Below are 57,671 nucleotides of genomic sequence, written 5' to 3' on the forward strand. Positions count from 1 at the left end.
GAGTCAGAATCGAGTCTGTAGTCCCGCCCACCCCTTCAAGTCTAAACATACAAGCGAGCCTGCTCGCGAAGACGACCTTCCAGCCAACTCATCTCTCTCAGACTGCATACCATCCACTTGTAGGAGTGAGCCCGCTCGCGATGACGGCCCGACAGCCGACCAATATCTACCGGCTTGTGGGAGCTGACCTCCCAGCGATGACAGCCCCCAAGCCAACCATTCCCCAACTGACCAAACCCAATCCAACTGTGGGAGCGGGCTTGCTCGCGAAGGCGTCCACTCAGCCAACTCATCATCAACTGACCCACTGCATTCGCGAGCAAGCCCGCTCCCACAGTTTTTGCAGTGATTCAGATTATTGCAGCGGCCCCATCACCTGCCGATACCGCTCCACCCCCTGCGCCGTCTCCCGCGTCAACCGAACCTCCAACCCCAACGGATCCTCCCGCCGATTCCCACTCAACTGCCGCCACCCCTTATCCACCTCCCAAACCCGCACCTGCACATCACTCACCCCATCCAACACCGCCACCCCAACCCCCGGCGCCGGCAACGGATACCGACTGCGCGCCTCAGCCACCGCCCGATACAACGTATCCCCCTTGACCCACCAACGCACCCGCTGCAAAGCCCCAGGCTGATCCGCCGCACTGCGAATAATATCCAGCCGAAACCCCTTGCTATCACTGCTCCGCACCGTCAACGCAGGCGGCGCACTCGGCGGCTCATCATCCACGCCAACCTTCTTCGGCTCAGTCAATTCAATCCCCGCACGCATCTCCACATCACGCTGCAACTGATTCAACGCCCGCAACAAACTGTCGCTCTGCTCACTGCTCGCCTGCAAATGACTGTCCGCCCGCGTCACACTGTCCAACCCGCGCCAAGCAATCAGACTGACCACCGCCATCAACAGAATCGCGACCATCACCTCGATCAGGGTAAAGCCCCGTTGATCGTTCATTGCACACTGATCCTTCCACTGGCATCGCGCAGCACACTCAGCCGATTCAGCCCGTCAGACAAGGTCAATTGCAGCGGCGGATTGATCCACTCGGCGTTGAGCACCACCTTCTGCTTCGGCTCCACCCGCACCTCCAGCTTCGGACTCTGCCAATTGCGCGGCCGCAACTGCGGGTCATCCTTGAAATGCTCAAACCCCCGACCACTGTCACTGCGCCGACTGAACCGAAAGCCCTTGCCATCACTCACCCAAACAATCGGCCGACCATCCGCGCGCGCCTCCGCCTGCGCCACCTGCAGCAACTGCGCCACACGCTCGGCGTCCTTGCGCAGCAACTGCAGCGGATCCGGCTTGATACTCAGACTGATCGCCGCACTGGCGATCCCGATGATCACCAGCACCACCATCAACTCGATCAGCGTAAAGCCCTGTTGCTTGCCCACCTTCATCGGTTGCGCGCTCCGTTGCGTCCTGCCCCGTCCAAAAAAGCATCCTGCACGGCCAACATGTAAGACGTGTGAAATAAAACCGTGAGAATTGCCGCGTAGCCTGTCAGCAGGGACTAAAAGGAGATTCAGCCCATGATGCTCACCACCCGCATATCCCCCCCGCAAACCGTCCAGGCCCTCGCACTGCTCGCCGCCCTGGTTGGCGTCGCGACCTGGTCGTCGCTACTCCTGACCTCTGCCGAATCCCACACCCCTCCGGCGCCACCGCAAATGCTCGCGGCACGCAGTGACAGCCCGGCGTTGCAGTGGTTTTCCAATCAAACGGCGCCGATGGACATCAAAGTGAGCGGGGTGATGGCGGGGAGTCGGGGGGCGGTGGCGATTTTGAGTTTGAATGATGGGCCGCCGAGGAGTTTTTTGCAGGGGGAGAGGGTGGGGCCGGGGGTGAAGTTGGTGGCGGTGGAGGGGGATGGGGTGGTGATTGAGCAGGGGGGGGAGAGGGTGCGGTTGGGGGTGGAGAGGTTGGGGGAGGGGGTGGTTTTGCCGAGTCTTAAGAGGCCCTGATTTGTAGGGTTGAAGTCGTTATTTTTTGCCGTTTAGTTGAATGCCAGTTTAAGTGCCTCCAAAAGCAGGGAGCCGAGATGCAAGCGAGTGCTTGTTGTCGCTCTCGGCCTGATGCAGGTAATCGAGAATTTCCGCTACCGGCCAAAAGCGGACATCGGCAAGCGACCCCCTGTGAGCCAAAAACGGACGTACGCAAGCGATCGTCCGTGAGCGGCAGTTTTCGGCCAAAAGCTGTCGCTGAGAACGCTTCTTTAGTGCCAGGAAATAGTAGAAGGCTAGTGGTTAGGCTATTCGCTTTTAGAGAGCACTCTCGCTACCCTGCGAAGCTGCCAAGACATATGAGAAGGGACTTACCTCGATGGATGCTCATTCTGTAATCGCTAGAAATTCTTCTGACTGCGAGGAATACGACGACTATTCGTTTATAGGGCGATTACACGAAGAATCAATCTGGGCTCACGATGACTACTGGATGCTGGAGTGGGCGCTATATCAACTCGCAAAGGGCAAAAGCCCCTCCCAAGAGCTCTCTAGGCGGATTTTCCGCATATTCAGTTACACCTTTCTGTTATTCGGCTGCCACTTAGATCGTCGAGACAGCTTCAAGATTGAAAACCTCAAAAAGAAGGAGGTTTACGATCTTCGTGAAAGAATGCAGCTGGTTTTCGAAGGTTTTTTCGCTGGTAAAATGCCGGCAACCGGCATTTTTTCCGACCCCAATCCTCTGCTCGTCTCCAACCATCAAAGTTGACTGTTTCGGGTCGGTTTCAGCCGGTCGCGACAGGCTGAAATCGGCCAATAGCAGTCATCCATTTCTAAGAGATTGGCCGAGCGGACACTATCGACTTTTTTTCGTGCTGGTGCGAAAGTAGCGCAATGGATCTGAAGGAGTACAGGAAGATGCCGTTACTTACGCGCAAGGTATTTATAGATACGGAATTCTTTGTCAAAGCAAATCTTGATTTCAACTCTAGTACGATAAAGTCTTTTGAGGAACTGTGCAGAGACAATCAACTGAGTCACATCACTACCACAATCGTAGTTAATGAAGTGCGACGAAAAATTGTTGATCATATCAAAGAGGCACTGAAAGGCATTAAGAATTTTCGACGAAAAGCTGCCGTCCTTAAAGAGTATGATGACGAAAGTATAAAAAGCCTTTTTACGGAAATCAATGAAGGCGATCTAGAGGCAAAAGCGCTAAAAGCATTTGAGGATTTTATTGAAGCTTCGAATGCCACTGTCGTTGACATGAGTCGCGTAGATGGAAATGAGATTATTGACATGTTCTTTAATCACGTCAGTCCATTTAGCACTCAAAAGCCTAACGAATTTCGTGATGCGTTCTCTCTCCTTGCTATACGCTCCGCATTGGAAGGGCAGGAAAAGGTATACGTTGTTTCAGCGGATCCTGACCACAAAGCTTTTTGCGAGGCTAATGAGAAGTTCGTAAACATTGAAACTCTTAGTGGACTATTAGACATATATAATAAACACAACGACGATAGAACTCAGTTCGTTGAGCAGTTTTTGAACCTCAAGAAGCAAGAAATTATAGAGCAAATAAAATCTCAGCTGGAAGATGCCGAAAGCTATAACTCGTCTACGTGGGAAGACGCTGAAGTAGATAGTTTCGAAGTGGCTGAAATTGAAGACTTTGAACCTCAAATAGTTCATTTAGACGATGAGAACTGCAAGGTCGTATTCGACGTAACTGTGAAGTTTCTAGTAAATGTCAGCGGCCCAGACACTGCGAATGGTTATTACGATAAAGAGGATGACACCCTCTACACGTTTGATTCTACAGAGCGGCAAGAGGAAGAAGAGAAAGAATTTTCTATAGAATTAGATTTGTCTTTTGAAGCTGATGAAGGCGAGTTCATAAATGATGAATTTATTTTGCATGTAAAAGGCTTGGGTGGTGGCATCGAATTTGGTGTTGAAGAGTATCCGTGGGAAGATCCTAGGATGTGATTTGATCACATTGGTGAACCATGCGGAGCCCCATGATACCGTGGCCGAGCCTCCCAGCTTGACTGTAAGCAGTCGTTGCTCGCACGGTATCAGGGCGAAAGGTAATTGAATCCCTGACCCATTTCGTAGACACCGCCGAACGTCCGCTCTTAGCCGTTTGCTGCCAGTTACGACAGGTAGCAATCGGCCAAAAGCGGACGACCATGACAGACCTCTTTCACCCAAAATCTGCTATTTTTGGCTATGCCCAAAAATGATTGAGCTGATATCTACAAAAAACGTCACCCTATGATTTGAGGTAGTACATTAAGAGATCGAGCCTCTGGATTAAAATAACGTCCAACAACTAATGCGCCATCCTGAAGCTCTGGATTAATTTCGGATGTGGCGTAGATTAATTGAAATGGAACGCCAATTTTCGCACACTCCGACACTATCAAAGCTTGGAGGTTATGGCTTCGCTCTTTTTCCATTCCTCCGTCGTCAATTCCATCCAGCATCATAAAGCGCGGAACTCGCATATACGACAATTCTGTACTCGTTTTAAGTAGAGCCAAATGAAAAACATGACGTAGTACAACTGCAGAACTTTCCGAAAAATTTTTAGAGCCATTAACAAGAACAGTATTGTCAATAAAACTAAAATCAACCGAGCTAGCATTTATAAATTCAGGCTGCAATTGAAGATCTTCCTTAAGCAGCGCTGCCATATTTTCGGATAGCTTCGTCGATACCTCTCTTTTTCGCTTCTCTTGCCTTCTTTCCAATCCTTCGATAATGTCATTGAGGCTTTCTATCTTTGCCGTCAAATCGCTACGATTTTTTTGCAATTCTGAAATAACGGCGTAAAGCTTCTGATCCTCATAAGCTTGCTTTATTTCTTCATCTAAGGAGCCTAAACGTCGAGCCGAATCTTCCAGGAGAGTTTCAACATTACTCGACCAGTGAGAGGACATAGACGCATATTCTTTTTCTAATCGCTTGACAGCCTCTACGGCCAAGGGAATATCTCGAGAAAGCTTTGCGGCCTCTTCTTCTTTCACATTAAGCAATAACGATGACTCTTTAATCTGGATAGATAGCTCGTTTCGCATTCTCAATATGTTAGAGTCACTAGCACCTTCGGTCAGTTCATGCTTGCATAAATGGCAATCATGCGCATCGGGAGTATGAGGCTTTAATTCTGTCAAGCAACTAGGGCAGAATAAAAACGATAAAGCTCCAAAGTAATTTCGTGTTTCCTTCGAATCATCCAAGCTGGCCAGCCTTGCTTCTAACTCCTTCAGAAACAACTTAGAGTCCGCAATCTCCAAATTTAACTTAACTAGGCCATCCTTCAGGACTGACTCATATTTATTTGCGGCATTCAGTCGAGTGCGTATCCCATCGACTTTTGCAGAGGCTGCATTGGCCTCTTTTTTTGATAGTGAGCGCTCAGCCTTTAAACCAGCCATATATTCAGTCAATCTTTGTCGCTCGGTTTCTAATGTTGGAATTTTACTTCTGGATGCCTCTATGTCAGGAGTTTGGCCAGACCGACCTAACACATTAAATATACCGCGAAGCTCACCAACCACTTTGTCGAGTGTCTTCCCAACTTCTCGAACTTCTAATTGGGCTGCATACAAATTATCATCAGACACGCCGCAGAGATATCCACCGACCATATCCCTAGTTAAAGCGCTATCGAAGCTGTCGGTTCTAAATATCGGACTGTGTACCGAAGGTTGATCAGCATACAGAACACGTAGCAACTGATGCATTGTTAGATTTGAGGCGGCTGCACCCTGCGCCTGCGGAATTTCCAAAGCAGAAAAAAGAGCTTGGGAGAAACTTAGTTTTTGCTCAGAACGTCGAAATGGATAACGTTCCCATTTGTTTGCTCCCGCAACAAGTGCAGACTCAATGTTTCCCCAGAAAATATTTAACGGCCGCTGGCTTTCAGGCTCTATATCTCTGAGCAGAGTAGCAGGCACCCCATTCAGATGAACTTCTACCATCGTCGCAGAACATAAAAGCGCCTCTGGTTTCCACCGAATATTCTCAGCCCCTAATGAATAAGCTAAAAGATCCATTATGGTAGTCTTGCCAGAGCTATTACGGCCTCTAATAATATTGACGCCGTCATGAAACTCACAATCGAAAGCGCGATGGCCTCCTTGGAGCACTAACAATCTACGGACACTGAGCGTAGGCTTAAGATATGTCATATTTGTACTCCAACAAGCCTGTTCTGTGCTTTAAGCCATTGACACCTCGCAATGGAAGCATCGCTAGATCATGTAGGATAAAATCTCCTATTTCGGGACGGCTCGCTAAAAAATCAGAAATTCTTGCCTCTAACGAACCAGGTAGCTTCGCGTCCGTTCGCACAATAATTCCGTCAGAATAACTCTCTCGGTCTACTATTCCTGAAGCAACCAGGCATCCAACGGCTGAAATCTGAATAGCCTGCATATCTTTAAAGATAAATGCCGGATCGAACGGATCGTGATAAATGTTCTCAAAATTCTTAGCTAAACGTTTCCCATGAGTTAACGTTTTCGGGAGCGTAATCCCTTGCACCGCAGACGGAAAAGTCAAATAGAAGTCGAGCAGCCTTGCCTTATCGTATTCCAGACTTGGAATAACTGACAGGATTGACAGCATTCGAAATACGCAATGATACGCATCATAGGCCGGATGGTAAATCAGCATATTTGTCCCACCTTATATGACAATTCCCCCCAAGAAAATACAGCAATCCCAATAAATCCTTGACTGAAATCTCCAAAAAATTCTCGCCGAGCATCGAACTTATGTTATGAAGTATACTATTTATTGCCGCATCAACTACTACTCTGTCCCCACCTGCTTCTATTACCGGCGTTACCACAAGCATGTAGTTTGTATGAAGCTCGTCCAATAAAATTGTATAAATTCTTTGCGCAACTCTAGATGACTGCTGTCGCATCACCATCTTGGCCGCTTGCTCTTTTTGACTCATAGCAAAATATAGCTGATCAGTTCGCCCGCTCTCCCGAAGCTTCGCCTCAAGTCCTCGAACATCACCTTCAGTAGGGGTGGCGAGATAATGATTGAGTTTCTCGCAAAACCCACTGCCATCTTTTTCATCAACCTCTGCCGCACGAAGGCGAGCATAGAGTAAAGTCAACTCATTCAGAGTCGTACCTTGGCGCATATCAATATTAAATTTATTAATATTTCCCGCAGCCATATCGCCATGTACGGTATTATTCGACTGATCAGTCACGCTACTTGCTACCGATTATTTTTATTCATGTCGCCAGCCGACATATCACCATGAACGGTATTGCCCTTTTGCACCGTTTTTCTGGACTGGGAGTTATTCATTTGAATTTTACTAACTACAATTTTCGCCGTCCAACCAGCGCCTAGCCCAGCTAAAAAAGTTATTATGTGCGTAAGATATTCCATTATCGATCCTCAATGATTCGTTGAGATGTCGATAGCAGACTAGCGGAGTGCCATCAGACCGTCCAGTGTTGTCGCTCATCGAATGCGACCTCAATGCATCATCTACTTCGTCAAATCCGATGGCTATGGACGCGACTCTAAGAAAATGTAGACGCCTGGCCTGAGTTCATCCTTGGCAAACCGTAGGCTTTTGGCAGTGATCGGTCATAACGCTAGGTGGCATCCTCGCCAAAGGAAGCGGTCTTGGACAAGGTGAGGACCATTTACTACTGTCAGTTTCTGACGAGTGATCTCTGCCCGTGTTCAAGGAGGGAAGAATGAAGGCAACCATCGCGCTAGCTACGATCCTTTTTACTGCCAGCGTCCAGGCACAAGACTGGGGAAAATTCTCTGAGCCACTTAATGTTGAGCTTTTAAACGAGAAGAACCATGTCAGGCTCTTGATGGACTTCACTTACAAGGGGCCGGGGCCCGAGGAACTCTTCTGGTTGGCGCCTAAGGATACAATCACGGACGGCGCCTCCATTCCTCGTATTGCTTGGAGCGTAATTGGGGCGCCGTTTGAAGGTCAGTATAGAAAAGCCGCCATCATTCACGATGTCGCATGCGTGGAGCAAACCAGGAGTTGGCAAGCTACTCATCGTGCGTTCTATACCGCCATGCGGGCTGCTGGAGTTGGTGAAAGTCAGGCAAAAATCATGTACGCAGCGGTGTACCACTTCGGCCCTCGATGGGCGGAGCCGAAAAGCATTCTGCTACCTCGAACCGAGGCGGCGTTGATTGTGCCGAAGCTGGAAAAGTTAAAAGCAGAACTACCTATTGGCATGGAGGCAGTTCTAGCAAGCGACGGCAGACCCGTCTCGAGAACCATTTCAAAAGGTTTGCTGAAGCGTGAGAAGGTGGAAGAAGTAATAGGAGCGGTTTTCGAGGTGCGAGTGGTACAGCCCCCATCATCAGAGGCTGAGTTTGAACGAATGAAGGCACTGATTCAAAAGAAAGACCTGACCCTCGCGGAGATCGAAGGTTTACAAGCTACCGAGACAAGCGGAACGAAATAGCATGAGCCTGTGAGATGCTTGATCGGAGCGCTGCCACAAATTGCCTACTCTTACTCCTAGAGAGGCTCGCTGGATCGGTTCTAGGGCTAAGATGTGCGGCTAATTTCGAGTAATCGCTCCTGTTTTAATAGACGGCATCAAGCCTCAATAAGCGTCGATTAGAGTCCGCTTTTGGCCGAAAGCAGCCATCGGGTGTGAAATGTAGTCCAAAAACGCAAGTCAGTTGGCCTGATGAGTGGGTGGATCTATTTAGGGGATATTTTCCGCAGTAAGGTCAAGGTAAACATCGGCGTTTAAAAAGACATTTCCAGATACTCACTCAGGCTACACATCCTTGCGCCATTGCCTACAGCTACGCCAGAATCCGCCGGCTTGTGCGCTTTGGGGACGGGTTTTATTGTGGTTCGGTCGCTGACGAATCAGCGATCGGGTTTGGTAGCCCGGCTTAGACTTGGCGCATAGCGTCACCCGACACAGGCCCTTCTGGGGCTGTGTATTTATGGTGGCCATGCGCAGGGCGTCTTCGGGCGCGCCGGTTTTCCAAGTCACCGGTCTACCAACCTTCGTATGGCCACCACCCCTTCGTTTGGTAGCGAAAGATGATGGCTCCTTTTCTATGATTTGGAGATTCACTCATGATCAAACCAACACCCAACCCGCCCGAAACCGCCTCGGTTTCCCCCTACGAATCCATCGATTCCAAAAAACTCCACGAAGCCGCCGACCGCGCGCTCGATCATTACCTCTGTCCACCCGGATCCACGCCGCCGCCACGTAAAACCCGTGGGATGTATGCCGTGACGGCGGACAACAAAACCGAAGAGCTGCTGGTGGATGCCAGTGAAACACTTGCTTCGGCCAAAACCCTCGCGCAGAACATCGCCAGCTTGTTGCCGGTGTCGCAGCGTCATGCGCTGGCGGGGATTGCGCAGTTGATCATGCTCGGGGAGTTGGCGGTGAATCGGGCGTTGGATAATTTGCAGTTGCCGGGTTGATGCGGGTGTCGGGATCACCTGGTGATTGATCGGGTGTTCATTCTGGCGCCTTCGCGAGCAGGCTCGCTCCCACTGGGTTTTATGCTGATTGCAGATGTTGTGTACAACGCTGAAACCTGTGGGAGCAGTTGATTATTACCGTGCCGTCTTCGTGTGGTTATTGAGTCGCTTCAGGACATTCACGGGTCCATCGCGTCACCGTCATGTCATTGAATTGCTCACCGAGGGTATCGACGCGTAGGCAAGCTGCTTTCTTTGAGTAGTACAAGATGCAACGCGAGCTATCAAAGGAGCAGGTGGCCAGTTCGAAGAACTTGCGTGCAGCCAGTTCTTTCTCCACGCCACTGTATTCATAGCCATCGGTGGTATGCATCGGCGTGGGCTTCCAGCCTTGTTTGACTAGCTTGGCCTTCGCCGCCACCAAACGCTCACCGATTGCGATGCCTGCTGGTCCGTGCTTGTCGTTTGACGCCTGTGAGCCGCGGGCGAACGCTGCGCTGATACCCATGCAATAAACTGCGAAAAGTACGAGGGTTGAAGCCTTCATTGGACAGTTCCTCCCGCAGCTTTTTAGGTCGATAAAAAGTCCGGATACTCGGCGTAAGGTTGCGCGGGATATTGATTCTTCTTGCCTGGACCTTCGGGAAGCGCCGCCCACCTTGTTGTCGATTTCTGGCTTCAATCCTTTTCAGGGCATTTGAAGTTCCAGGAATAGATTTTCATGTCTTTGACTTCTTCGCCCACAGTTCCTACACCTAAACAATCTCCGTTCTTGATGTAGTTGAAACTGCAGAAACGGACGCCCTCTGTGCAGGATTCGATTTCATTGAAGCCTTTTCTTTGGATGCTGCTTTCAACCCCGAATTCACCTGAGTAGGTCGGATTCGGTTTCCAGCCATTTTTGATCAAGGCCTTTCGGGCTTGCGTAAATGGCATTCCCTCTTTGATGGGAAGGTCTGATGCGCTAGAAAATAAGCTGACGCAACACAAAAGGCTGATAGCTAATATTTTTAGTTTCATTTAACAGTACCGCCAAAGCCTTTATATATTTTTTCTACTTCGTCGTAATCAGTATAAGGCTGACCGGAAGCCTTTCCATTGATTGGTCGATTTGCCAAGCCCGGCCCCATAGGCAACGCTTCCCATTTTTTTGATGCTTTTCCAACTGCAGTTTTTAAGTCGCCACCGATCAGCGATTCGATGGCGCTCACGTTGCGCAGGAGTTCAACGGCAATCAAGTCCTGCGTTCCGGGGCTGAAGTCAGATAGCCCCATTGCTTTGATGGAGAGTTCCGACCATGTGGCTTTCGTGATCTGGTACCTGCCAGAAGCTGTAGTTGAACCTCCGAAACCTGGTCCTGGATGAGTAGACTCATCACTGAATGTCCACTTCCCGGATTTCCAGCCGGCTGCCCAACCATAGCCGAATTTCGCGTGATAATCGCCACCCTCGACTTGGGCCAACGTATCTAGAAAGGCCTGCACATTTTTATTCTTTAAGAACTCCGCATTCTCGGCACGCCTCTTTTGTTGCTTTGCGTCTACGGATACGGCTTTAGTGCTGGAGTCTTTGACAGGCGTCACCGTTCTGGTGGCGACAGATGACATTTTTCGACCGTTTTTGCTAATGACTTCAGCCATGAGGAAAACTTCCGTTATTTACTTTGACATCCATTTTCAATCCTCCAAAAACAGCTGGATCGTTTCGGCGAGATGCGAGCTTATTACGTGCGTATACCCCATTGAGTCGCTGACACCATGCTCAATGCTGCCGTCAGCTCGCTGAATGGCGTAATCAAGATTAGCCAGCGGCTCCCCTGACTCGTCGTCAATAAGCCTGAACTTGTCGCTGAAGTGCACAGGCATCGAAGTCAGACCGCTGAAAGGCGCTGATCCGACGGTGTCGCCAATGATGACCGTGCCCGAGCCACCTACAACTACGTTGCCGTGGCCGCCGGTACTGCCTTGAGTAGCGGCATTCAGCCCATTGATAAAAACTGTCGAGCTGATCGCTCCAGTGATCGGGCTACCGCAGGCGGATTTATCGGTCATCCGAGCGGCGGGTAGACCGTCGAAATTGACATTGGGCGAGCCGCTGACAATTGGATTAGTGCCATGCCCCGGGAGCGGGCAATTGGTGGGATCTGTGACGCGGGCTGCAGGTTTGCCACTCACGGGAAGTTCCTTTTCAAAGATTCAGATGTCCTTGGCCTGATTGGAATAGAAATCGACATTCCGGCCACTGAGAAAGCACGTAGGGTAAGCGTTGGGGGGAGCTAGAAAATGCGTCCTGGGGGAGGAACGCGGAAATCTACCGCCCATGTACTTTTGCGTCGCACAGAATGCCTGAGGCAAAAGTTGCGCTCAACATTTCTTACAATTTTTTGATTGACTGTTGGTGAATGGCTTCTAGCGGGTCTCGCTATGCCTTTGCGCCCCGACTGGGGAAACGCTTTGTCCGCAGGAATCCCGGTAATGGGGAGGATTTTTTTAAGTTGGGAGGTGCCGCAGTAAGACCTTGATAAACGTCTGCGTTTAAAAAGACATTTCCTGACACTCTCCCAGGCTACACATCCTTGCGCCGTTGCCTACAGCTACGCCAGAATCCGCCGGCTTGTGCGCCTTAGGGGCGGGTTCTATTGTGGTTCGGTCGCTGACGAATCAGCGATCGGGTTTCGCAGCCCGGATCAATCAAGGCGCACAGCGCTCCCAATCGTTGCCATTTCTGGCGATGGTGCTTCATGGCGGCAGTGCGCGGGATACCTTCGGGTATGCCGGGTTTCTTGATTCCCGGTCTGCGAACCTGCGTACAGCTGCCACCTCCCTTCGTTTCGCAGCGAACCGTGGCGGCTCCATTAATCAAGGAGCTTCACCATGATCAAACCAACACCCAACCCACCCGAAACCGCCTCGGTTTCCCCCTACGAATCCATCGATTCAAAAAAACTCCACGAAGCCGCTGACCGCGCGCTCGACCATTACCTCTGTCCGCCCGGTTCCACGCCGCCGCCGCGTAAAACCCGTGGGTTGTATGCCGTGACGGCGGACAACAAAACAGAAGAGCTGCTGGTCGATGCCAGTGAAACGCTCGCTTCGGCCAAAACCCTCGCGCAGAACATTGCCAGCCTGTTGCCGGTGTCGCAGCGGCACTCGCTGGTGGGGATTGCGCAGTTGATCATGCTCGGGGAGTTGGCGGTGAATCGGGCGATGGATAATTTGCAATTGCCGGGGTGATGTGGATTCGTGCTGGCAGGGATGGTGATGGCACATGTGCTGTTTCTGTTACCTGATATTTCGCTATCGCCAGCAGGATGGCTCCCACAGGGTTTCGATGGGTCACGGACATCGTGTCATCAGCAAACGCTATGCTAATACCCATGCAATAAAGTGTGGAAAATATGAAAATCGAAATCTTCATTTCACTAAAAAAGTGCACGGCTCTATTTCCATGAAACAGATCCGATACAAAGGTAGGTCTGTTAACCGCTTGATAAACCTTAATACCGACACGGTGCGCTATTAGAAGGTAATTTACTTGGCTGAAGGAGCTTCGCCGCCAAAAAGCGCTTCTGAAAGCTTGCACAAGAATTTTGGCAATTGTTGCGCTGGCTTACTGGTGGCGTTGTTCCTGACATTCCTTTTTTGTAAAAAGGTTAGGCTGTTGCATCTTGTTGCTGTGAGAGTGAAGGCAAGTGCACTGGGTCGGAGGTGAATTTCACAAGTGTTTTATCAACGAGAGGTAAGAATGAAGATTCTTTATGTATAGCGCGTTTAAGGATTGCATCCCCAAACTCCAGTAGTTTTTCACCAGTATCATCGAGCCTGTTTTTCACACCATGAACGATTTTTGAACGAAGTGTATAAAGGTCTTTACATTCATTTATGATTCTGTTCCGTGCCTCATGGCTGTCAGCAAGTACGAAAGCGCAACGATCAGAGAGCGATTTCGTCAGTCCCGTCGTGCAATCGTCGTCACCGAATATGGATTCCAGACCTATACAAACCTTAACCAGGCGCATGGCGGGTGAGGGGTCGGCCAATGAGTCGAGTCTCCATTCGCTTGCCGAGCGAATGGCTTTGGCGGCATCAATTTGGGTAAGTGCTATCTGCAAGTAAGACTGAAGAGGGATCGCGTAATCGCGAACTGACTGCTGCCGGGTGTAGCCTGCTGTTATCTTTTTTATCAGAGCACACAAGTCTTGTGGTAAGTCTATTGAAAATTTCTTCTTGACCGTATTTTCTGATTCATGTTGGTGCACATATATGAGCGGGCGCAATTCTTTGAAGCTGCCCCACATGTCTAGTTTGTTTTTGAAACGAAATACATCCATGGACAGGGCGCGTTCGACGAAATTTTTGACATTGCCTTGAGCTTTCGTCGCCGCTTCGCTCTTTGCCAAACTGCGATCTGGAGAAATATAACCTTGCGTCAATGTGGAGAAAAACAAAGCTTTGTCCTCTTTAGCTTCCCTCCATCCCAATGTTGATTTTACGTCTACAACGTCGAAGGTAGTAAATAAAGTGCCATTTGCGAGTTCCATGTTAAAACGTTGAGCAGAGTAGCCAAGATCAAACTCGAAGAAAACCCTGTAATCATAGGGAACTCCCTCGATCGCGTTGAATACTGTTTCCGAGGCTTCTGCGATATCTATACGCTCTGAAAGCATGCCTCCTTTTCGCTCAAGGATCGCCGGGTAGATTTCGTTTAAAGTATCCAGCAGTAAGGCACGTGCCGAGCTACTGTCCAACCATTCGCTTTTTTGCTTTTTGACTGCGGCTTCAAGTCCCTCTGGCGGCTGATTCCATCCCGTTCCCAATTCGGTTTCTGAAGGGAGAACAATACTTTCTAACCAATGCTTTATTTGATTTTTCATTGCGGCTGCCGCTTGCGGGTGCATTACACATCCACTCAAGATTTGTTGTATGGGCAGTGACAATATGACCTTGCCGATTCTCATGCAAGGGCATAGCGCCTACAAACAAGATCAAAAGATCGCAGCCTTCGGCAGCTCCTACAGGGGGCGATTCAACAGGGTTTCTAGGCGGGCCAGGGGCGGGGTGTCCTGGTTGCGGTTGAAGACTTGGATGGCGACTTTGAGTAATCGGCCATTTTCAGCCGTGGCGATGGCTTGTTCGCAGCGCAATAGCAGGCGTCCTTGATCACAGTGCTGCGCCTTTACTCCTATCGGCAATCGACCCTCCAGTTGCAGCTCGGCCATGCGTGTCTGCGCCGCAATCATCGCCACCGAACGATCCCGCAATATCCCGCTGCTCTGCGTCATCAACCCCGCCACGCGCACAGCCGCCGACATCGCCACGGCAATGATCGCCAGCGCCACCAGCACTTCAATCAGGGTGAATCCGCTTTCTCGGAAGCGCGTAGGCATAAATGGCCCAAAACCAGAACACAGCCCTCGACCCTAACCCGCGTCCTTGACGGCTTGACGACGAAAACTCCCGAGGATTTTCAACATCCCTGACATATCTTCTTGCAACACTGCGCGTCGAATCGAATCAAGCCAAGGGAATGTCGAGATGGATATCGCGCAGTTCAAACAGCCCAACCGACCGAGACGGATGCCCCGTGGGCAGCAGGGTTTTACCCTGATCGAGATCATGGTGGTGGTGGTGATTCTCGGGATTCTGGCGGCGATGGTGGTGCCCAAGGTGCTGGATCGGCCGGATCAGGCGCGGGCCACGGCGGCCAAGCAGGACATCGGCGGTTTGATGCAGGCGCTGAAGTTGTATCGCCTCGATCACGGTACTTATCCGAGCCAGAGTCAGGGTTTGAAAGTGCTGGTGGAGCGTCCGGCGGATGCGAAGAACAGTAACTGGCGTTCGTACCTGGAGCGTTTGCCGAACGATCCGTGGGGTCGTCCTTATCAGTACCTCAACCCCGGCGCGAATGGCGAGATCGATATCTTTTCCCTCGGTGCCGACGGTCAGCCTGACGGCGACGGCGTGAATGCCGATATCGGTTCCTGGCAGCTGTAAGGCCGGTGATGAACAGCCAATCGAACCAGCAGGGGATGGCGATCATCAGTGCGCTGTTGATCGCGGCGGTGGTCGCGGTGATTGCGGCGGGGATGTTGACCCGGCAGAGCGTTTCGACCCGCGCGCTGGAGGCGGATCAGCAGCGCGTGCAGGGGCGCTGGGTGTTGCACGGCGGTCTGGAGATCAGCCGACAATTGCTCTGGGATGCGCGGCAGCGTGATCCGTTGACCCGGCTCGATCAGCCATGGGCGCAGCGCTTGAATGCGCAGGGTTTCGACGGGCGGCTGGAGGATGAGCAGGGCAAGTTCAACCTGCGCAATCTGGTGGCCAACGAGCGTGTCGATGAGGCGCAGGTGCAGGCGTTTCAGCGGTTGTGCGAGTTGATCGGCATCAGCGCCGGGTTGAGTCAGCGCATCAGTCAGCGGGTGATCGGCTCTTATCCGTATCTGTTGAATCCGCAGATTGCCGAAAACACCGCGAGCAAAAACGCCTTTGACAGTGGCCGCGCCACGTCGCCGAATGCGTCGCGCAAGCCGCAGAATCCGAAGTTGCCGATGCTGCGCAGTGTGGATGATCTGCGCAGCGTCGAGGGTGTGAATGAGGCGGTCATCGGCAAACTGGCGCCGTACCTGACGGTGATTCCGGCGACCACCTGGCTCAATGGCAATACCGCCACTGCGCCGGTGTTGGCCGCGTATGTGCCGGGGTTGTCGCTGGAGCGGGCGCAGGCGCTGATCAATGAGCGCGATGCCGGGCGCTGGTTCATCAACCGTGGCGATTTTGTCAACCGCTTGCGCATGCCGAATCTGGAGCTGACCAGCGTCAAGGTCGGCATCACCAGCGACTGGTTTCGCCTGCGTGGCGAGGCGCGGCGTGATCAGCGTCGGGTCAGCCTCGATGCGTTGCTGCACCGCAGCGAGGATCGTCTGCCGCAGGTGATCTGGTCGCGGGTGGGCGTATGAGTCAGTTGCGTGTGAGTTTGCCGCCACTGGCGGGGTTGAGTCTCGACAGTGAAATGGACTGCGCGTGGCTGGACCGTCAGGGGCAGGTCATTCGTGAGCAGCGCCTGACCTTTAGCCAACTGGGGCAGTTAGCGAAGCAGCCAGCGCTCAACATTTTTCTGCACCCGGCGGACAGCCTGCTGGCGAGCATCGACCTGCCGCCATTGCCGACCAACAAGACCGCAGCGGCGGTGCAATGCGCGGCGCAGGCCTTGATGCTCGGCGACTGCAATGACATGCACATCGCTCACAGTTCGCGGGATGAAGCGGGGCAGGTGCAGATTGCCTGGGCGCCGCGTCAGCGTTTGCAGCATCTGGGGCAACTGCTGAAGCAGGCCGGGTTGAATCTGCGCGGCTTGTACCCGGCGGCGTACAGCTTGCCGGTGCTGCCGGGCACGGTGGCCTGTCGGCAGGACGGCCATTTGTTGCTGCGCGAAAGCGTGCAGGTGGCGCGGGTGCAGCCGCTGTTCGACGACGAGATTGGCGATTGGCTGCTGACCTGCGGCGCGCCGCTGCACTGGATCGGTTCGGCAGCGCCTGCGGAAGCGGAATTGCCGATGGCCGAGGCGCAGCGCTGGGCCGGGCCGTTGCCCGGTTGGGGCTTGCAGGGTGCGGTGCAACAGCAGCGCAGCGAGCATCGCGGTTGGGGCCGGGCGTTGGGGCTTTGCGCCTTGGCGGTGGCGGTGTGGGTGATCGGCTTGAACCTGTATGCCGCCCGCGAAGCCAGTCAGGGTCAGCAGCTCAAGGCGCAGATGGCGCAGCGGGTGAAGCAGGCCTTTCCCGAGTTGCCGGTGATCCTCAATCCGCTACAACAGGCGCGTCAGCAATTGGCGGCGCGGCAGAAGGGCGCGGCGGAGGATCCGGCGCAGCCGTTCAATCGGCTGGTGTTGCAGGCCGGCAGTGGCATGCCGTTCATGGCCGGCACGGTCGAGCGCCTGACGTTTGTCGACGGCAGCTTGCAGTTGAGTCTGTTGGCCGACGCCCGGCGCAGCGCCAATGACAAGGACAAGGATTGGCAAGCCGCATTGGCCCAGGTCGGGATTAGTGCGACGGCTGACGATGAAGGCTGGCTGCTGCGACCGAGTGACGAAGTCACCACCCCCGACGAAAGCGCTGACGACAGCGGAGCAGAAGATGAATAAGGCATCGCTCGCGGTGTATCGCGCCCGTTGGCAGCGTTTCAGCGCTCAGTTGCAGCTGCGCTGGCAAGCGTTGGCCCTGCGCGAAAAACGTCTGGTCGGCGGCATGGCGGTGGTGCTGCTGTCGCTGTTGGTGTGGGTCGCATTGATTCAGCCGCCGCTGAAAAAAATCACCTATTGGCAAGCCGAAACCCCGAAGTTGCGCGCGCAGACCGAAGCCCTTGAAGTGCTGTTGCGCGAGGTCAGTGTGCGCCCCGAAGGGCAAAGTCTCGCGCAGTCTCTTGAGCAGACGCTGCAGACCAGCGGCTTGGCCGGGCACTATCAATTGCAGGCCGGGGAGGCTGGCGCGTGGCAATTGACGTTCGACGCGGCGCCGGCCGATGCAGTGCTCGACTGGCTGTTGAGCACCCCGGCACAGCTTTCTCTGCAAGTGGTCGAGGCGCGTCTGCAACGCGCCGACAACGCTTCGACCGAAGTCACTGCCGGCACATTGTCAGGCACCGTTCGCATGGATCAGGCGCTGGGCGCTAAGGAAGCTTCATGAAGGGGTCAGGATCCAAACCGGCGCGCATGGCGTTGCCGATGCTGCTGATGGCGTTGAGCGCGTGCAGCAACACCACCACGCCGCCGAATCAGCCGCCGTTGCTGGTGGACAGCGAACTTGGCCGTCCATTGGCCAACACCCAACGCAGCGGTGATGCGCTGCTCGATCGGCAACGCGCCCAGGCACAAACAGCGCCGCAGCCACGGCAGATGCACAACATCACCGAACGCGCACGCAGTGGCGGCACCCCGCGCGGCAGCACACTGCCGAGCAATCCGCTGGGCGATCAGCCGGTGACGCTGAATTTTGTCGACGCCGATATTCAAGCGGTGGTGCGCGCGTTGTCGCGTTCCACCGGCCAGCAGTTTCTGGTCGACCCTCGGGTCAAGGGCAGCCTGACGCTGGTCTCGGAAGGTCAGGTGCCGGCACGCCAGGCTTATGACATGTTGCTCGCGGCGTTGCGCATGCAGGGATTCAGCGTGGTCGATGTCGGCGGCGTCGCCCAGGTGGTGCCGGAAGCCGATGCGAAACTGCTCGGCGGGCCGATCTACAGCCCGGACAAACCCGCTGGCAACGGCATGCTCACCCGCACCTTTCGCCTGCAATACGAAAACGCGGTGAATCTGATTCCGGTGTTGCGCCCGATCGTGTCGCCGAACAACCCGATCAATGCCTACCCCGGCAACAACACCATCGTGGTTACCGATTACGCCGAGAACCTGACTCGCGTCGCCCAGTTGATCCAGACCATCGACACCCCGAGCGCGATCGACACCGACGTGGTGCAGATCCAGAACGGCATCGCCGCCGACATCGCGCCGATGGTCGCGGACTTGCTCGATGCGCCGGGCAACGACCCGACGCAGAAAATCGCGGTGATCGGCGATCCGCGCTCCAACACCATCATCATCCGCGCCGGCAGCCCCGAGCGCACCGAGCTGGCGCGCAACCTGATCTACAAACTCGACAACGCGCAGAGCAATCCAAGCAACCTGCACGTGGTTTATTTGCGTAACGCGCAAGCGGCGAAACTGGCGCAGGCCCTGCGCGGCTTGCTCACTGGCGAGAGCGACAGCGGCACCAGCGACAGTGCGCGTTCGGTGCTCAGTGCCATGGGCAGCAACGGCAACAACAATGGCGGTTCGGGTGCGCAGAGCGGCACGCAAACCAGTGGCAACACCTCGACCACTTCCAGTACGGGCAGTACCGGCGGCAGTTATGCCCAGGGCAGCAGTTCGACCGGCAGCGGCGGCAATCAGGCCAGTGAGCAGAACGTCGCGTTCAGCGCGGGCGGGGTGACGATTCAGGCTGACGCCACCACCAACACCTTGCTGATTTCCGCGCCGGAGCCGTTGTATCGCAACCTGCGTGAGGTCATTGATCTGCTCGACCAGCGCCGCGCGCAAGTGGTAATCGAGAGCCTGATCGTCGAGGTCGGCGAGGACGATGCCAGCGAATTCGGCGTGCAGTGGCAGACCGGCAATCTCGGCGGTAAAGGCGTGATCGGCGGGGCGAATCTTGGCGGGTCGGGGATCAATCTCAACGGCAAGACCAGCCTCGATGTGCTGCCGCAGGGTTTGAACCTCGGTTACGTCAACGGCACCGTCGACATCCCCGGCATCGGCAAGATTCTCGACCTCAAGGTGCTGGCCCGGGCGCTGAAGAGCAAGGGCGGCACCAACGTGCTGTCGACGCCGAACCTGCTGACCCTCGACAACGAAGCAGCGAGTATTTTTGTCGGCCAGACCATTCCTTTTGTCAGCGGCAGCTACGTCACTGGCGGTGGGGGTACGAGCAACAACCCGTTCCAGACCGTGACCCGGGAAGAGGTGGGTTTGAAGCTGAATGTGCGGCCGCAGATTTCCGAGGGCGGCACGGTCAAGCTTGATATCTATCAGGAGGTCAGCAGCATCGACGAACGCGCGTCGGCCAGCGCGACGTCGGCGGGGATCGTCACCAACAAACGTGCGATTGATACCAGCATCCTGCTCGACGACGGGCAGATCATGGTCCTCGGCGGCTTGCTGCAGGACGGCTACAGCCAGAGCAATGAAGCGGTACCGTGGCTGGGGACGCTGCCGGGGATCGGCGCGCTGTTTCGCAACGAACGCCGGGCGATCACCAAGACCAACCTGATGGTGTTCCTGCGCCCGTACATCATCCGTGACAGCGAAGCGGGGCGCAGCATCACCCTCAACCGCTACGACTTCATGCGCCGCGCCCAGGGCGGCCTGCAACCGGAACGCAGCTGGGCGATGCCGGACATGCAGGCGCCGCAGTTGCCGACGGCGGCGCAGGGGGTGCCGAGCCCAGTTCCGGCTTCGGGCCCCCGCGCGACCATCAAAGCTGTGCCGATCGAAGGGAGCACACGCTTTTGAACAGCATGACGACCGTGGCGAGGGAGCTTGCTCCCGCTCGGGTGCGGAGCGCCCGCAAATCCGACATGCAGGGTGTGTCTGCGGGAATGGAGTTGCAGGGTTTGGGTCTGCTGCGCAGCCCAGCGGGAGCAAGCTCCCTCGCCACAGGAATGGGGGACGACCTTGGACCTGTAGGAGCTGCCGAAGGCTGCGATCTTTTGATCTTTAAACGCAAAAGATCGCAGCCTGCGGCAGCACCTACACGGGATTGTATTGTCATGGGGGGAGGGTGTAGATGAGTTCACTGCCCTACGCCTGGGCCAAGGCCCAGCGCATTCTGTTGTGCGACGGTGTGCTGACCGTGTGCCCATCGACCCCCGGCTGGTCGATCAGCGAGGTGCGGCGCCAGTTCGGTGAAACGTCGCTCAAGCGCGTGCGCGATGACGAGCTCGACGGCTTGCTCGCCACCGCCTATGCCGACACCGGCAGCGCCGCCGCTGTGGTCGGTGCGGCAGAGAACGAAGTAGATCTCGACCGGCTGATGCAGGACATGCCGGAAATCACCGACCTGCTCGACACCCAGGACGGTGCGCCGGTAATCCGCATGATCAACGCCTTGCTCACCCAGGCCGCCCGCGATGAGGCCAGCGACATTCACATCGAACCGTTCGAAACCCATTCGGTGGTGCGCTACCGGGTCGACGGCACCCTGCGCGACGTGGTTTCGCCGCGCAAGGCACTGCACGGTGCGTTGGTGTCGCGGATCAAGATCATGGCACAGCTCGATATCGCCGAAAAACGCCTGCCGCAGGACGGCCGCATCGCCTTGCGCGTAGCCGGGCGGCCGATCGATATTCGCGTGTCGACCGTGCCCACCGGGCATGGCGAGCGGGTGGTGATGCGTTTGCTCGACAAACAGGCCGGGCGTCTGCACCTGGAAACCCTCGGCATGGACGCGCAGGTGCTGGCCAGACTCGATCACCTGATCCGCCAGCCCCACGGCATCGTGCTGGTCACCGGCCCCACCGGCAGCGGCAAGACCACCAGCCTTTATGCCGCGCTGGCGCGTCTGGATGCCAGCACCAGCAACATCCTCACCGTCGAAGACCCGGTGGAATACGACCTGCCGGGGATCAGCCAGATTCAGGTCAACGCCAAGATCGACATGACCTTCGCCCTGGCATTGCGGGCGATTCTGCGCCAGGACCCGGACATCATCATGATCGGCGAAATCCGCGATCTGGAAACCGCTCAAATCGCCGTGCAGGCCTCGCTCACCGGGCACCTGGTGCTGGCGACGCTGCACACCAACGACGCGGTGTCGGCGGTCAATCGCTTGGTCGACATGGGCGTCGAGCCGTTTCTGCTCGCTTCGTCGATGCTCGGCGTTCTGGCCCAGCGGCTGGTGCGGCGCCTTTGCAAAGAGTGCAAACAGGAAGATTCAGCAGCGCCGGGCACCTGGCGCCCGGTGGGCTGCGCCGCCTGCAATCATACCGGCTACAGCGGTCGCACCGGCATCCACGAATTGTTCTGCATCAACGACGACATCCGCACCCTGATTCACCAGGGGGCAGGCGAGCAGGCCTTGCGTGCGGCAGCGGCGAAGGCCGGGATGTTCAGCCTGCGCGAGGACGGCGAGCGCTGGATTCGCAGCGGTGCCACCGCCCCTGAAGAAATCCTCCGTGTGACCCGGGACGCCTGATGAATCGCTATCGTTTTGAAGCCGCCGACGCCACTGGCAAGATCGAGTCCGGGCACCTGGAGGCGGACAGCCAGGGCGCGGCGTTCGGCGTGTTGCGCAGCCGTGGTTTGACCGCGTTGTCGGTGCACAAGGAAAGCAACGTCGCCCAGCATGGCGGCGGTGGCTTGTTCAGTGCGCGTATGTCGGACAACGATCTGGCCTGGGCCACCCGCCAACTGGCGAGCCTGCTCGGTGCCAGCCTGCCGTTGGAAGCGGCACTCAGCGCAACGGTGGAGCAGGCCGAGAAAAAACACATCGCCCACACCCTCAGTGCGGTGCGCGCCGATGTGCGCAGCGGCATGCGTCTGGCCGAGTCGCTGGCGGCGCGACCACGGGATTTTCCGGAGATCTACCGCGCGTTGATCGCTGCGGGCGAGGAGTCCGGCGATCTGGCGCAGGTGATGGAGCGGCTGGCGGATTACATCGAGGAGCGCAACAACCTGCGCGGCAAGATCCTCACCGCGTTTATCTACCCCGGTGTGGTCGGGCTGGTGTCGATCGGCATTGTGATTTTCCTGCTCAGTTACGTGGTGCCGCAGGTGGTCAGTGCGTTTTCCCAGGCGCGGCAGGACTTGCCGGGGCTGACCTTGGCGATGCTCACCGCCAGTGATTTCATTCGGGCGTGGGGCTGGTTGTGTGCGGCGATCATGGCAGGGGCGTTCTGGAGCTGGCGCCTGTATCTGCGCAATCCGGCGGCACGTTTGAGTTGGCATCATCGGGTGCTGAAATTGCCGCTGATCGGACGGTTCGTGTTGGGCCTGAACACCGCACGTTTCGCCTCGACCCTGGCGATTCTCGGCGGTGCCGGGGTGCCGTTGTTGCGCGCGTTGGAGGCGGCGCGGCAGACGTTATCCAATGATCGCTTGAGCCTGAGTGTCAGCGACGCTACGGCCAAGGTTCGCGAAGGGGTGAACCTCGCGGCGGCGTTGCGGGTGGAAAACGTGTTTCCGCCGGTGCTGATTCACCTGATCGCCAGCGGCGAGAAAACCGGCGCACTGCCGCCGATGCTCGAACGTGCGGCGCAAACGCTGTCCCGCGATATCGAACGGCGGGCGATGGGCATGACCGCGTTGCTCGAACCGCTGATGATTGTGGTGATGGGCGGGGTGGTGCTGGTGATCGTGATGGCGGTGTTGTTGCCGATCATTGAGATCAACCAGTTGGTGCAGTAGCTGATTCCGAGGTCGCCTGGTCTGGCCTCTTCACGAGCAAGCCCGCTCCCACAGGGGACAGAGTTGTTAATGCAATATGTGTCACAACACAAGAACCTGTGGGAGCGGGCTTGCTCGCGAAGGCGCCCGTCAGAACAACAAATAATTCAGACTTTTTTACCAGGACTTCAGCATCACCCGACCCTCAAAAGCACCATCCTCGGGTTCTCCTTTCTGTCATCTGCAACCAGCCTTCAACGGCTGTAGCCTGATTGCGCCAAACCGCTGATCCAGACCCCTCTCAATCCCCCGCAAACACCCGAGAAAACCCCCTGAAAAACCCCGCGCAGCTCCCGAGGTTTTTTCCTTTATCTGTCACCGCAAGATGCGAATTTCTCAGTGCGACTTAACCACGGACCCCGCTTGCGAAGGTCAGCGGTGAGTCTTTCAGCGTCATGCAAGACCCCTGAAAACCTGTGTTCACAACCATCGTTGAAAAGGAGATTCTTCATGTTCAAGCGCACTCTGATCGCCGCTTCCCTGACCGTCGCCGCCCTGGCTTCCACTCAAGCCATGGCCGTTACCGGTGGTGGCGCCACTCTGCCAGCCGCTCTGTACAAAGGTTCGGCCGACAGCATCCTGCCTGCCAACTTCAGCTACGCCGCCGTGGGCAGCGGTGCCGGCAAGATCGCTTTCCTGACCAACAACCCGGCCGGCTTCAGCACCACCGGCACCGTGCATTTCGCCGGTAGCGATTCGATCCTCAGCGCTTCGGAAATCAGCACCTACAACACCACTTACGGCGCTTCGTACGGCCCGCTGATTCAACTGCCGTCGGTGGCCACTTCGGTTGCCATCCCGTACAAAAAGGCCGGTCAGACTGCGCTGAACCTGACCAGCGCTCAGTTGTGCGATGCGTTCTCCGGTGCCAAGACCACTTGGGGCCAGCTGCTCGGCACGACCGACACCACGCCGATTCGTGTTGTTTACCGCAACGTTTCCAGCGGCACTTCGGAAATCCTCAGCCGTCACTTGAACTCGGTCTGCCCGACTCAGTTCGCTACCAACTCGACCTTCACCAACGCGCGTCTGCCAGCCGGTTCGGCACTGCCGTCGAACTGGGTCGGCGTCGCCAACACTTCTGATGTCGCCACTACCGTGAACGCGGTTGACGGTTCGATCGGTTATGTCGGTCCGGACGGTGTCGACGCTACCAGCAACGCTGTTGTTGCTCGCGTCAACGGTGTTCAGCCAACTTCGCTCAACGTCACCCTGGCACTGTCGTCGGTGTCGGCTCCTTCGACCCCGGCCCAGGCTGCAAACCCTGCCAACTGGTCGCCAGTGGTGGCTAACCCGGCTTCGGGCTACAAACTGGCTGCCTACACCAACTTCATCTTCGGTCAGTGCTACAAGGATGCAACCGTGGCTGCGGCCGTCAAAGCCTTCCTGACTCAGCACTACAGCAACCCGGGCAACAACACTGCGACTCAGGCCCACAAGTTCGTCGCCGTGCCTAACGCCTGGAAAACCGCTGTAACCGCCAACTTCATCACCAACACCTCGGGCAACAACCTGGACATCAACAACGCCAGCGTCTGCAACGCTATCGGTCGTCCTTTGTAAGCAGGTTGGTTTAGTCAGCTGTAACGGTGGCAGCCCTTCGGGGCTGTCATTTTTTTTGGCTCCCGTTGGGGGGCATTCGATAAGGAGATTGAACATGTTCAAACGTATTGGAGTGGCCGCACTGGTGTCGGCGGCGCTGGTTTCGGGGCAGGTGATGGCGGTGACGGTGATCGGAGGGGGAGCAACCATCCCGGCGAAACTCTACACGGGCTCGGGGGACAGCATATTGCCGGCCACCTTCAAATACGCCGCAGCAGGAAGCGGCTACGGAAAACAGGCCTTTCTGACTAACGATCCCATGCGGTTGGGTCAAACCGGGACGGTGCATTTTGCGGCCAGTGACTCCACTCTGACTGCCTCGGAACTTTTGACCTATTCCAGGCAATATGGTGCTTCATACGGTCCATTGATCCAGCTGCCGTCGGTTATCACGTCGGTGGCTATCCCTTACAGAAAGTCTGGCCAGACTGCGCTGAACCTGTCTGATAATCAGCTGTGCGAGGTGTTTTCGGGTAGTAAAACCACGTGGGGTTCTCTACTGGGCACCTCGGACACCACTGCTATTCGCATTGTCTTCCAGAAGGAGGCGAGTGGCGATACGGAGATACTGACCCGCCATTTGAACTCGATCTGCCCAACGCAGTTCGCGATCGATGCGCGATTCACTGTCGCACGCATACCCTATTCCTCAATACCCGTAAATTGGGTTGCGGTGGAATATGACCAGGATGTTGTGCAGGCCGTAAACGCTGTCGATGGTTCCATCGGTTATGCCGGCCCGGACCACGTTGATGCAACCAGCAACGCGGTTGTTGCTCGCATCAATGGCATCCAGCCGACGAATCCGTATGTCCTGGCGGCGTTGGCACATTTAAGTCCACCGGTCACATTCTCTGATGCGGGTAATCCGGCCAGGTGGTCGCCTGTGGTAGCCAATCCGACGCAAGGTTACAAACTGGCGGGGTACACCAATTTCATCTTCGGCCAATGCTATAAAGATGCTGCAGTTGCAGCGGAAGTTAAGGCCTTTCTGGCAGCTCACTACAGTATTCCCGGCAACAACGTCGCGACTCAGGCCCATAAATTCATTGCCATGTCTTATGCCTGGAAGAACGCGGTCATCGCCAACTTCGTCACTAACACGACCGGCAATAACCTCGATATCAACAACCCCAGCGTTTGCAACGGCATTGGCCGTCCTCTGAACTAAAAATCTTGAAACTCAATGGCGGGCTCTTTATGGGACCGCCATTTTATTCGCCCGGCATTCCGTCCCGCAGATTGCGCGAATACTCCCCCGACATGAAGTTTGTGTGACATCCGTTCGGTCGCGCCCTCCGCCAACTGCCTATGACGTAACAGCAGGTTTTTGCAGGCCTGCGGCATCTTTGGCAACCAAAGTGTGGCAATCAAAAAGGATCTCGTAGTGATGCTCGCTCGCCCATCCCGTCGTCGTACCCACGTTCTGTCCTCCAAGCGTGAAACCGTCGAGCCGTCGCTTTGGCTGCTCAAGCCGTTGGCACACGCGGTGGCGTTGTGTCTGGTGGCGGGCAGTGCGCAGGCGCAGACGGCGTTCAGTTCGGGCTGGTTTGCGGCAAAGGGCGCAGCGCAACAGGCTGCGGCGGCACGTCCGAGCGTGGGTGGCTTGCCGGGCATGACACCGCCGCTGGCCCAGCAGCAGAAGGCCAATGCGCAGTTGCAGCGCTCGATTCAGACGCTGAACAACACGGTTGCCGCGATTGCCGCACAACAGGCGGCGCAGGCGGCCGGGCGAGCCGCCGCATTGGGCACGGTGCAGTTCGTGCCGGACGGCCTGGGCGAGGGTGGCTTGAAGGTCGACAACAGCCTGACTCAAGGCTGGCAGAACGCGAAGGGCCCGCAGCAGACCCAGGTCGATGGCAAAACCACAGTGACAATCGAGCAGACCGCCGACAAGGCCATTCTTAACTGGGAAACCTTCAACGTCGGTCGCAATACCACGGTCGATTTCGCCCAGCAGTCGAACTGGGCGGTGCTCAACCGCGTCAACGATCCGAATGCCCGGGCCAGCCAGATCCAGGGCCAGATCAAGGGCGACGGCACGGTGATGCTGATCAACCGCAACGGCATCGTGTTCAGCGGCAGCAGTCAGGTCAACGTGCGCAACCTGGTGGCCGCTGCCGCCAACATCACCGATATCCAGTTCCGTGATCGGGGTCTGTATTTCGACAGCACCGGCACCCAGCCGACGTTCACCGATGCCGCCGGCAAGGTGTTGGTGGAACGCGGTGCCTCCATCGACACCCACAAGCCGGCATCGTCCACCGCTGCCGGGGGTTATGCCTTGCTGCTCGGCAACGACGTGCAGAACGACGGCAGCATCAGTACCGCCAAGGGCCAGACCGTGCTCGCCGCCGGTGACCGTTTCTATATCCGCAAGGGCTCGGGCACCGAGGGCAATGCGCTGTCCACCACCTTCGGCAACGAAGTCATCCCCGGTTTCAAGGCCGGTGCCGTGGCGGGCAATGTCACCAACAACGGCTTGATCCAGTCCGCCACCGGCGACATCACCCTGACCGGTCATGAGGTGGTGCAGAACGGTGTATTGCTCGCCAGCACGTCGGTGGCGACGCGTGGCACGATTCACCTGACTAACCCGAACACCGACAGCAGCGGCAGCGTCACGCTGGGGCAGGGCAGTGCCACGGCAATCATGCTCGACAGCAGCGACCTGACGGCCCTCGACAGCCAGCATCAGGCCGCGCTGACGGGCGTCACGGCCAATAACCGGATCCGTGGCGATCAGTCACGCGTCGAGATTCAGAGCGGCGGCAGTGTCGAGTTCCAGAACGGCTCGATCACCCTGGCCACCGGCGGCCAGGTCGCGGTCAGCGCACAACGCCGCAGCCTGGTGCGCGACGGCGCGATGATCGATGTATCCGGTGCCCTCGGCGTCAAAGTGGCAATGGAAAACAACAGCATCAAGATCAACGTGCAAGGCAACGAGCAGCGCGATGCCTCGGTCAACCGCGAGAAGGGCGCGCTCAACAGCAATGACATCTGGGTCGATGTGCGCGATCTGGTGCATGTGCCGGCCGGCACCAACGGCTACGCCACGGATCGCTGGTACACCGCCGGTGGCTTGCTGGAAGTCGGCGGTTACCTCGGCACGCAAGGGCACAGCGTCGGCGAGTGGATGGCCCAGGGCGGCACGGTGAGTTTTGCCGGCAACGACGTGGTCACGGAAAAAGGTTCGTTGATCAACCTGTCCGGCGGCACCCTGGATGTGCAGAGCGGCGAGATCCGCCAGAGCTGGCTGCGTGGCGCCGACGGCAAGTTGTATGAAGTGTCGCGCGCGCCGGGGGACCTGCTCTACACCGGCCTCTACAAAGGCTATGAAGACAGCAGCCAACGCTGGGGCCAGACCCGTTATTACTACAGCCCGCTGATTGCCCCGCGCTCGCGTTTCGAGTCGGGTTACACCGTGGGCCGCGATGCCGGGCAACTGGTGATCGCCACGGCCAACGCCGTTCTCGACGGGCAAATGATCGGCGAGGTGTATCAGGGCGAGCGGCAGAATCAGGCGCCGAAACCGGTGCTCGACGGCTATCAGCAGAGCCAGACCGCGCTGGCCCGGCGGGCGCAGTTGATCGTCGGCAGTTACGACCCGACCTTCGTCGCGGCGTCGAATGGCCTGCTCTACACCCTCAATCCGACGCTGGATCAGGTGCAGATTGGTGGCGAGCGTCCGCTCGCCGACGGTGATCTGGATCTGAACGGGGCGGTTTCCGATCCGCGCAAGGGCAAGTTGTATCTCGATAACGATCAACTCAACGGCGTCCGCCTGGGTGCCCTCAAGGTTGCAGCCAGGGATCAGGTGATTGTTGACGGCGCGCTGACGGTCGATAACGGTGGCGACATCACCCTGTATTCCCCGGATGTGCAGATCGGCGCCGACCTGACCGCGCATGGCGGTAGCCTGCGTCTGGGCAACGTGCTCAATCAGTTTCTCAGTAGCGACACCGCTGACACTCGGCTCACGGCGAAGGTCGGCAAGGCGACGCAAGTCACTGTGGCCGACGGTGTGCAACTCGATACCCGTGGCGTGTGGAGCAACCTGCGCACCAACCCGGATGATGGTGCGAGTCTGGCGTACCTCAATGGCGGTTTGCTGTCGATCCGCAGCAGTGGCGATATCGATATGGGCGCAGGCAGTCTGCTCGATGTGTCCTCCGGCGGCGCTGTGCTCGCTAACGGTAAGACCCGGGGTGGCAAGGGCGGTGATCTGACGCTGGAGTCCAGCGCCATTTCCGCACCTGGCAAAACCCGTCTGAACCTCGATGGCGAACTGCGCGGTTACGGCGTCACGGGCGGCGGCACCTTGACGGTGCAGGCCAACAGGATTCTCGTCGGTCAGACGGATAAAGCCCTGGCAGACAACACCCTGCTACTGTCCACCGATCTGTTCAGCAAAGGGTTCTCCGCCTACAACCTGATCGGTCTCAGCGGGCTCGACGTTGCCGAAGGCGCCGCGATTGATGTGACCCTGCCGGTGTACCGTTTCGGTGATGCGGCACCCAACCAGGTCAGTGGCGTCGATCCGCGCTCGGCGCTGGAACTGTGGTCACCGACGCTGTTCCAGGAAAACCCGACCAAGGGCGTGCTGACCCAACGCGCCGGCGCCAGCCTGACATTGCAAGGTGGCGCGACGCTGGTCGGGCTGATAGACGCAGCCAACAGCTCGCTGACCCTGGGCCGTGGCTCGCGCATCAGCGTCGACCCGGGGCAGAGCATCAAGCTGCGTGGTGCCGGGCAGATCACCGTCGATGGTGAACTGAATGCGTGGGGCGGCACGATCGATATTCGTCAGCAACAATTCGGCTCGATCCAGCCGGCCACCTCGATTCAAGCGGCGGATCCGAACGCACATGATCGCTCGATCTGGATCGGCGAGCAGGCCGTGCTGGATGTCGCCGGGCGTGCCAATACGGCGACCGACACCCTGGGCCGCACTTACGGGCAGGTCGGCAAGGGCGGCAGCCTCATCATCGGCGGCGAGATCGATGCGAAGCTGGCAACCGCCACGGCTGCCGATGCCTACGTGATTGTACGTCCGGGCGCGCGGCTGGATGCCTCGGGCACCGAGGCCGTTCTGGATATCGCCGGTCAAGGCCCGACGCGTATCGCAACGGACGGCGGGCGCATCAGTTTGAGTTCCTATAACGGTCTTTTCGTTGAAGGCAACTTGCGTGCGGCGGCGGGTGGCGTCGGGGCGGCCGGTGGTCGTCTGGAACTGGCGCTGGAGACGCCGTTGTATTCCGATTCGGCGAGCAACGCGGTGCGCTCGCCGAGGGAAATGATCATTGGTCAAGCGGCAGGGAACGGGCTGCTGCCCGCGAACCTGCAACCCGGCGAAGGCGCCGATGGCTTGCGTTACGGTCAAGCCCGTCTGAGTGCCGATGGCTTGATGACGGGCGGTTTCGACAATCTCAGCCTGCTGAGCAACGGTCTGTTGTCGTTTGACGGTGACGTCAATCTGCGCATGAATCAGAGCCTCAGTCTGTTCGCCGCAGCTCTGTCTCTCGCCGAGAATTCCAAAGGCTCGGCACGGATCGACTTGAGTGCTCCGTACCTGCGCCTGTCGGGTGTGGGCACCTACTTTGCCGGCTTCAGCATGATGCGCCCACGACTGCTCCCTGGCCCGACGACCCGGTTGTCCGACGCGACGTTCAATGCCTCCGCGAACCTGTTGGACGTGGGCAATGGCCTGTCCTTCGGGACTCAGGGTTCGATCCTGCAACGGCAGGCGCCGGCCGTTGAATACAGCCGTCGGGCTTTCGGTCTGGTGAGCCTCGACAGCAGCGGCGACCTGCGCTTCCTCGCGCCGAATGATGGTGCGGAGAAAACCAGGCTGTGGACGCCGGGCGACTTGAACCTCGGTGCGGCGCAGATCTATCCCGCCACCGGCATTCAGGCTGAGGTGCGTGCCGGTTATCAGGGCGCCGTCCCGGTTTCCGAACACACCTTGCGGATCAGCGGCCACGGCGCGGCACCGACTGCGGTGCCGTACTCGGCATTCGGAAAGCTGATTTTTTCCGCCGCGTACATCGAACAGGGCGGTGTCTTGCGTGCACCGCTGGGCAAGATCGTATTGGGTGACGATTTGCTCGGCACCACTCACGAGGTTCGTCTTCTGCCGGGCAGTCTGACTTCGGTCAGCGGTGCCGGTCTGGTCATGCCGTACGGTGGCACCACGGACGGTATCGACTATCGCTATAACGGCAAATCCGTGGTGCTCAACGGCATCTCCGGCGAAACATCAGGCGTGTCGATCGGCACGCAGTTCGCCGATGTGCAAAGCGGTGCGGTCATCGACCTGTCCGGCGGTGGCGATCTGCGTGGCGCCGGTTTCGTGTCCGGTCGCGGGGGTTCCACCGATGCACGTTTCAACCCGCTGGTGCGCACTGCGACTGACGGCACCTTCAGCCTGCCGGGGCTGGCGAGCAACCCGGTGTATGCCATCGTGCCCGGCAACCAGAGCAGCTACGCGCCGATGCTGGCCGAAGCGGGTGCGGGCGATCCGCGCATTGGCCAGCAGATCACTATTGGCGCCGGTGTGCCGGGGTTGGCGGCGGGTACTTACACACTGTTGCCGTCAACGTTTGCCCTGATGCCTGGTGCGTTCCGGGTTGAGGTAAACGGTCAGGCAACACCCGGCGTGACAACGGGGGCGTTGCCACTGCGCAATGGCTCATGGATCAGCAGCGGGCAGATGTCGATTGCCAATACCGGCCTGCGTGACAGCCTGGCCAGTCAGTTGATTCTCACGTCAGCCGATGTGTTGCGTCGTTACTCGCAGTACAACGAAACCGGTTTCTCTCAATTCATCCAGAGCGACGCCGCCCGGCGCGGTGTGCCGCGTGCGCTGGCACCCATGGACGGCAAGACACTGGATCTGCGCCTGGCCTCCGGCGGCAAGCAAGACATCGCTTTGCAGTTCAACGGGCGCACGCTGTTCGAGGCTGCCGAGGGCGGCATGGCCGGCACAGCGGTGGTACGTGGCGGCAACGCCGGGAGCAGCTTCGAGATACTGGGTGCGGGCCGTGCATCGACACCGGGTTTCAACGGTGTGTCGCTGTACGCCGACACGCTCAACAGCCTCAACGCGGGGCGGCTGACCATCGGTGCGATGCCGAATGTCTTGTACAACACGACCGCTAACATCATCGGCTTCCTGGGCGCGAGTGAAAGTATTGTCTTGCGTGAAGGGGCGATTCTGTCTGCGCCGCAGGTTTTGCTGCGTACCACGTCAACGCTTGGCGGCATCACGGTCGAGGCGGGAGGCGGGATCAATACGCTGGGGCGTGGCAACGTGGCCTACGACTCGCTGGCCGGTTACGTTTATGAGCCGAAAGGTTCCAGCCTGTTGGTCGTTTCCAACGGCTGGACCAATGTGCTGGCGCCGGAAGCGGCCAGCGGCATCAGCGGCGCGGGCAGCATCCGGATCGGCACTTGCGCAGCGAGTGCGTGCAACAATCCGGCCCTGCTGTATTCGAACGGCAGTATCACGGCCGCTACGGATAACCAGTTCGAACTCGGTGAGGCGGTGCGTTTCGGCACCCGTCATCTCGCACTGTCGGTCGGCTCGGTCAATGCCGGCAGCGCCGAGGCATTGGCGGCGGCAGGCAGCCGCGTGCCCGCTGGTCTCACGTTGAACCAGAACGTACTCGACCGCTTGCTGCGCGGTGATACGCAGTTTGCCGCGCCGGCCCTGGAAACCCTGAGCCTGACCACTCGCGATGCCTTCAATTTCTACGGCAGCGTGAGCCTCGACACGATCGATCCACAGACCGGTCAGAGCAAACTGCAGAATCTGGTGCTGGTCACCCCGGCGATCTATGGTCTGGGCGATGCCAACGATGTGGCGAGTATCCGCACGGCCAACCTGATCTGGAACGGCGCGACGCAAAGCGCCGGCAGCGTCATTACCGGTGGCGCCGGTACGGGCAGCGGCACGCTGGACATTCAGGCCCAGCGGATCGAACTGGGTTACGGACCGATGCCCCAGGCCAGCGGCCTGGATCAGAACAATCGTCTGGCGCTGGGTTTTGCCAACGTCAACCTGAGCGCCAGCGAGCGCATCACCGCCAATCACAAGGGCAGCCTGGCGGTGTATCAGGAGCAGGGCGCCTACGATCCGCTCACGGGTTACCGCTACAGCGGCGGCAATCTGAATCTGCGTACGCCGTTGCTCACTGGCGAGGCGGCATCGGTCAGTCTGCTCAAGGCCGGCAACAGCCTGACGCTCAGCGGCGCCGGGGCTGCCGGGGTGGCCAATGCCTTGGGGGCGGAGTTGAACCTTGAAGCCCGCGATGTCGTGCTCGACAGCCGTATCGCCTTGGCCAGCGGCAAGCTGACCGTCAAGTCCGAGGGCGATTTGACGCTGGGCAATGGTGCGGTGCTGGACTTGGCCGGACGTACCTTGCCGTTCAACGATGTCAGCAAATACAGCTGGGGCGGCGATGTCTCGCTGTACAGCGCCAACGGCAATATCCGTCAGGCTGCGGGCTCGCGGATCGACCTGTCGGCGAAGAATAATCAGGCCGGTAACCTCAGCGTCGTCGCGCTGGCCGATGCGGCCGGGATGGTCGATCTGCAAGGCGAGATTGTCGGCGGCAGCAGCGGTTACTACGACGCCGGGGGCACGTTGGTGCCGTACAAAGCCGGTGGCGTGGACATTCGCGCGCAGCGCCTGGGAGGTGACGCCACCGAGCAATTCGCCGCGCTCAATCAGCGTCTGAACGCCGGGCAGGTGTACGGCAGCCGCAGCCTGCAACTCAAGCAAGGCAATCTGGTGATCGGCGACGGTCTCAAGGCTGGTGAGATCAATGTGTCGGTGGACAATGGCAGCCTGACGGCGACCGGTCTGATCGATGCCAGCGGCGAACGAGTCGGCAGCATTCGTCTGTCGGCGAAAAATGGCCTGACGCTGACTGGCAGCAGCGTGCTCGATGCCCATGGTCGCGTGCTGCGGGTCGACAGCTACGGCGAGATCATCGATGCGCCGAACCGTGCCACGGTTGAACTGAGTTCCGGCGATGGTTTGCTCACGCTGGGCAACGGCGCGCGGATCGATTTGCGCCACGGCACTGATGCCGTGCCCGGTTTCCTTGCCGGGCAACACGATGGAATGCTGCGCGGTACGCTGGAGCTGAACGCGCCGCGTCTGGGCAGCAATGACATCGCCATCGACGCCAGTGGTGTGTTGACCATTCAGGGCGCTCGCTCCATCGGCCTCAACGGTATGCGCCGCTACACCGATGCCCGCGATGGTGTCGATCCGGCGGTCAGTGGCCGAGCGTATCAAGTCATCGATCAGGCCATGCTCGAACGCATTCACGGCGACAGCAATGACTTTATCAACGCCGCACTAGGCAATAACGATCTGCTGCAACGCAAACTCGCCGGGTTGAATAACGCCACGTATGCCGATGCATTCCATTTGCGGCCCGGTGTGGAGATCGCCAGCAAGACGGCTGACGGTGATCTGGTGGTGGAGGGCGATCTGGACTTGTCCGGTTACCGTTACGCCAGCCTCAATCCGCACACGCAGCCGAACCCTTCTGTATATGGTTCCGGGGAGGCGGGCAGCCTGGTGATTCGCGCCGGTGGCAACCTCGATATTTACGGCAGCATCAATGACGGCTTCGCGCCGCCGCCGGAAACCCAGGACGATGCCGGCTGGAAACTGATTGCAGGTGTGCAGCCATTCGGCGGCGATCTGATCGTGCCGGGCAGTGGAGTGACGCTGGCCGAGGGCACGCAGTTTCCGCTGGGGGCGACACTCAATTACGACGTGATGATTCAACCAGCGGTTCTGGCCAGTGGCACGTTGCTGCCGACTCAAGCTGTGCTGAACGAGGCGTATACCTTCAGCGCCGGCACCGTGCTGGCGGGGGCGATTCACGACAGCAACGGTCATCTGCTGTACGCCGCTGGTACGCTGCTCAGCGACAGCGTGACGTTGCCTGCTGACACTCGCCTGGGTGCCGGGATCCGTTTGAACAAGGCCACCGCCCTGCAAGCGCTGAACTGGCCCAAGGGTGTGCCGTTGCCCAGCGTTTACGATGCAGACCTGACTACGTTCTCCGGAGTGAAATTAAAGGGCGAACTGGCCTTGTTGCGCGGTTCGCTGATTCCGTCGATGACCGATGTGAAGCTCGCCGAAGGCACTTCGCTGATCGAGTTGCGGCCGTTCAACGGCACACAACAGGGCAAGAACTGGGCGGTGGCCAGCATGCTGCCGTCGGGCAGTGCGTCGTGGTCGATGCGCGTGGTGGCGGGTGCAGATCTTGCTGCGGCCGACAGCCGTGCCGTGAAGCCTGTGACCACCGATGGCAATCTGCGGCTGGCGGACACTCATTACGGTGTCACGCTTACCCAGGCAACGGGGATACTCGTGTGGGCACCCGACAATCCGTATGACCTTCCGGGATATTACCCTGTGCCCGATGACCAATTGGAGATCTGTGCGCAGGTGGAAGGGCTCTGTGTGCCGATGGCACGTTGGGTCTGGGCGCCGGGCAATGGTCAGGGACCTGACTACGAACCCGTTCCCGAGGAGTATCAGATCCTTTGTGAAATCTATCCGGAGTTCTGCATCGGCAATAATCCCGGCACAACCGCCAAGGCCCACAGTCAGATGTTCAGTGTGCTGCGCACCGGTACAGGCGATCTCGATCTGATGGCTGCCGGCGACCTCAGCATGGATTCACCGTTCGGTGTTTATACCGCCGGCACTCAATCAGCGAACGTCGATCCGTTGTACAACCAGAAACGTGGGCATCTGTCGGACAGCAATTCGGTGTTGGGCAGCTCCGGTGCCGCTTATGAAAAATGGGTCGACGGTGGCAGCGACAGCCTCTATCAGGCCTGGTATCCGCAGATGGGCGGCAACCTGACAATCAATGCCGGTGGCTCGGTTTCCGGCGATTCCGTCGGCACGAAAGCACAATCGGTGAATGGCGGTTTCCGCGAACAGATCGCCAGTGCGTCAGTGGGCAACTGGTTGTGGCGCCAAGGCACGGGCAACCCGGATGTGCCCACAGCGTGGTGGATCAACTTTGGCAGTTACGCTACTCGGTTGATGACGCCTGACAGTAATACCGAACCTTACCTGGTCGGCTTCACCGGATTCGGCACCCTGGGCGGCGGCAACATCAGCCTGCGTGCCGGTGGCGACGCCGGGATGCTCAGACCGTTGGGCGATGCGGTCAATTATCCGCGCAGCCAAGGGCTGATCGTTGCCGTCGGCAGCACCGGGCGTGTCGCCGGCGATGGCAGCGTGCAGATGACCGGCGGTGGCGACATGGACATTCACCTCGGCGGCGCACTCAATCCATCGCTGCAAGCGCGGGCCGGGGATAACGGGACTCAGCCGCCGAGGCACGACCTGCAAGGCGCACTGATCAACTTGCGCGGTGCAGCGCAATTGACCGGAGGGGCACTGGGCGGCATCAATCTGCAATACGGTGCCAACTCGCAGTTGCATGATGTCCGTGAAACCCGACCGCTGGATCCGTTCACCTCGACGACCAGCAATGCCTCCGGTGGCCTGGTGCTGATTCCCGGCGATTCGGGCATGAGCCTCAGTACCCGTGGAGACCTGGTGTTGGGCGGTGCGGCAGACCCCGGACGTGTGCGCCTGCTCAATGCCACGCCACTGCTTGATGACAACGGCAATATCCGCACTGGCGGCATCCTGAGCGGCTTTTCGCTGTGGACCGACCACACGGCCATCGATCTGTTTTCCGCTGGGGGCAATCTCACGCCCAGTACTCAATTGGCCGAGGCAAACGCCAATCTCACCCCTGTGAGCGGTGCCAATTCGTCGTCCACCGATGGACGTTTTGTGTACCCGTCGATTCTTCGGGCGGTGGCGGCGCAGGGGTCGATTTATGCCGGGCCCTCGGCGGCTTACAGCGAGCGCGACTTGTCACGGACAATCGCTTATTCACTGTTGCTGGCCCCTTCGACATCCGGACAGCTCGAACTGTTGGCCGGTGAGTCGATCTACGCCGGCGGCTATGCGATCAATCAGTCCGGTGCCAGCCCGCTGGCCATCGCCACCCCGTTCAGGCCGTCATTCCTGGCCTTTGCCAGCAATAACTCCAACACGCCACTCAAGAGCAACTACGGCAGTGACGGTGTTAAACCGGATGGTAATTCGCGTTATCCATTGTTCGCTTTTGGGCCCGACAGCTATTCCGGTTTGAATGATGTGCAAGGGCCGGCACGGTTCTATGCCCTGACCGGCGATCTGGTGGGGATACGCAGTGGTGAGACGTTGAGTTTCGATACCTCGAAACGCACTTGGTACGAAGCAGCAGGCCCTGTCTGGATGATTGCTGGCCGCGACATCGTGGCATCCGGGACCAACCTGGGTCGACCGACAGCCGTGCAGCCCGATGAGATGGGCGTGGGTCGGGAAGGCATCACCTCGACCGGCAACCTGTTCGTTCATAACGACCCGCGAAGTATATCCCGGGTGTCGGCGGGCCGCGACATTCTCTACAGCAGCTTCGATATCGCCGGACCTGGAACGCTGGATATCAATGCCGGGCGCAACATCCTGATGGAAAACCGCGCCAGCATCACCAGTCTCGGCTCGATAGTGGCCGGGGATTCGCGGCCTGGTGCCAGCGTGGTATTGCAGGCGGGCGCAGGCGCGCAGGGGCCGGATTACACAAAGTTCATCGCCCGTTACCTGAATCCGCAGAACCTTGCTGACCCGAATGCCTCTCTCAACGGCCAGCCGGGCAAAGTGGTCAAGACCTACCTCGACGAGTTGCAGAGCTGGCTGACGCTCGGCTACGGTTTCAGCGGCAACGCACAGCAGGCACAGGCGTTCTATACCGCGCTGCCAAGTGCCGAGCAGGCGATCTTTGCGCGCCAGGTGTACTTCGCCGAACTGCGCGCCGGCGGCCTGGAATACAACGACGCTGACGGTCCGCGCAAAGGCAGTTATCTGCGCGGTCGCAACGCCATTGCCGCACTGTTCCCGAGCACCGATGTGGCGGGCAATCCGCTGCGTTACGACGGCGACATCACGCTCTACGGTGGTGCCGGGGTCAAGACGCTGTTCGGCGGCGATATCCAGATGCTCACACCGGGTGGTGGTCAGGTGTTCGGCATCGAAGGCGCGGCGCCACCGTCCACCGCCGGGATCATCACCCAGGGCTCGGGCAACATTCAGCTCTACTCGCAGGGCAGCATTCTGCTGGGGCAGAGCCGGATCATGACCACCTTCGGCGGCTCGATCCTTGGTTGGTCGGCCGAGGGCGACATCAACGCCGGTCGCGGCTCGAAAACCACTGTGGTCTACACCCCGCCGAAACGGGTTTACGACACTTGGGGCAATGTAACCCTGTCGCCTTCGGTGCCGAGCACCGGTGCGGGTATCGCCACCCTTAACCCGATTGCCGAAGTGGCGCCGGGAGACATCGACCTGATCGCGCCGCTGGGCACCATCGACGCTGGCGAGGCGGGGATTCGCGTGTCGGGCAACGTCAACATCGCTGCGCTGACCGTGGTCAACGCTGCCAACATCGCCGTGCAAGGCAAGACCAGTGGCGTACCGGTGGTGGCTGCGGTGAACACCGGGGCGATCACCTCGGCAAGCTCCGCTGCCTCTTCAGCAACCCAGGCCGCTGAGGACGTGGCGCGTCAGCAGCAAGCAGCAGCGCGGCAGAACCAGGCGTCGGTGTTCACCGTGCAGGTGCTGAGCTTCGGCAACGAACAACTGGCGCCGAGCCGTGATGGTGCCAGTCGTGCGCCGGCGACCGGCTACAACCCGAACAGCCCGGTGCAGGTGCTGGGAGCGGGGGCACTGGATGAACAGGCGAAGCAGCAGTTGACTGAGGAGGAACGCGGGCAGCTGACGTTGTAAAAGACTCTCGTGTAGTACGCTTCGGGCGGCCTTTTGGCCGCCCTTTTTTTATGTTGATGAGGTTCGTGGGTATTGTCGTCGGGTGTGGACTAACGTCAGTATTTTGATGCGCCCGTTCACTCGATAGACCAGCAGATAGTTCGGATTGACCACCATTTCCCGAGTGCCTGGCACTCGACCGGCCCGGTAACCATAGGGGATTGATGAAAGCCTTTGCGTTGCTGCACCAACCTTGTGCTGTAGAGCCACTGAAGCGTTGGAGTTGTACTGTTCAACGTGATCGATAATGTCAGCCAGATCGTTCAGAGCTTGATCGCTCCATTCAAGCAGCAGCGCGGCGCTTCCTGCGCATCTCTTCCAGCATCTGGTCAAGCATTGCCATAGCTTCATCATGGGGAATGCCAGGGCTGGGGTCATCAAGTGCCTCCTGTACCTTGGCACGAAACCAGCGATCGTAGCTCTCTGCCTCTTCTTCGGATTCGAAGTCAGAGTAAAACGGGGAAAGTAATAAGCTCATAGTGATCTCCGTGATCAATCTCAGCAGTTTAAGGGGGAATGGCCCATTGTCGTCACTGGCAGACGATGTACCCCATGAGCTCTCGAAGAACCATGGGATGACGAAGCCCAGTATCTGCAAGCGCCCCTTTGGAATCTGCCGGACGTTTCCCTCCGTTGTCCGGCAATCTCGACCGCCGTTGTAGGCCTATTCCTCCACTCTGTTTTTCAGGTTTCCAGCCTACAAATCCGCGCGCACCTTCCTACAAATGCACTCAGAACGCATACGGAATACTCACCTTCGCCCACAACATTTCCCCCTCTGGCCGGTTCTCCACGTCAAACTCCTTGGCCCAGCGAATCTCCGCGCTGGCGTATTTGAGAAAGGTGAAATGCAACGCCGGGCCGATCGCGAATACCTGGCCGCGCACGCCGTCGTCCACATCCTGCCCGGCGAATTGCACGGTGTGGCCGTACTGTTTGTCGTCGGTGGTCTGCTTGAGGTAATAGCCGTTAAGGCCGAGCATCACATCGTCGGTGATCTTGTAGCTGGCCGAGTAATCGAAGTGGAAGATCTGCCCGGACTTGTAGTCGGTGTCCTTGTTCTTCTCGTTGAAGCTGTAAGTGGTCTTCATCGACACTTCGGTCTTCTCGGTCGGCAGCCAGGTGAAGGAAAACAGCGGCTTGTAGGTGTAGAAATTGTTGCTGGTGTTGGCCAGCCGATCGACGCTGTATTCGCCGGTGGGCACGGTGATCTCCACGGCAGCACCCAGGGTCAGGTTCTTGCCCATGTCCCACAGGATGATCGGCGCAACGGTGGTGTCGCCCATGCCTTCGCGGGTATCGCTGAGGCCGAATACCGAGACTTCCTGCTTGAGCCAGGGCTGGGCGATGTAGCCGGCCAGACGTCCGCCGAACACGCGCACCGGGCTCAGGTAATCAATACGCGGGATCACCGCCGTGGATTCGATTTCGACATTCGGCACCTTGCCGCCCAACGAGCTGATGTTGAGCTTGGTCGACTTGTAATGGTTGTAGTAGAGGTTGAACGCGACCATGTTCTGCGGAAGGCTGTCGACTTCCAGCGGCAGCATGAAGAATCCGTCGGTGCCGGGGCCGATGTTGTCGACGCCGGCTTCGGTGGCCAGGGCCGGCAGGGACGCGGTGCAACCGAGCAAGGTCAGTGCCAGACGCAAGGGGAAAGTGGCGCGGTTCGGGCTCATGGCTGTCCTCATTATTATTGTGGTGGGACGTGGCGCCGGTACGCAGAACGTCCGGCACCATAGAAATAAGCGCTTGGCGCCCGACGGGGCAGGGTATTGGCGGACAGTTAGGGGGACTTCTGCGGACAGTCGGCCAACCCTGTGCTAACTTCCTTCGACATAACCGGTTACAAAAATAACAATCAAGCGTGATCCGGAATGTCAGCCCCCATGAACGTAAAAGTCCAAGACCCCACTTTCGAATTGGCGCTGGTCTCGCCGTTCCTCCTGCAAACCCTCGCCGAAGTCGTGCACAACAAAGGCATCGACCCCGAAAGCCTGTGCCGTGGCCTGGGTTTCACCCTCGAAGATCTGCAGGATCCGGCGCAGCGGATTTCCTACCGCCAGGCCGTGGCGATGATTCAACGGGCGCTCAAAGTGCTGCCCAATCAGGGCCTGGGGCTGTGGGTCGGCGCGCAGAATGTGTTGGGTACGCTGGGGCTGCTCGGGCATGTGCTTTCGCTGTGCAAGACCTTGCGCGATGCCTTTGCCCTCGGCATTCGCCATCAGCACACCTCCGGCGGAATCGTGGTGTCCAGCGTCGATGTGATTGGCGATCAGGTACATCTCGATGCCGAATGTCGCTTGCCGTTTGCCGATGTGCAGGTGTTCGCCGTCGAAGAGTTTTTCGCCAGCCTGCTGGTATATGGCCGGGCCTTGGCCGGAGTTGATTTCAAGGCGATCGCCGTGGAGTTTGTGCACGCTGCACCGGATTATCTGAGCGAATACCACCGCGTGCTCGGGCCCGATGTGCGCTTCGGCTGTCTGCACAATCGCATGCTGATCGATGCCCGGTGGCTGGACGTCAACCTGCCCAATCACCATTCGCTGGCGCTGCGTCAGGCGGTTGCGTTGCTGGAGCTGGAAGCGGCGCAGGTGCATCAGAAACTCGATCTGATTCAAGCAGTGGAGCGGGCGATTGCCCGGGACTTGAGCAGAGGCAGCCATATCGAAAAAATCGCCGGCGACCTGAACATGAGCAGCCGCACCCTGCGCCGCCGTTTGACCGAGCACGCGCTGACCTTCGAAGCGCTGCTGGAACAGGTGCGTCAGGCGCGCACGATGAGTCTGCTGGCCAATCCGGACATGCCGATCGAGCGGATTACCGAAGAGGTCGGCTACAGCGATGTGCGCAGTTTTCGCCGGGCGTTCAAGCGCTGGACGGGGATGAGCCCGAGTGCGTGGCGACAGGATGCAAGCACCGCTTAGACATCGGTCCCCTGTGGCGAGGGAGCTTGCTCCCGCTGGGCTGCGCAGCAGACCCAAAACCTGCCACGCCATTTCTCCAGACACACCATGCCGGCGGGGTTTGCGGGTGCTTCGCCCCCGAGCGGGAGCAAGCTCCCTCGCCACAGGCTTCCGTGCGCCACTCATCAGTATTTCAGCCCCACAAACCCTCCGGCCACAGGTAAACTCCCGCGCACTTTCCCAAGGAGTTCACATGAGTTACTACCAGCCGGGCATTCTCGCCACCCCTGTTCCTGCGCAAGCACGTCATCTGTTTTTCGCCCTTGCGTCGGTTGAAGCACTGCCGCAGGCGATCGACAACCTGCTGAACCTGGTGGACGGCAAGTCGGCGGTGATCGGTTTCGGTGAATCCCTGACCAAAGCCCTGAACGTGCAAATCGACGGTCTGCGCAGCTTTCCGGCCATGAGCGGCGTCGGCGTGGAAAACCCGTCGACCCAGCACGCACTGTGGGTCTGGCTGCACGGTGTCGATCGTGGCGAATTGCTCAATCGCAGCCACGCTTTCGAAGCCGCGCTGGCCCCGGCGCTGCGCCTGGTAGACATGCAGGAAGCCTTCCGCCACAAGGACGGCCATGACCTGACGGGCTACGAAGACGGCACCGAAAACCCGCACGATGACGCCGCGATCACCGCCGCGTTGCTGGGCGAGGGCGCTGATGGTCTGGTCGGTGGCAGCTTTGCCGCGATCCAGCAGTGGCAGCACGACCTCAAGGGTTTCCACAAACTGTCCGCCGAAGACAAGGACAACATCATGGGCCGTCGCTTGAGCGACAACGAAGAGATCGACGACGCGCCAGTCTCCGCCCACGTCAAACGCACCGCCCAGGAAAGCTTCGCCCCCGAAGCCTTCGTCGTGCGCCGTTCGATGCCGTGGATCGACGGTGATCGCGCCGGCCTGATGTTCCTCGCCTTCGGTTTTTCGCTGGACGCCTTCGAGGCCCAACTGCGGCGTATGAGCGGTCTGGAAGACGGCATCACTGACGGTCTGTACCGCATCAGCCGACCGATCACCGGCGGCTACTACTGGTGCCCGCCGCTGAAGGACGGCCACCTCGATCTGCGCGCGTTGCGCATCGGCTGAGTGTTTCAAACACAGGGAGTTGAGCATGGACGTGGTGCGTTGGGGCATGATCGGTTGCGGCAGCGTCACTGAACGCAAGAGCGGGCCGGCCTTTTACAAGGCGCCCGGTTCGGCGCTGGTGGCGGTGATGGGCCGGCGCCTTGAAGCGGTGAACGATTACGCCGCGCGCCACGGTATCGCCCGGGCCTACACCGATGTCGATGCGCTGATCAACGACCCCGAGGTGGACGCGGTGTACATCGCCACGCCCCCCGACAGCCACCACGCTTACAGCCTGAAAGTTGCTGCCTCCGGCAAGCATTGCTGCGTCGAGAAACCGATGGCGCTCAATGCCGGGCAAAGCCGCGAGATGCAGCAGGCGTTTGCTGATGCTGGTCTGCACCTGTTCGTTTCCTACTACCGCCGTTCGTTGCCGCGCTTTGCCCAGGTGCGGCAATGGCTGGCGCAGGGCCGCATCGGTGAGGTGCGGCACCTGAGCTGGACGCTGACCAAGGCCCCGTCGGCGGCGGATCTGGACGGCAGCGCCAACTGGCGAACCGACCCGAGCGTGGCCGGTGGCGGCTATTTTGCCGATCTGGCCAGCCACGGTTTTGACCTGTTCCAGTACCTGCTCGGCGATATCGTCGAAGTCGCCGGTTTCACCGCGCGTCAGGCCGGTTTGTATGCGGCGGAAGACGCGGTCAGCGCCAGTTGGCGCTTCGCCTCCGGAGCGCTGGGCATGGGTTGCTGGAGCTTTGTGGCGGATCGGCGCGAGGATCGGGTAGAGATTATCGGCAGTCAGGGTCGGATCGCGTTCTCCGTGTTTGACGAGCATCCGGTGCAGCTGTTCGCTGATGAGCAGATCAGCCTGGAAATCCCCCATCACGAGCACATTCAGTGGCATCACGTGCTGGGCATGAATGCGCATATTCGTGGCGATTCGCAGCATCCGGCCGTCGCCGAACAAGCCCTCAAAACCGATTGGGTGATGGACCAGATCCTCAAACGGCACTGATGCTCCAGACCACAACACCATTTCCTTGTGGGAGGGGGCTTGCTCCCGAAGAGGCCGGCATTGCTGGTATTTACATCGCCTGACACACCGCCTTCGGGAGCAAGCCCCCTCCCACAAGAGTCTGTGTGTCGTCGTGTCTAAGGTTATGCCCAAACAATATTTCTCAAGCTTGTCATAACGTCTCTAAGATCACGTCATAACTCGTTATAACAAGTGATCCCTGATGACCGATAACGTTCTCTCCTTACCCAGTGTCCCGCTGCACACCCAACTGCGCGACGTCCTGCGCTCACGCATTCTTGATGGCGAATACCCGCAAGACAGCCAGATGCCGTCCGAAAGTGAGCTCGGCACGCTGTTCAAAGTCAGCCGCATCACCGTGCGCCAGGCGCTGGGCGATCTGCAGAAAGAAGGGCTGATCTTCAAGATCCACGGCAAGGGCACCTTCGTCGCCAAGCCGAAGACCTTTCAAAACGTCAGCAGCCTGCAAGGCCTCGCCGAGTCCATGACCGGGCGCGGCTACGAGGTGATCAACCGCCTGCGCAGTTTCAAATTCATCCCCGCCGACAAACGTGTCGCCGAGCGCCTGCAAGTCGCCGAAGGCGAGACCGTGGCGCAGATCAAACGCGTACGCCTGATCAACCGCGAACCGATCTCGCTGGAAATCACCTACCTGCCCAAAGCCATCGGCGAACGGCTGGAGAAGGCCGATCTGGTGACTCGCGACATCTTCCTGATTCTGGAAAACGACTGCGGCATCGCCCTCGGCCACGCCGATCTGGCGATCGACGCGGTGCTGGCCGATAGCGATTTGACCCAGGCACTGAACGTCGAGGCCGGCTCGCCGATCATGCGCATCGAGCGTCTGACCCACGATGCCAACGGCCAGCCGCTGGACTTCGAACATCTTTACTACCGTGGCGATGCGTTCCAGTACCGCCTGCGGATCGACCGGCAAAAAGGGGCGTGACATGACCCGCAAGACCTTGGAACAGGAATACGACATCGTCGTGATCGGCGGCGGCACTGCCGGCCCGATGGCGGCGATCAAGGCCAAAGAGAAGAACCGCGACTTGCGCGTGCTGCTGGTGGACAAAGCTAACGTCAAACGCAGCGGCGCGATCAGCATGGGCATGGACGGCCTGAACAACGCGATCATCCCCGGGCACTCGACGCCGGAGCAGTACACCAAGGAAATCACCATCGCCAACGATGGCATCGTCAATCAGGCGGCGGTGTACGCCTATGCCACTCACAGCTTCGAAACCATCGAGCAACTGGATCGCTGGGGCGTGAAGTTCGAGAAGGACGAAACCGGCGATTACGCCGTGAAAAAAGTCCACCACATGGGCGCCTACGTGCTGCCGATGCCGGAAGGGCACGACATCAAAAAGGTCCTTTACCGCCAGTTGAAACGGGCGCGGGTGAGCATTACCAACCGGCTCGTCTGCACCCGTTTGCTCACCGACGAGGAGGGCGCGGTCAACGGTGTGATGGGCTTCGATTGCCGCACCGCCGACTTCCATGTGATCAAGGCCAAAGCGGTGATCCTCGCGTGCGGTGCGGCCGGTCGCCTCGGTCTGCCGTCCTCGGGCTACCTGATGGGCACCTATGAAAACCCGACCAATGCCGGCGACGGCTACGCCATGGCCTATCACGCCGGGGCCGAGCTGGCGAACCTCGAATGCTTCCAGATCAACCCGTTGATCAAGGACTACAACGGCCCGGCCTGCGCCTATGTGACCGGCCCGCTGGGCGGCTACACCGCCAACAACAAGGGTGAACGCTTCATCGAGTGCGACTACTGGAGCGGGCAGATGATGTGGGAGTTCCACCAGGAACTGGAAAGTGGCAATGGCCCGGTGTTTCTCAAACTCGATCACCTGGCCGAGGAAACCATCCAGAACATCGAGGAAATCCTGCACAGCAACGAACGCCCGAGTCGTGGGCAGTTCCACGCCAATCGCGGCACCGATTACCGCACGCAAATGGTCGAGATGCACATCTCGGAGATCGGTTTTTGCAGCGGCCATTCGGCGTCCGGGGTGTGGGTCAACGAGCGGGCCGAGACCTCGGTGAAAGGCTTGTACTCGGCGGGTGACATGGCCGCCGTGCCGCACAACTACATGCTCGGCGCGTTCACCTACGGCTGGTTTGCCGGGCACAACGCGGCGGACTTCGTCGCCGGGCGCGAGTTCTCGACGCTGGATGCCGCGCAGATCGAGAAAGAACAAGCGCGGGTCTATGCGCCGCTGGATCGCGAACAGGGTCTGCCGCCGGCACAAGTCGAGTACAAGCTGCGGCGCTTCGTCAACGACTACCTGCAACCGCCGAAAGTGACCAAAAAAATGCAGATCGGCTTGCAGCGCTTCAGCGACATCGAGCGCGACCTTGATCAGATGAAGGCCAACAACGCCCACGAACTGATGCGCGCGATGGAAACCAGCGTGATCCGCGACTGCGCGGAAATGGCCGCACGCGCCTCGCTGTTCCGCGCCGAGAGCCGCTGGGGCCTGTACCACTACCGCGTCGATCACCCGCAGCGCAATGACAGTGAGTGGTTCTGCCACTGTCATTTGAAGAAGGGCGAAGACGGCCGCATGACCAGTTTCAAGAAACCTGTCGAGCCGTACATCATCCCGCTCGATGCCGAAGAAATGCAGGCTTACGACCGCTTGCGGGTGGGCGCGTTCGCCGCTTGATGCATCACCAGAGAGAGTCTGAACCATGGCCTATCAAGCCCAGGAAATCTTCTTCCGCTCTAACGCCCCGGTCACCGTGGACGAAGACAAATGCATCGCCGAAAAGGGCTGCACCGTGTGCGTCGACGTCTGCCCGATGGACCTGCTGGCGATCAACCCGGCCACCCAAAAGGCCTATATGGCATTTGATGAATGTTGGTACTGCATGCCTTGCGAAAAGGATTGCCCGACCGGCGCGGTGAAAGTCGAAATCCCCTATCTCCTGCGCTGATACAAATACCAGCAGACAGGAGATCCCCTGTGGGAGGGGGCTTGCTCCCGAAGAGGCCGGCATGGCTGGCATCCTTATTGACTGAATCACCGCATTCGGGAGCAAGCCCCCTCCCACACTGGAATGTTGGTAACTCAAAAAGCCATCCGGCATACCCCGGACGCTGGAATAACCGAAAACCCCTCGTTTCCCACCGCGCCCTGATCGCGGCGGAGACGAACATCCAATAAATGATTCGAGGGGAAACACACCATGTTGCGTGCAGCAATCGCCGGTCTGGTACTGGCAACCTTCACCCTGTCGGCCTCGGCCGAAACCATCCGCATCGCCATCGGCACCCAGGACACCACCATCAACTGCGCCGCCGGCGGGCTGTTGATTCGCGAGCTCGGTCTGCTCGACAAATACCTGCCGCACGACGGCGCCTACAAAGACGCGAAATACGACGTGCAGTGGAAAAACTTCACCAGCGGTGCGCCGCTGACCAACGAGATGGTCGCCGGCAAACTCGACTTCGGCGCCATGGCCGATTTTCCCGGCGCGTTCAACGGTGTCGCGTTCGAAACCGCCGGCAAGCACAGCCTGTTCATCAGCGTGCTGTCGGGCAGCATCAAGGGCAGTGGCAACGGCATCGTGGTGCCGAGCGCGTCCGGAGCGCAGTCGTTGAGTGAACTCAAGGGCAAGACCATCTCGGTGCCATTCGCCTCGACCGCCCACGGCATGTTGCTGCGCGCGGTGGCGGAGCAGGGCTGGGACCCGCTCAAAGACGTGAACATCATCGCCCAGCCGCCGGAAGTTGCCGGCTCCGCGTTGCAGGCCGGCAAGATCGACGCCCACGCCGATTTCGTGCCGTTCGCCGAGCTGTTCCCCAGCCGTGGTTTCGCCCGCAAGATCTACGACGGCGCCCAGGCCAACGCGCCGACGTTCCACGGTGCGCTGGTCGATCAGGCCTACGCGAAACAGTATCCGGAAATCGTCGTCGCCTACCTGCGCGCAAGCATCGAGGCCAATCAGTTGCTGGCCGCCGAACCTGAGAAGTACAGCGAGCTGATCGCCAAAGTCACCGGCGTCGATGCCGAGGTCAACTACCTGTTCCACGGCCCGCTCGGCGTGCAGACCCGCGACCTGAGCTGGAAGCCGGAATACCGTCAGGCGGTGGGTACGGCGATCGACACCCTGAAGCTGTTGAAAAAGGCTGATCGCGGCCTCGACCTCAACACCTTCATCGACGATCAGTACATCCGCGCCGCGTTCAAGGCCGCGAATCTGGACTACACCGCGCAACTCGCCAACTACGCGCAAACACCGTTGAAAGCGCTGGATGCGGCGACCGGCAAAGCCATCACCGACTTCAGCCACGTCGCCGAAATCTGGGTGCGCGGCGAAGACAAAGTACGCCAGTACGCCTCAGCCGAATCGGCCTTCACCGCGTTGGCCGCTCTGAAACAGGACGGCAAAAACATCCGCGCGGTGTATGCCCAGGCCAGTGACAGCGGGATCAAATTGCTCGCCGATCAGGCGTGGTTCGCCAGCGATGCCAAGGGCCGCTTGAGCGCGTTTCTGCTCAAGGGCCAGGCCCAGCAATATGCGGCGGCGCAGGGTGGCAAGGTCTTCGACTTTACCGACGCCACGACCCAGGCCGTGGCTGCCCGCTAACCCGCAGAACAACTCGGTCAACTGTAGGAGTGAGCCTGCTCGCGATAGCGTTGTGTCAGACAACACATCAACAACTGACACACCGCATTCGCGAGCAGGCTCACTCCTACAGGGGATTTGGGTTGAGAGGAAAAATTGTGTACCGATCTTATTTACGCTGGGTTCCAAGGGCTGCTTCTTTGCTGCTCTGCCTGCTGTTCTGGCAACTCGCCGCCAGCCACCACTGGAATCTCGGTCTGGTCACTTTCGCCAACGTGCCAACCCCGTTGTCGGTGATCGAAGCGGCGTTGGGCCTGGGCGATTCCGGCAAGCTGCTGCAGCACCTGAGCGCGAGCCTCGGCCGCGTGTTCGCTGGCTATTTCGCGGCATTGATCATCGGCATTGCCCTGGGCTTGGCCATCGGCCGCTCGAAATGGGCCGAAGACCTGTTGCTGCCACCGCTGGAAGTGCTGCGGCCGATCCCGGCGGTGGCGTGGATTCCGTTGGCGATCCTGATGTTCCCGTCGTCGGAGCTGTCGATGGTCTTCATCACCTTCACCGGTGCGCTGTTCCCGATCCTGCTCAACACCGTGCATGGCGTCGAAGGCGTTGATCCACGGCTGATCGCCTCGGCGAAAAGCCTCGGGGCAGGGCGCCGGGCGATTTTGCTTGAAGTGATTTTGCCCGGCGCCGCACCGAGCATCATCACCGGCCTCGCCATCGGCATGGGCACCTCGTGGTTCTGTCTGGTCACGGCGGAAATGATCTCCGGCCAGTTCGGCATCGGTTACTACACCTGGGAGTCCTACACCATCCAGAACTACGCTGACATCGTCGTCGGCATGCTGCTGATCGGTGTGCTGGGCATGGGCAGCAGTCTGCTGATCAAGCGCCTGGGCGGGCTGTTCACGCCTTGGCATCGACCACGAGGGAAAGCCTGATGAGCGCAATGCAAACCCCCGAAGGGCGGATCGATATTCGCCAGTTGTCGATCGTTCTCGGTGAGGGGCAGCAAGCCTTCGAAGCTGTGCAAGGGCTGGATTGCCAGATCGAACCGGGCCAGTTCGTGTGCATTCTCGGCCCGTCCGGTTGCGGCAAATCGACCTTGCTCGGCGCACTCGCCGGACACTTGAGCGCCCACACCGGCAGCCTCAAAGTCGATGGCGGCGAGGTCAGGGGGCCGTCGCCACAACGCGGCATGGTGTTCCAGCATCACACGCTGTTTCCGTGGCGCACGGTGCGCGACAACGTCGCCTTCGGCCTGAAGATGCGCGGAATCGGCAAAACCGAACGCCAGCGTGAGGCCGATGAAATGCTCAAACTGGTGGGCCTCGACGGCTTCGCCGAGTGCTGGCCCGATCAGCTTTCCGGCGGCATGCAGCAACGGGTGGAAATCGCCCGGGTGCTGGTCAACCGTCCACGGTTGCTGCTGATGGACGAGCCGTTCGGCGCGCTGGATGCCTTGACCCGCTTGAACATGCAGGAACTGCTGCTGGACATCTGGACGCGAATTCGCACCACCGTGGTGTTTGTCACCCACGACATCGACGAGGCGCTGTTCCTCGCCGACCGCTTGCTGGTGATGAGTGCACGCCCTGGGCGAATCATCGAAGACCTGCGCCTGGACTTTCCGCGTCCGCGCACCACTGAGCTGGTAACCAGTGCCGAATTCTCCCGCCTCAAGCGCCATTGCCTCGACCTGCTGCGCCACGACAACCCCCGCCCGCTGCCGCGCCTCAATCCGCTCGGTCTGCCTCCCGAAAACCCTTTGCCGCGATTTGCCCTATGACCTCATTTTTTGCTGTGACCGATAACGACGACATCCTCGCCCTGCAACCGCGTCTGACCGCAGACGATGCCGGTGTGCGACGTATTGCCCTGATCGAACTGGCGGATCTGGAGGAGCCAGACGGATTGCTGTGGCTGGTCGAAAGACTGAGCGAAGATCCGGCCGAAGAAGTCCGCGCCGAAGCTGCGCGGCTGCTGGAAGCGTGGGAAGACGAACCGGTGGTGGCTGCGCTGTGTCAGGCGCTGACCGATCCATCTGCGGCAGTGCAGGCCGCCGCCGCGCAAAGCCTGAGCCTGCTCAAGAGTGAAGCGGCAGGCCGGGTGATTCTGCCGTGGACCGATCATGCCGCAGTCAGTGTGCGAATCGCCGCGTTCCGTGCCTTGCGCGAGTTGCGTTTCGCCGATGCCGCGCCGGCTGCTATCACCGCATTGAGCGATGCCGATGCCAATGTGCGCCGCGAAGCCGTGGGTGTGCTCGGCTGGCTCAAGCAGCTCGACGCACTGCCGGCTCTGGCGCGTCTGGCCAGCGCCGACCCGGACACCGAAGTGCGCCGCGCCGCCACCGGCGCCCTCGGTCTGGCGTCCGGCGCCGACGTGCTGCCAGCCCTGCGTCAAGCGCTGCAGGACGATGCCTGGCAAGTGCGCGAAGAAGCGGCCACGACGCTGGGCAAAGTCGGCCACAGCGACGCTGGTCCGGCGTTGATCGCAGCCCTCGGCGATGACTACTGGCAAGTGCGCCTGCGTGCTACCCGCAGCCTCGGTCGCCTGCGTTTTGCACCGGCGCTGGACGCCTTGATCGAGACCCTCGGCCATCGCATCAGCAACCTGCGCAAGGAAGCTGCGCTGGCCCTCGGTGAGTTGCATGATCGCGGCGCGGTGGCGGCGTTGCAGGCGGCGCAGGATGACGGCGACCCGGAAGTGCGCAAAGCGGTGCGGATTGCCCTGAGTCAGCTGCAATGAATCCGCTGGCGGTGGGCAATTCGCAGAGCCGGCAGACGTTGCGCCTGAGCTGGCCGGACGGCCGTGAATCGTTGTTCAATCACGCCGAACTGCGCCGCCAGTGCCCGTGCTCGCAGTGCCGCGCGTTTCGCCTGAAAGGTGTGACGCCGCTGGTGGATGAGCGTGTTCGCCTGATCGAGATCAACCCGCAGGGCTACGGCGTGCAACTGGTGTTCAGCGACGGTCATCAACGCGGGATCTACCCGTGGGACTATCTGGCACAGCTCGATTCTTGATGTGCCACAGCCCCTTGTAGGAGTGAGCCTGCTCGCGATAGCGGTGTATCAGCCGACATCATTGTTGAATGACACACCGCTATCGCGAGCAGGCTCACTCCTACAAGTGAATTTGCGCAATACGCGGGTTACTGCGCAGCCGTCATGGCTGGCCGGCACCCGCGAAACACATCCAGCCCCGGCTGATACAGCGCGGTCTTCACCTCGAACAACCCCAGCACCGAATGAAACAGGTTGTCATGGCTCAGATCCGGCTGCCCGGTCTTGCCTTGCAGGCAATCGCGATCAATGCCCAGTTGCGCCAGCGTGTTGTTGCCAAACCACATCACCATCGGCACATGCGTCTGCGCTTCCGGCGCCAATGCATAGGGCGCGGCGTGCAGGTACAGGCCGTTTTCACCCAGCGATTCGCCGTGGTCGGAGACATACAGCATCGAGGTATCCAGCGTGTCCTGATTACGCTTGAGCAATTCGATGACCTTGGCGAGGAAGTGGTCGGTGTAGAGGATCGTGTTGTCGTACACGTTCACCAGTTCATCACGGCTGCAACTGCCCAACTGATTGGTGTGGCAGATCGGTTTGAAGCGTTCGAGCGCTTGCGGATAACGCTCGTAGTATTCCGGGCCGTGGCTGCCGTCGGCGTGCAACACGATGATCGCGTGGCCCTTGAGGCTGTCGATGTAGCTTTGCAGGTCGGCCAGCAGCGCCTCATCGAGGCAGTTGTTGCCGTCGCAGAACGGCCCCGGCTGGTTCTTCGCGATGTCGCGGTGCGGCACGCGCAGGCAGGTGCCTTTGCAGTCACTGTTGTTGTCCAGCCACAGCACTTGCACGCCGGCGCGTTGCAGGATATCCAGCAGGCCTTCGTAGGTTTTGCCTTTCTTGTCGCTGTAGTCCTCACGCGGGAACATCGAGAACATGCACGGCACCGACACTGCCGTGGACGTGCCGCAGGAGTGCACCTGGGTGAAGTTGAGGATGTCCAGTTTGCTCAGCTCGGGATTGGTCTCGCGCGCATAGCCGTTCAGCGAGAAATGATCGGCGCGGGCGGTTTCGCCGACCACAAATACCATCAGCGACTTCTTCTCGCGGCTGGCGGCTTTGGCGCTCATCACCGCGTCTTCACCGATGGCCTGCACCACAAAGTGCTTTTTGATGCCCAGGCGCTGCTTGGTGTATTTGCTGATGGCGTAAATGTAGTTGGTCGGGTTGATGAAGTGGGTGAGCTTGTCTTCTTCGCGGAAGATCGGCGCATAGGTCGAATAGAACGCGCCCACCGAGGCGCCGATCACCAGCACGCACGCGGCAATCACCAGCAGCTTGTTGAGCAGGCCGCGAAAGAACGGCCGATAACGCACCGGCCAGCGCCAGATCAACGCCGCCGGCAGCACGCCGAGCAGCAACACGTAAGCCAGCAGTTTGCCGTTGAACAGCGCAGCGGCTTCGCCGGGATTGGTTTCGAACACGTTCTGGATCATCACCGTGTCGATGGTGATCCCGTATTCGTTCATGAAATACGCAGCGCAGGCCGAGAGCAGGGCCACCACAGTCAGCGCCGGTTTCAGCGTCCAGCGAAATGACACCAGGGTCAGCAGCAGGGTGATCGCCGCCCACAGGAACAGGCCGAACGAAGCGAAAAACGCCAGTTTGTGTGCACCTTGCAGGGTGATCAGCGTACCCAGCGCCTTCCAGGTCGCCAGGTTGTACAGCGCCACCAGTGCCAGGGAAAACAGCAGCACCAGACGGGTTGAAGTGATGGACGGTAAACGCAGTCCTTTGCCCAAAGCCATTACAGACATTCCTCTACTCGAATAGAACACGCGCGGAAACGCGCGTAACTGTAGAAGAACAATAGTAAAAAATTCGTAAACATCCTGTAACAAACACTCAGGTCAACGCAAAACCCTGTAGGAGTGAGCCTGCTCGCGATAGCGGTGGGTCGGCCGACATCGTTGTTGAATGCCACGCCGCCATCGCGAGCAGGCTCACTCCTACAGTGGGTACTTTGGTGGGTCAGAAAGATTTGCTCAGGCTGGCGACCAGCGTCGCCGTGCACACATCCTTGAACCCCCAGTTGCTCAGGCACTGGCTCTGCGACAGATCGGTGTCGATGTAGCTCAAACCCAACACCACCCCGGCCAAGTTGTGCGTCAGCTTGACCTCCCATTCCCGATAACTGTCCTCGCCACGCCCGGACGCCGAGTACAGGTGCGGGTCCTTGAAATCCATGTTGCCGTAACGCAGCTTCAGCCCCGAATCGAATGGCAACTCGGTTTCATAACCGACATAGGTGTAGAGCGAGCTCTGCTTGCTGTCGATCCCCGGCGCATCGCTGGAGTAATACGCCGCGAGTTTCACCCCGTAGACACCGAGAATCCCGTAGACCTCGCTCTGGTTGAACTGGCTTTCCTTGGGATAGGCGTACTTGAGGTAACCCAGATCGAGGCTGACATCCTCGGTGGCCTGCCACAGCCAGCCGGCGTAGTAATCGACTTCCTGCCGGGTTTTCAGGCCACCGCCAAAATCGACGTTGGAGCTCCAGGCGCCCACGTACAAACCGCTGCTGTGGGCCAGGGTCAGACCGGCCTGCACGGCCGGGTCATTCTGGGTTTGCGAGATGCCGCGGGTGCGGTAGTCGCTGGCCAGGGTCAGGTCGAGCAGCACGGCGAAATCGTCGTTCAGGGGGATCGCGTAGCTGCTGAGGGGCAGCAAACTGGAAAAACCGAGGGCGAACAGGGGCAAGGCTTTCATGGAGAAGTCCCGATGTTGTGATTGTTTTAGGGGCTGGACGCGAAACCTGTAGGAGTGAGCCGGCTGACACACCGTCATCGCGAGCAGGCTCACTCCTACAAGGGAAAGGCAGTGTTGTTATTGGGTGGCGGTATAGACCTGACGCCCACCAAACCAGGTTTGCAGCACCTGGGTGTCATGCAGGGCTTTTTCGTCGACGCTGAACACGTCGCGATCGACGACGATGAAATCGGCCTGCTTGCCCGGCGTCAGCGAACCGATCTGCTGGTCGAGGCCAATCGTGCGCGCCGCGTTGGCGGTATAGGCGTAAAACATGCTTTCGCGATCCAGACGCTCGTCGGCATTCAGCACCCCCAGCGGCCCGACGCGGGTGATGGCCTGGGCCATGGCGTTGAACGGGTTGGGCGACGACACCGGCCAGTCGCTGGCACCGGCAATCGTCGCGCCCTGTTTCAGCAGCGAGTGCGCCGGGTATTGATAACGGAAGGCGAGGGCGCTGACGTAGGGCTTGATCATGTCGGTGGTGTAGTCGTCGGCGCTGGCCCACAGCAGTTGCATCGAAGCGATCACGTTCAGCGGCTTGAAGCGGGCGAACTCTTTCGGGTTGACCATCTGCAGGTGGGTGATCGAGTGAGTGATGCCGCTCTGCCGATCCTTGCGCGCACGTTCGATGCCATTGAGTGATTCACGCACCGCACGGTCGCCGATGGCGTGGATGTGCACCAGCCAGCCGCGCTGGTCGATGGCGCTGACCAGCTCGCCGAAATGTTTTGGATCGATCAGCAGTTCGCCCTGTTTGTGCGAGTTGCTGTACGGGTCGATCATCGCCGCGCTCTGCGCCGGGTACTCGATCACGCCGTCGGCGAAGATCTTGACCCCGGGCAGGGTCAGGTTGGGGATGCCCTGAAACTGCTGGCGCACCTTATCCAGCGTGTTGAGGTCGGCCGGCAGACTTTTCGGATTGGCGACCAGCAACGCTGCGACGTGCACGCTCATGTCGCCGCTTTCCGACAGTGCTTTGTAGGCCGGCAGCACGCCGACGGTTTTTTCGGTGGGTTTGAGCGCGAACACGGCCTCGCCCGGTGCGGCGTTGGCGGCCGGATCCATCCACGCGGTGATGCCGAGGCTGTTGTTGAAGCGCACCGCGGATTTGGCTGCGGTGAGCATATCGGCCGGGCTCGGCACCGGCATTTTCGCGGCAACCCGATCCCAGCCGGCATCGACCAGGAAGCCGTTGGGCTCGCCGTTGGCCAGTCTGCCGATCGTGTCTTTTTCCGCAGCGGGCAGGGTCTTGAGCAACGCCGCGTCGATGCCGGCGCGCTTGAGCATCACGTTGTTGGCCCACGCGGTGTGGTGGTCACTGCCGGTGAACACCACCGGCACGTCAGCCCACTCGCCGTGGTTGAAGGTCTTGCCCAGCGCTTCGGCCTGCGCCCAGTACGCTGAGCTCATGCCGGCAATGCTCAGCACATCGCCATGTCTGGCCTTGCCGTCGTCACGCCAGGCGCGCAGGCGTTTTTCCAGTTCGTCGAGGGCGACGACTTCGTCTTCCATGTTGGCCGAGACCATTTCCAGGCCACCGAAAATCGCGTGGGAATGGCTGTCGATCAAACCTGGCATCAGCGTCTTGCCGCCGAGGTCGATCACCTGCGTGCCGGGTTCGATCAGCGCCTTGATCTGCGCATCGCTGCCGACTTTCAGCACCTTGCCGTTTTCCACGGCCAGCGCCTGCACCTTTGGTTGCGAACGGTCGGCGGTGAAAATCTTGCCGTTGACCAGCACCAGATCGGTGGCGGCCATGGCTTCCATCGAGGCAAAACTTATCGCGCTCACCAGCAGACTCGGGATGAATCTTTTCATTGAAGATTTCCTTGTTATTGCGTCTGATGGCCAGATTAGTGGCTGACACTGGCCGACAGAACGCCTCCCTCACGAAAAACGTTTTTGTCTGAATGGAAAAAGCATGGACAAGCTGGGTGCACTGAAAATGTTCGTGGTCACCGCGCAACTCGGCAGTTTCAGCCGCGCGGCGGAGCAGTTGGGCAAGACCCCATCGGCGCTGACCAAAGCGGTCAATCATCTGGAGTCGGAACTTGGCGCGCGGCTGTTCGAACGCAGCACGCGGCGGATTCTGCTCACCGAAATCGGCCGGGTTTATCTGGAAACCGCGCGGCTGGTGTTGCAGCGACTGGAGGAGGCCAGCGAGGAAATCGAGCAGTTGCAGCACGGTCTGCGCGGCAGCCTGAAAATCACTGCGCCATTGGCTTACGGGCGGGCGTTTCTCGATCAGGTGTGTGACGGCTTTTTGCAGCAATACCCGCAGATCAGCCTGCAAGTGGACCTGTGCGACGCGTTCGTCAATCTGCTGGAAAGCGGCTATGACCTGGCCTTGCGCGAGGGCCATGATGACCTGCCGGGGCTGATCGCCCGGGTGGTCGGCAGCAATCGCCTGGCCTTGTGCGGCAGCCCGAAGTATCTGGCACGCAAGGGTTTGCCGGTCACCCCGCAAACCCTCGAGCAGCATGAATGGCTGCTGTATCAGCACCCGTTGCTCAGCCGCGAGTTCTGGTGGGCTGAACGCGACGGCCAGCGCCTGAGCCTGGCGCAGCCGACGGCGCCGCGCTTGCGCAGTGACAATTACGATCTGCTGCTGGCCAGTGCTTTGGCCGGACGCGGCTTGCTGCACACACCGCTGTGGAGCGCCGCGCCGTACATTGCCGACGGACGTCTGGTGCGGGTCATGGCTGATTATGAAATCGACCCGGACAGCTTCGGCCCGCACATTCTCGCGGTGTACCCCAGCCATCGGCGGGCCACGGCTAAAGTGGTGGCGTTCATCGATTACATCTCGGCATTTCTGGCCGAGCGCGGATTGAACTGACTGGCGGTCATTGCCAGCAAAAAGGCGAAAGAGTACAAATGTACTCCATGACTAATCTCACTCCCCGCCGTACCGCCATCCTGACCTTTATCCGCGAACGCATCGCCGAACACGGTCAGCCCCCAAGCCTCGCTGAAATCAGCGAGGCTTTTGGTTTTGCCTCGCGCAGCGTGGCGCGCAAGCATGTGCTGGCGCTCACCGAAGCCGGGTTTATCGAGGTCAATCCGCACCAGGCCCGGGGCATTCGCCTGCTCGGGCAACCCGCGCGGCCGGAGCTGCTGGACATTCCGGTGCTCGGCCGGGTGGCTGCCGGTGCACCGATCGGCGCCGATGCCGACATCCATAACCGCTTGATGCTTGATCCCGCGCTGTTCTCCCGTGCGCCCGACTACATGTTGCGGGTGCAGGGCGAC

The 57,671-nt window shown here is 59.0% G+C and carries 46 protein-coding genes (1 of these 46 running past the window's edge); 29 read left to right on the top strand and 17 right to left on the bottom strand.

Features of this window, described 5'->3' with window-relative positions; all coding sequences use genetic code 11:
• Positions 1–355: 355 nt before the first annotated feature.
• Complete coding sequence (locus tag LVD08_RS20785) at positions 356–964, bottom strand: prepilin-type N-terminal cleavage/methylation domain-containing protein (protein ID WP_247269121.1); 609 nt, start codon at positions 962–964, stop codon at positions 356–358.
• Entirely contained in the window at positions 961–1,413 is a 453-nt protein-coding gene (gene gspH / locus LVD08_RS20790) for a type II secretion system minor pseudopilin GspH (RefSeq protein WP_247269122.1), read from the bottom strand. Before gspH ends, LVD08_RS20785 begins: the two co-directional genes overlap by 4 nt.
• Before the next feature lie 132 nt (positions 1,414–1,545).
• Here gspH and LVD08_RS20795 point away from each other — a divergent pair, with 132 nt between their 5' ends.
• The 3 genes from LVD08_RS20795 to LVD08_RS20805 all read left to right on the top strand — a co-directional run bounded on the left by LVD08_RS20795 (position 1,546) and on the right by LVD08_RS20805 (position 3,951).
• Positions 1,546–1,977: a type II secretion system protein N gene (locus tag LVD08_RS20795; RefSeq protein ID WP_247269123.1), complete on the top strand. Its 432-nt coding sequence runs from the start codon at positions 1,546–1,548 to the stop codon at positions 1,975–1,977.
• 358 nt (positions 1,978–2,335) lie between these two features.
• Positions 2,336–2,728, top strand: coding sequence for an Imm41 family immunity protein (locus tag LVD08_RS20800; RefSeq protein WP_247269124.1), 393 nt, complete (start codon positions 2,336–2,338; stop codon positions 2,726–2,728).
• 149 nt (positions 2,729–2,877) lie between these two features.
• Positions 2,878–3,951: a PIN domain-containing protein gene (locus tag LVD08_RS20805; RefSeq protein ID WP_247269125.1), complete on the top strand. Its 1,074-nt coding sequence runs from the start codon at positions 2,878–2,880 to the stop codon at positions 3,949–3,951.
• A gap of 281 nt (positions 3,952–4,232) precedes the next feature.
• On the opposite strand, the gene LVD08_RS20810 is transcribed toward LVD08_RS20805, so the two are convergent.
• From LVD08_RS20810 to LVD08_RS20820, 3 genes are read right to left on the bottom strand one after another with little or no spacing between them, the layout of a single operon-like run.
• Entirely contained in the window at positions 4,233–6,161 is a 1,929-nt protein-coding gene (locus LVD08_RS20810) for an AAA family ATPase (protein ID WP_247269126.1), read from the bottom strand.
• Complete coding sequence (locus LVD08_RS20815; RefSeq protein WP_247269127.1) at positions 6,148–6,648, bottom strand: ABC-three component system middle component 5; 501 nt, start codon at positions 6,646–6,648, stop codon at positions 6,148–6,150. The genes LVD08_RS20810 and LVD08_RS20815 overlap by 14 nt, the downstream gene beginning before the upstream one ends.
• Entirely contained in the window at positions 6,623–7,204 is a 582-nt protein-coding gene (locus tag LVD08_RS20820; protein WP_247269128.1) for an ABC-three component system protein, read from the bottom strand. The genes LVD08_RS20815 and LVD08_RS20820 overlap by 26 nt, the downstream gene beginning before the upstream one ends.
• Positions 7,205–7,706: 502 nt before the next feature.
• Between LVD08_RS20820 and LVD08_RS20825 the strand changes: the two genes are divergently transcribed.
• Together LVD08_RS20825 and LVD08_RS20830 are read left to right on the top strand one after the other, a co-directional pair.
• Complete coding sequence (locus LVD08_RS20825; RefSeq protein ID WP_247269129.1) at positions 7,707–8,447, top strand: DUF1353 domain-containing protein; 741 nt, start codon at positions 7,707–7,709, stop codon at positions 8,445–8,447.
• A gap of 635 nt (positions 8,448–9,082) precedes the next feature.
• Positions 9,083–9,442: a DUF6124 family protein gene (locus LVD08_RS20830; protein ID WP_095136351.1), complete on the top strand. Its 360-nt coding sequence runs from the start codon at positions 9,083–9,085 to the stop codon at positions 9,440–9,442.
• Between the two features lie 157 nt (positions 9,443–9,599).
• Here LVD08_RS20830 and LVD08_RS20835 read toward each other — a convergent pair whose 3' ends face one another.
• From LVD08_RS20835 to LVD08_RS20850, 4 genes are all read right to left on the bottom strand, one after another.
• Positions 9,600–9,989, bottom strand: coding sequence for a hypothetical protein (locus tag LVD08_RS20835; RefSeq protein WP_247269130.1), 390 nt, complete (start codon positions 9,987–9,989; stop codon positions 9,600–9,602).
• A gap of 131 nt (positions 9,990–10,120) precedes the next feature.
• Positions 10,121–10,462: a hypothetical protein gene (locus LVD08_RS20840; RefSeq protein ID WP_247269131.1), complete on the bottom strand. Its 342-nt coding sequence runs from the start codon at positions 10,460–10,462 to the stop codon at positions 10,121–10,123.
• Positions 10,459–11,082, bottom strand: a complete 624-nt coding sequence (locus LVD08_RS20845; RefSeq protein WP_247269132.1) for a hypothetical protein — start codon at positions 11,080–11,082, stop codon at positions 10,459–10,461. The genes LVD08_RS20840 and LVD08_RS20845 overlap by 4 nt, the downstream gene beginning before the upstream one ends.
• A 36-nt stretch (positions 11,083–11,118) precedes the next feature.
• Positions 11,119–11,616 carry a PAAR domain-containing protein gene (locus LVD08_RS20850; RefSeq protein ID WP_247269133.1) on the bottom strand — a complete coding sequence of 166 codons (498 nt, stop codon included), beginning with the start codon at positions 11,614–11,616 and terminating at the stop codon, positions 11,119–11,121.
• A 699-nt stretch (positions 11,617–12,315) separates the two neighbouring features.
• Here LVD08_RS20850 and LVD08_RS20855 point away from each other — a divergent pair.
• Positions 12,316–12,675 carry a DUF6124 family protein gene (locus LVD08_RS20855; protein ID WP_247269134.1) on the top strand — a complete coding sequence of 120 codons (360 nt, stop codon included), beginning with the start codon at positions 12,316–12,318 and terminating at the stop codon, positions 12,673–12,675.
• Positions 12,676–13,094: 419 nt separating this feature from the next.
• Here LVD08_RS20855 and LVD08_RS20860 read toward each other — a convergent pair whose 3' ends face one another.
• Positions 13,095–14,339: a HEPN domain-containing protein gene (locus LVD08_RS20860; RefSeq protein WP_247269135.1), complete on the bottom strand. Its 1,245-nt coding sequence runs from the start codon at positions 14,337–14,339 to the stop codon at positions 13,095–13,097.
• A 114-nt stretch (positions 14,340–14,453) separates the two neighbouring features.
• Positions 14,454–14,828 (bottom strand): type II secretion system minor pseudopilin GspI, encoded by a 375-nt coding sequence (gspI, locus tag LVD08_RS20865; protein ID WP_247269136.1) that lies wholly within the window; start codon positions 14,826–14,828, stop codon positions 14,454–14,456.
• A gap of 148 nt (positions 14,829–14,976) precedes the next feature.
• On the opposite strand from gspI, the gene gspG reads away from it, so the two are divergent.
• From gspG to LVD08_RS20915, 10 genes are all read left to right on the top strand, one after another.
• A complete protein-coding gene (gspG, locus tag LVD08_RS20870; protein ID WP_274621251.1) occupies positions 14,977–15,435 on the top strand; it encodes a type II secretion system major pseudopilin GspG in 459 nt (152 codons plus the stop codon).
• Positions 15,436–15,443: 8 nt separating this feature from the next.
• Positions 15,444–16,397 (top strand): type II secretion system minor pseudopilin GspK, encoded by a 954-nt coding sequence (gene gspK, locus LVD08_RS20875; RefSeq protein ID WP_247269137.1) that lies wholly within the window; start codon positions 15,444–15,446, stop codon positions 16,395–16,397.
• Positions 16,394–17,578, top strand: coding sequence for a type II secretion system protein GspL (gene gspL / locus LVD08_RS20880; protein WP_247269138.1), 1,185 nt, complete (start codon positions 16,394–16,396; stop codon positions 17,576–17,578). The genes gspK and gspL overlap by 4 nt, the downstream gene beginning before the upstream one ends.
• The gene (gene gspM / locus LVD08_RS20885) at positions 17,571–18,119 is read left to right on the top strand and encodes a type II secretion system protein GspM (RefSeq protein ID WP_247269139.1); all 549 of its coding nucleotides are present in this window, start codon (positions 17,571–17,573) and stop codon (positions 18,117–18,119) included. Before gspL ends, gspM begins: the two co-directional genes overlap by 8 nt.
• The gene (gspD, locus tag LVD08_RS20890; protein WP_247269140.1) at positions 18,116–20,497 is read left to right on the top strand and encodes a type II secretion system secretin GspD; all 2,382 of its coding nucleotides are present in this window, start codon (positions 18,116–18,118) and stop codon (positions 20,495–20,497) included. Before gspM ends, gspD begins: the two co-directional genes overlap by 4 nt.
• A 274-nt stretch (positions 20,498–20,771) precedes the next feature.
• On the top strand, positions 20,772–22,178 hold the full coding sequence (gene gspE, locus LVD08_RS20895) for a type II secretion system ATPase GspE (RefSeq protein WP_247269141.1): 1,407 nt from the start codon (positions 20,772–20,774) through the stop codon (positions 22,176–22,178).
• Positions 22,178–23,389, top strand: coding sequence for a type II secretion system inner membrane protein GspF (gene gspF / locus LVD08_RS20900; protein ID WP_027613651.1), 1,212 nt, complete (start codon positions 22,178–22,180; stop codon positions 23,387–23,389). The genes gspE and gspF overlap by 1 nt, the downstream gene beginning before the upstream one ends.
• 489 nt (positions 23,390–23,878) lie before the next feature.
• Positions 23,879–24,991, top strand: a complete 1,113-nt coding sequence (locus LVD08_RS20905; RefSeq protein WP_247269142.1) for a substrate-binding domain-containing protein — start codon at positions 23,879–23,881, stop codon at positions 24,989–24,991.
• Positions 24,992–25,085: 94 nt separating this feature from the next.
• Complete coding sequence (locus tag LVD08_RS20910; RefSeq protein ID WP_247269143.1) at positions 25,086–26,201, top strand: substrate-binding domain-containing protein; 1,116 nt, start codon at positions 25,086–25,088, stop codon at positions 26,199–26,201.
• Between the two features lie 219 nt (positions 26,202–26,420).
• Positions 26,421–38,918 carry a filamentous hemagglutinin family protein gene (locus tag LVD08_RS20915; protein ID WP_247269144.1) on the top strand — a complete coding sequence of 4,166 codons (12,498 nt, stop codon included), beginning with the start codon at positions 26,421–26,423 and terminating at the stop codon, positions 38,916–38,918.
• Between the two features lie 48 nt (positions 38,919–38,966).
• On the opposite strand, the gene LVD08_RS20920 is transcribed toward LVD08_RS20915, so the two are convergent.
• The 3 genes from LVD08_RS20920 to LVD08_RS20930 form a co-directional block, all read right to left on the bottom strand.
• Positions 38,967–39,335 carry a type II toxin-antitoxin system RelE/ParE family toxin gene (locus LVD08_RS20920; RefSeq protein ID WP_342453951.1) on the bottom strand — a complete coding sequence of 123 codons (369 nt, stop codon included), beginning with the start codon at positions 39,333–39,335 and terminating at the stop codon, positions 38,967–38,969.
• Positions 39,241–39,435 carry a type II toxin-antitoxin system RelB family antitoxin gene (relB, locus tag LVD08_RS20925; protein ID WP_095136765.1) on the bottom strand — a complete coding sequence of 65 codons (195 nt, stop codon included), beginning with the start codon at positions 39,433–39,435 and terminating at the stop codon, positions 39,241–39,243. The genes LVD08_RS20920 and relB overlap by 95 nt, the downstream gene beginning before the upstream one ends.
• A gap of 253 nt (positions 39,436–39,688) precedes the next feature.
• Positions 39,689–40,636 (bottom strand): SphA family protein, encoded by a 948-nt coding sequence (locus tag LVD08_RS20930; protein WP_247269145.1) that lies wholly within the window; start codon positions 40,634–40,636, stop codon positions 39,689–39,691.
• 210 nt (positions 40,637–40,846) lie between these two features.
• Here LVD08_RS20930 and LVD08_RS20935 point away from each other — a divergent pair, with 210 nt between their 5' ends.
• The 11 genes from LVD08_RS20935 to LVD08_RS20985 all read left to right on the top strand — a co-directional run bounded on the left by LVD08_RS20935 (position 40,847) and on the right by LVD08_RS20985 (position 51,629).
• Positions 40,847–41,884: an AraC family transcriptional regulator gene (locus LVD08_RS20935; RefSeq protein ID WP_247269146.1), complete on the top strand. Its 1,038-nt coding sequence runs from the start codon at positions 40,847–40,849 to the stop codon at positions 41,882–41,884.
• A gap of 232 nt (positions 41,885–42,116) precedes the next feature.
• Positions 42,117–43,004: a Dyp-type peroxidase gene (locus LVD08_RS20940; protein ID WP_247269147.1), complete on the top strand. Its 888-nt coding sequence runs from the start codon at positions 42,117–42,119 to the stop codon at positions 43,002–43,004.
• Positions 43,005–43,029: 25 nt separating this feature from the next.
• Positions 43,030–43,998, top strand: a complete 969-nt coding sequence (locus tag LVD08_RS20945) for a Gfo/Idh/MocA family protein (RefSeq protein ID WP_247269148.1) — start codon at positions 43,030–43,032, stop codon at positions 43,996–43,998.
• A gap of 223 nt (positions 43,999–44,221) precedes the next feature.
• Entirely contained in the window at positions 44,222–44,968 is a 747-nt protein-coding gene (locus tag LVD08_RS20950; RefSeq protein ID WP_247269149.1) for a GntR family transcriptional regulator, read from the top strand.
• 1 nt (position 44,969) lies between these two features.
• On the top strand, positions 44,970–46,700 hold the full coding sequence (locus LVD08_RS20955; RefSeq protein WP_225135206.1) for a fumarate reductase/succinate dehydrogenase flavoprotein subunit: 1,731 nt from the start codon (positions 44,970–44,972) through the stop codon (positions 46,698–46,700).
• Between the two features lie 25 nt (positions 46,701–46,725).
• Positions 46,726–46,971, top strand: a complete 246-nt coding sequence (locus LVD08_RS20960) for a 4Fe-4S dicluster domain-containing protein (protein ID WP_007959413.1) — start codon at positions 46,726–46,728, stop codon at positions 46,969–46,971.
• Positions 46,972–47,223: 252 nt separating this feature from the next.
• Positions 47,224–48,627: an ABC transporter substrate-binding protein gene (locus LVD08_RS20965; RefSeq protein WP_247269150.1), complete on the top strand. Its 1,404-nt coding sequence runs from the start codon at positions 47,224–47,226 to the stop codon at positions 48,625–48,627.
• Positions 48,628–48,764: 137 nt separating this feature from the next.
• Positions 48,765–49,547: an ABC transporter permease gene (locus LVD08_RS20970; protein WP_247269151.1), complete on the top strand. Its 783-nt coding sequence runs from the start codon at positions 48,765–48,767 to the stop codon at positions 49,545–49,547.
• Positions 49,547–50,395 carry an ABC transporter ATP-binding protein gene (locus LVD08_RS20975; protein WP_247269152.1) on the top strand — a complete coding sequence of 283 codons (849 nt, stop codon included), beginning with the start codon at positions 49,547–49,549 and terminating at the stop codon, positions 50,393–50,395. The genes LVD08_RS20970 and LVD08_RS20975 overlap by 1 nt, the downstream gene beginning before the upstream one ends.
• Positions 50,392–51,354, top strand: a complete 963-nt coding sequence (locus LVD08_RS20980; RefSeq protein WP_247269153.1) for a HEAT repeat domain-containing protein — start codon at positions 50,392–50,394, stop codon at positions 51,352–51,354. The genes LVD08_RS20975 and LVD08_RS20980 overlap by 4 nt, the downstream gene beginning before the upstream one ends.
• A complete protein-coding gene (locus LVD08_RS20985) occupies positions 51,351–51,629 on the top strand; it encodes a DUF971 domain-containing protein (RefSeq protein WP_247269154.1) in 279 nt (92 codons plus the stop codon). The genes LVD08_RS20980 and LVD08_RS20985 overlap by 4 nt, the downstream gene beginning before the upstream one ends.
• A gap of 128 nt (positions 51,630–51,757) precedes the next feature.
• Here the strand turns inward: LVD08_RS20985 and LVD08_RS20990 are convergent, their stop codons facing one another.
• The 3 genes from LVD08_RS20990 to LVD08_RS21000 all read right to left on the bottom strand — a co-directional run bounded on the left by LVD08_RS20990 (position 51,758) and on the right by LVD08_RS21000 (position 56,237).
• A complete protein-coding gene (locus LVD08_RS20990) occupies positions 51,758–53,416 on the bottom strand; it encodes a phosphoethanolamine transferase (protein WP_247269155.1) in 1,659 nt (552 codons plus the stop codon).
• A gap of 223 nt (positions 53,417–53,639) precedes the next feature.
• Positions 53,640–54,377, bottom strand: a complete 738-nt coding sequence (locus LVD08_RS20995; RefSeq protein ID WP_247269156.1) for a TorF family putative porin — start codon at positions 54,375–54,377, stop codon at positions 53,640–53,642.
• A gap of 117 nt (positions 54,378–54,494) precedes the next feature.
• The gene (locus tag LVD08_RS21000) at positions 54,495–56,237 is read right to left on the bottom strand and encodes an amidohydrolase (RefSeq protein WP_247269157.1); all 1,743 of its coding nucleotides are present in this window, start codon (positions 56,235–56,237) and stop codon (positions 54,495–54,497) included.
• 103 nt (positions 56,238–56,340) lie between these two features.
• Between LVD08_RS21000 and LVD08_RS21005 the strand changes: the two genes are divergently transcribed.
• A complete protein-coding gene (locus tag LVD08_RS21005) occupies positions 56,341–57,258 on the top strand; it encodes a LysR family transcriptional regulator (protein ID WP_247269158.1) in 918 nt (305 codons plus the stop codon).
• Positions 57,259–57,296: 38 nt separating this feature from the next.
• Positions 57,297–57,671: the 5' portion of a transcriptional repressor LexA gene (gene lexA / locus LVD08_RS21010; RefSeq protein ID WP_134786550.1), read on the top strand. Its footprint extends 243 nt past the window's final position; 375 of the gene's 618 nt are visible here — the first part of the coding sequence; the start codon lies at positions 57,297–57,299; its stop codon lies beyond the right edge, outside the window.

Source organism: Pseudomonas sp. YL2 (assembly GCF_023063025.1).
Lineage (GTDB): Bacteria > Pseudomonadota > Gammaproteobacteria > Pseudomonadales > Pseudomonadaceae > Aquipseudomonas > Aquipseudomonas putida_A.

Coding starts and splice junctions, on each gene's coding strand:
- LVD08_RS20840 (WP_247269131.1), bottom strand. CDS start 10,462: ATGAAACTAAAAATATTAGCTATCAGCCTTTTGTGTTGCGTCAGCTTA.
- gspI (WP_247269136.1), bottom strand. CDS start 14,828: ATGCCTACGCGCTTCCGAGAAAGCGGATTCACCCTGATTGAAGTGCTG.
- gspE (WP_247269141.1), top strand. CDS start 20,772: ATGAGTTCACTGCCCTACGCCTGGGCCAAGGCCCAGCGCATTCTGTTG.
- LVD08_RS20795 (WP_247269123.1), top strand. CDS start 1,546: ATGATGCTCACCACCCGCATATCCCCCCCGCAAACCGTCCAGGCCCTC.
- LVD08_RS20810 (WP_247269126.1), bottom strand. CDS start 6,161: ATGACATATCTTAAGCCTACGCTCAGTGTCCGTAGATTGTTAGTGCTC.
- LVD08_RS20845 (WP_247269132.1), bottom strand. CDS start 11,082: ATGGCTGAAGTCATTAGCAAAAACGGTCGAAAAATGTCATCTGTCGCC.
- gspM (WP_247269139.1), top strand. CDS start 17,571: ATGAATAAGGCATCGCTCGCGGTGTATCGCGCCCGTTGGCAGCGTTTC.
- LVD08_RS20950 (WP_247269149.1), top strand. CDS start 44,222: ATGACCGATAACGTTCTCTCCTTACCCAGTGTCCCGCTGCACACCCAA.
- gspK (WP_247269137.1), top strand. CDS start 15,444: ATGAACAGCCAATCGAACCAGCAGGGGATGGCGATCATCAGTGCGCTG.
- gspD (WP_247269140.1), top strand. CDS start 18,116: ATGAAGGGGTCAGGATCCAAACCGGCGCGCATGGCGTTGCCGATGCTG.
- LVD08_RS20805 (WP_247269125.1), top strand. CDS start 2,878: ATGCCGTTACTTACGCGCAAGGTATTTATAGATACGGAATTCTTTGTC.
- LVD08_RS20945 (WP_247269148.1), top strand. CDS start 43,030: ATGGACGTGGTGCGTTGGGGCATGATCGGTTGCGGCAGCGTCACTGAA.
- gspH (WP_247269122.1), bottom strand. CDS start 1,413: ATGAAGGTGGGCAAGCAACAGGGCTTTACGCTGATCGAGTTGATGGTG.
- LVD08_RS21000 (WP_247269157.1), bottom strand. CDS start 56,237: ATGAAAAGATTCATCCCGAGTCTGCTGGTGAGCGCGATAAGTTTTGCC.
- LVD08_RS20915 (WP_247269144.1), top strand. CDS start 26,421: ATGCTCGCTCGCCCATCCCGTCGTCGTACCCACGTTCTGTCCTCCAAG.
- LVD08_RS20965 (WP_247269150.1), top strand. CDS start 47,224: ATGTTGCGTGCAGCAATCGCCGGTCTGGTACTGGCAACCTTCACCCTG.
- LVD08_RS20985 (WP_247269154.1), top strand. CDS start 51,351: ATGAATCCGCTGGCGGTGGGCAATTCGCAGAGCCGGCAGACGTTGCGC.
- LVD08_RS20940 (WP_247269147.1), top strand. CDS start 42,117: ATGAGTTACTACCAGCCGGGCATTCTCGCCACCCCTGTTCCTGCGCAA.
- LVD08_RS20785 (WP_247269121.1), bottom strand. CDS start 964: ATGAACGATCAACGGGGCTTTACCCTGATCGAGGTGATGGTCGCGATT.
- gspG (WP_274621251.1), top strand. CDS start 14,977: ATGGATATCGCGCAGTTCAAACAGCCCAACCGACCGAGACGGATGCCC.
- LVD08_RS20825 (WP_247269129.1), top strand. CDS start 7,707: ATGAAGGCAACCATCGCGCTAGCTACGATCCTTTTTACTGCCAGCGTC.
- LVD08_RS20980 (WP_247269153.1), top strand. CDS start 50,392: ATGACCTCATTTTTTGCTGTGACCGATAACGACGACATCCTCGCCCTG.
- LVD08_RS20800 (WP_247269124.1), top strand. CDS start 2,336: ATGGATGCTCATTCTGTAATCGCTAGAAATTCTTCTGACTGCGAGGAA.
- gspF (WP_027613651.1), top strand. CDS start 22,178: ATGAATCGCTATCGTTTTGAAGCCGCCGACGCCACTGGCAAGATCGAG.
- LVD08_RS21005 (WP_247269158.1), top strand. CDS start 56,341: ATGGACAAGCTGGGTGCACTGAAAATGTTCGTGGTCACCGCGCAACTC.
- LVD08_RS20910 (WP_247269143.1), top strand. CDS start 25,086: ATGTTCAAACGTATTGGAGTGGCCGCACTGGTGTCGGCGGCGCTGGTT.
- LVD08_RS20830 (WP_095136351.1), top strand. CDS start 9,083: ATGATCAAACCAACACCCAACCCGCCCGAAACCGCCTCGGTTTCCCCC.
- LVD08_RS20935 (WP_247269146.1), top strand. CDS start 40,847: ATGAACGTAAAAGTCCAAGACCCCACTTTCGAATTGGCGCTGGTCTCG.
- LVD08_RS20920 (WP_342453951.1), bottom strand. CDS start 39,335: ATGACCCCAGCCCTGGCATTCCCCATGATGAAGCTATGGCAATGCTTG.
- LVD08_RS20995 (WP_247269156.1), bottom strand. CDS start 54,377: ATGAAAGCCTTGCCCCTGTTCGCCCTCGGTTTTTCCAGTTTGCTGCCC.
- gspL (WP_247269138.1), top strand. CDS start 16,394: ATGAGTCAGTTGCGTGTGAGTTTGCCGCCACTGGCGGGGTTGAGTCTC.
- LVD08_RS20930 (WP_247269145.1), bottom strand. CDS start 40,636: ATGAGCCCGAACCGCGCCACTTTCCCCTTGCGTCTGGCACTGACCTTG.
- LVD08_RS20835 (WP_247269130.1), bottom strand. CDS start 9,989: ATGAAGGCTTCAACCCTCGTACTTTTCGCAGTTTATTGCATGGGTATC.
- LVD08_RS20815 (WP_247269127.1), bottom strand. CDS start 6,648: ATGCTGATTTACCATCCGGCCTATGATGCGTATCATTGCGTATTTCGA.
- LVD08_RS20955 (WP_225135206.1), top strand. CDS start 44,970: ATGACCCGCAAGACCTTGGAACAGGAATACGACATCGTCGTGATCGGC.
- LVD08_RS20975 (WP_247269152.1), top strand. CDS start 49,547: ATGAGCGCAATGCAAACCCCCGAAGGGCGGATCGATATTCGCCAGTTG.
- relB (WP_095136765.1), bottom strand. CDS start 39,435: ATGAGCTTATTACTTTCCCCGTTTTACTCTGACTTCGAATCCGAAGAA.
- LVD08_RS20905 (WP_247269142.1), top strand. CDS start 23,879: ATGTTCAAGCGCACTCTGATCGCCGCTTCCCTGACCGTCGCCGCCCTG.
- LVD08_RS20860 (WP_247269135.1), bottom strand. CDS start 14,339: ATGCACCCGCAAGCGGCAGCCGCAATGAAAAATCAAATAAAGCATTGG.
- LVD08_RS20960 (WP_007959413.1), top strand. CDS start 46,726: ATGGCCTATCAAGCCCAGGAAATCTTCTTCCGCTCTAACGCCCCGGTC.
- LVD08_RS20855 (WP_247269134.1), top strand. CDS start 12,316: ATGATCAAACCAACACCCAACCCACCCGAAACCGCCTCGGTTTCCCCC.
- LVD08_RS20990 (WP_247269155.1), bottom strand. CDS start 53,416: ATGGCTTTGGGCAAAGGACTGCGTTTACCGTCCATCACTTCAACCCGT.